The organism is Mesorhizobium norvegicum (assembly GCF_004919685.1).
Classification (GTDB): Bacteria; Pseudomonadota; Alphaproteobacteria; order Rhizobiales; family Rhizobiaceae; genus Mesorhizobium; species Mesorhizobium norvegicum.
This window is the reverse complement of record NZ_SMYZ01000089.1, coordinates 1-55172: the sequence shown is the minus strand read 5'-3', so window position 1 is coordinate 55172 and position 55172 is coordinate 1. Positions and strand designations below refer to the sequence as shown.

General features: G+C 63.6%; 59 protein-coding genes and 1 pseudogene (1 of these 60 running past the window's edge). 36 read left to right on the top strand and 24 right to left on the bottom strand.

The window, feature by feature from the left end:
• The 9 genes from FCU66_RS33740 to FCU66_RS33700 form a co-directional block, all read left to right on the top strand.
• Positions 1–149, top strand: the 3' end of a protein-coding gene (locus tag FCU66_RS33740) for an MBL fold metallo-hydrolase (protein WP_425462882.1). 907 nt of this gene lie to the left of the window's left edge; the window shows 149 of its 1056 coding nt (coding positions 908–1056); its start codon lies off the left edge, out of view; its stop codon occupies positions 147–149.
• A gap of 71 nt (positions 150–220) precedes the next feature.
• Positions 221–787, top strand: a complete 567-nt coding sequence (locus FCU66_RS33735) for a hypothetical protein (RefSeq protein ID WP_136622129.1) — start codon at positions 221–223, stop codon at positions 785–787.
• 99 nt (positions 788–886) lie between these two features.
• Positions 887–1048, top strand: coding sequence for a DUF1328 family protein (locus FCU66_RS33730; protein WP_082525393.1), 162 nt, complete (start codon positions 887–889; stop codon positions 1046–1048).
• Positions 1049–1143: 95 nt separating this feature from the next.
• Complete coding sequence (gene dapF, locus FCU66_RS33725; RefSeq protein ID WP_136622128.1) at positions 1144–2028, top strand: diaminopimelate epimerase; 885 nt, start codon at positions 1144–1146, stop codon at positions 2026–2028.
• Entirely contained in the window at positions 2028–3341 is a 1314-nt protein-coding gene (mtaB, locus tag FCU66_RS33720; protein WP_136622127.1) for a tRNA (N(6)-L-threonylcarbamoyladenosine(37)-C(2))-methylthiotransferase MtaB, read from the top strand. Before dapF ends, mtaB begins: the two co-directional genes overlap by 1 nt.
• 12 nt (positions 3342–3353) lie before the next feature.
• Positions 3354–5294: a signal recognition particle-docking protein FtsY gene (ftsY, locus tag FCU66_RS33715; RefSeq protein ID WP_136622126.1), complete on the top strand. Its 1941-nt coding sequence runs from the start codon at positions 3354–3356 to the stop codon at positions 5292–5294.
• Positions 5295–5355: 61 nt separating this feature from the next.
• Positions 5356–6030, top strand: a complete 675-nt coding sequence (locus FCU66_RS33710) for a septation protein A (RefSeq protein ID WP_136622125.1) — start codon at positions 5356–5358, stop codon at positions 6028–6030.
• A 93-nt stretch (positions 6031–6123) separates the two neighbouring features.
• The gene (locus FCU66_RS33705; protein ID WP_136622124.1) at positions 6124–6744 is read left to right on the top strand and encodes a pyridoxamine 5'-phosphate oxidase family protein; all 621 of its coding nucleotides are present in this window, start codon (positions 6124–6126) and stop codon (positions 6742–6744) included.
• A 39-nt stretch (positions 6745–6783) separates the two neighbouring features.
• On the top strand, positions 6784–7314 hold the full coding sequence (locus FCU66_RS33700) for an NADPH-dependent FMN reductase (RefSeq protein ID WP_136622123.1): 531 nt from the start codon (positions 6784–6786) through the stop codon (positions 7312–7314).
• Between the two features lie 310 nt (positions 7315–7624).
• Here FCU66_RS33700 and FCU66_RS33690 read toward each other — a convergent pair whose 3' ends face one another.
• Together FCU66_RS33690 and FCU66_RS33685 are read right to left on the bottom strand one after the other, a co-directional pair.
• Complete coding sequence (locus FCU66_RS33690) at positions 7625–7834, bottom strand: tautomerase family protein (protein ID WP_136622121.1); 210 nt, start codon at positions 7832–7834, stop codon at positions 7625–7627.
• Positions 7835–7909: 75 nt separating this feature from the next.
• Positions 7910–8830 (bottom strand): SMP-30/gluconolactonase/LRE family protein, encoded by a 921-nt coding sequence (locus tag FCU66_RS33685; RefSeq protein ID WP_136622120.1) that lies wholly within the window; start codon positions 8828–8830, stop codon positions 7910–7912.
• Positions 8831–9100: 270 nt separating this feature from the next.
• Here FCU66_RS33685 and FCU66_RS33680 point away from each other — a divergent pair, with 270 nt between their 5' ends.
• On the top strand, positions 9101–9268 hold the full coding sequence (locus FCU66_RS33680; RefSeq protein WP_081738754.1) for a hypothetical protein: 168 nt from the start codon (positions 9101–9103) through the stop codon (positions 9266–9268).
• 157 nt (positions 9269–9425) lie between these two features.
• Here FCU66_RS33680 and FCU66_RS33675 read toward each other — a convergent pair whose 3' ends face one another.
• The 4 genes from FCU66_RS33675 to ccmA all read right to left on the bottom strand — a co-directional run bounded on the left by FCU66_RS33675 (position 9426) and on the right by ccmA (position 11601).
• On the bottom strand, positions 9426–10001 hold the full coding sequence (locus FCU66_RS33675; RefSeq protein ID WP_136622119.1) for a DsbE family thiol:disulfide interchange protein: 576 nt from the start codon (positions 9999–10001) through the stop codon (positions 9426–9428).
• On the bottom strand, positions 9998–10165 hold the full coding sequence (gene ccmD / locus FCU66_RS33670) for a heme exporter protein CcmD (RefSeq protein ID WP_136622118.1): 168 nt from the start codon (positions 10163–10165) through the stop codon (positions 9998–10000). Before ccmD ends, FCU66_RS33675 begins: the two co-directional genes overlap by 4 nt.
• Before the next feature lie 133 nt (positions 10166–10298).
• Positions 10299–10964, bottom strand: a complete 666-nt coding sequence (gene ccmB, locus FCU66_RS33665) for a heme exporter protein CcmB (RefSeq protein ID WP_136622117.1) — start codon at positions 10962–10964, stop codon at positions 10299–10301.
• 31 nt (positions 10965–10995) lie between these two features.
• Positions 10996–11601: a heme ABC exporter ATP-binding protein CcmA gene (ccmA, locus tag FCU66_RS33660; RefSeq protein ID WP_136622116.1), complete on the bottom strand. Its 606-nt coding sequence runs from the start codon at positions 11599–11601 to the stop codon at positions 10996–10998.
• Positions 11602–11882: 281 nt separating this feature from the next.
• On the opposite strand from ccmA, the gene acnA reads away from it, so the two are divergent.
• Entirely contained in the window at positions 11883–14573 is a 2691-nt protein-coding gene (acnA, locus tag FCU66_RS33655) for an aconitate hydratase AcnA (RefSeq protein WP_136622115.1), read from the top strand.
• 47 nt (positions 14574–14620) lie between these two features.
• Here the strand turns inward: acnA and FCU66_RS33650 are convergent, their stop codons facing one another.
• Positions 14621–15298, bottom strand: coding sequence for a ceramidase domain-containing protein (locus tag FCU66_RS33650; protein ID WP_136622114.1), 678 nt, complete (start codon positions 15296–15298; stop codon positions 14621–14623).
• Between the two features lie 275 nt (positions 15299–15573).
• Here FCU66_RS33650 and FCU66_RS33645 point away from each other — a divergent pair, with 275 nt between their 5' ends.
• Entirely contained in the window at positions 15574–16359 is a 786-nt protein-coding gene (locus tag FCU66_RS33645; RefSeq protein ID WP_136622113.1) for a DUF1223 domain-containing protein, read from the top strand.
• A gap of 663 nt (positions 16360–17022) precedes the next feature.
• Positions 17023–17409 carry a DUF2794 domain-containing protein gene (locus FCU66_RS33640; protein WP_136622112.1) on the top strand — a complete coding sequence of 129 codons (387 nt, stop codon included), beginning with the start codon at positions 17023–17025 and terminating at the stop codon, positions 17407–17409.
• A 100-nt stretch (positions 17410–17509) separates the two neighbouring features.
• Here the strand turns inward: FCU66_RS33640 and FCU66_RS33635 are convergent, their stop codons facing one another.
• From FCU66_RS33635 to FCU66_RS33615, 4 genes are all read right to left on the bottom strand, one after another.
• Positions 17510–18088 carry a GNAT family N-acetyltransferase gene (locus FCU66_RS33635; protein ID WP_136622111.1) on the bottom strand — a complete coding sequence of 193 codons (579 nt, stop codon included), beginning with the start codon at positions 18086–18088 and terminating at the stop codon, positions 17510–17512.
• Positions 18089–18194: 106 nt separating this feature from the next.
• Positions 18195–18974, bottom strand: a complete 780-nt coding sequence (locus tag FCU66_RS33630; RefSeq protein ID WP_126066920.1) for a Bax inhibitor-1/YccA family protein — start codon at positions 18972–18974, stop codon at positions 18195–18197.
• A gap of 239 nt (positions 18975–19213) precedes the next feature.
• On the bottom strand, positions 19214–21712 hold the full coding sequence (locus FCU66_RS33625) for an ABC transporter permease (RefSeq protein WP_136622110.1): 2499 nt from the start codon (positions 21710–21712) through the stop codon (positions 19214–19216).
• A 187-nt stretch (positions 21713–21899) separates the two neighbouring features.
• Entirely contained in the window at positions 21900–22595 is a 696-nt protein-coding gene (locus tag FCU66_RS33615; RefSeq protein ID WP_136622109.1) for an ABC transporter ATP-binding protein, read from the bottom strand.
• Positions 22596–22682: 87 nt separating this feature from the next.
• On the opposite strand from FCU66_RS33615, the gene FCU66_RS33610 reads away from it, so the two are divergent.
• Together FCU66_RS33610 and thpR are read left to right on the top strand one after the other, a co-directional pair.
• Positions 22683–23327 carry an arylesterase gene (locus FCU66_RS33610; protein WP_136622108.1) on the top strand — a complete coding sequence of 215 codons (645 nt, stop codon included), beginning with the start codon at positions 22683–22685 and terminating at the stop codon, positions 23325–23327.
• Positions 23328–23455: 128 nt separating this feature from the next.
• Positions 23456–24052, top strand: a complete 597-nt coding sequence (gene thpR / locus FCU66_RS33605) for an RNA 2',3'-cyclic phosphodiesterase (protein ID WP_023811312.1) — start codon at positions 23456–23458, stop codon at positions 24050–24052.
• On the opposite strand, the gene FCU66_RS33600 is transcribed toward thpR, so the two are convergent.
• Entirely contained in the window at positions 23956–24474 is a 519-nt protein-coding gene (locus tag FCU66_RS33600; protein WP_136622153.1) for a low molecular weight protein-tyrosine-phosphatase, read from the bottom strand. The two genes, thpR and FCU66_RS33600, sit on opposite strands and share 97 nt — an antisense overlap.
• Positions 24475–24582: 108 nt before the next feature.
• On the opposite strand from FCU66_RS33600, the gene FCU66_RS33595 reads away from it, so the two are divergent.
• The 3 genes from FCU66_RS33595 (at position 24583) to FCU66_RS33585 (ending at position 26442) form a co-directional block, all read left to right on the top strand.
• Entirely contained in the window at positions 24583–24876 is a 294-nt protein-coding gene (locus FCU66_RS33595; protein WP_136622107.1) for a 4a-hydroxytetrahydrobiopterin dehydratase, read from the top strand.
• Positions 24877–25306: 430 nt separating this feature from the next.
• Positions 25307–25669 (top strand): YkvA family protein, encoded by a 363-nt coding sequence (locus FCU66_RS33590; RefSeq protein ID WP_136622106.1) that lies wholly within the window; start codon positions 25307–25309, stop codon positions 25667–25669.
• A 269-nt stretch (positions 25670–25938) separates the two neighbouring features.
• The gene (locus FCU66_RS33585) at positions 25939–26442 is read left to right on the top strand and encodes an invasion associated locus B family protein (protein WP_136622105.1); all 504 of its coding nucleotides are present in this window, start codon (positions 25939–25941) and stop codon (positions 26440–26442) included.
• Positions 26443–26598: 156 nt separating this feature from the next.
• Here the strand turns inward: FCU66_RS33585 and FCU66_RS33580 are convergent, their stop codons facing one another.
• Complete coding sequence (locus FCU66_RS33580; protein ID WP_127262516.1) at positions 26599–26898, bottom strand: hypothetical protein; 300 nt, start codon at positions 26896–26898, stop codon at positions 26599–26601.
• Positions 26899–27169: 271 nt separating this feature from the next.
• On the opposite strand from FCU66_RS33580, the gene rlmN reads away from it, so the two are divergent.
• The 3 genes from rlmN to FCU66_RS33565 are packed head-to-tail and all read left to right on the top strand — an operon-like array spanning position 27170 to position 29336.
• Complete coding sequence (gene rlmN / locus FCU66_RS33575; protein ID WP_136622104.1) at positions 27170–28405, top strand: dual-specificity RNA methyltransferase RlmN; 1236 nt, start codon at positions 27170–27172, stop codon at positions 28403–28405.
• Positions 28402–28857 carry a hypothetical protein gene (locus FCU66_RS33570; protein WP_136622103.1) on the top strand — a complete coding sequence of 152 codons (456 nt, stop codon included), beginning with the start codon at positions 28402–28404 and terminating at the stop codon, positions 28855–28857. The genes rlmN and FCU66_RS33570 overlap by 4 nt, the downstream gene beginning before the upstream one ends.
• Entirely contained in the window at positions 28854–29336 is a 483-nt protein-coding gene (locus FCU66_RS33565) for a hypothetical protein (RefSeq protein WP_136622102.1), read from the top strand. The genes FCU66_RS33570 and FCU66_RS33565 overlap by 4 nt, the downstream gene beginning before the upstream one ends.
• Here FCU66_RS33565 and FCU66_RS33560 read toward each other — a convergent pair.
• Positions 29308–29949: a LysE family translocator gene (locus FCU66_RS33560; RefSeq protein ID WP_136622101.1), complete on the bottom strand. Its 642-nt coding sequence runs from the start codon at positions 29947–29949 to the stop codon at positions 29308–29310. The genes FCU66_RS33565 and FCU66_RS33560 overlap by 29 nt on opposite strands.
• A gap of 130 nt (positions 29950–30079) precedes the next feature.
• Positions 30080–32149 carry a putative bifunctional diguanylate cyclase/phosphodiesterase gene (locus tag FCU66_RS33555; protein WP_246094151.1) on the bottom strand — a complete coding sequence of 690 codons (2070 nt, stop codon included), beginning with the start codon at positions 32147–32149 and terminating at the stop codon, positions 30080–30082.
• Between the two features lie 299 nt (positions 32150–32448).
• On the opposite strand from FCU66_RS33555, the gene FCU66_RS33550 reads away from it, so the two are divergent.
• From FCU66_RS33550 to FCU66_RS33540, 3 genes are all read left to right on the top strand, one after another.
• Positions 32449–33672 (top strand): argininosuccinate synthase, encoded by a 1224-nt coding sequence (locus tag FCU66_RS33550; protein WP_136622100.1) that lies wholly within the window; start codon positions 32449–32451, stop codon positions 33670–33672.
• Positions 33673–33843: 171 nt separating this feature from the next.
• Entirely contained in the window at positions 33844–34422 is a 579-nt protein-coding gene (locus tag FCU66_RS33545; protein ID WP_246094156.1) for a hypothetical protein, read from the top strand.
• A gap of 70 nt (positions 34423–34492) precedes the next feature.
• Entirely contained in the window at positions 34493–34972 is a 480-nt protein-coding gene (locus FCU66_RS33540; RefSeq protein WP_342778238.1) for a hypothetical protein, read from the top strand.
• 46 nt (positions 34973–35018) lie between these two features.
• Here the strand turns inward: FCU66_RS33540 and FCU66_RS33535 are convergent, their stop codons facing one another.
• On the bottom strand, positions 35019–35816 hold the full coding sequence (locus FCU66_RS33535; RefSeq protein WP_136622098.1) for a lytic murein transglycosylase: 798 nt from the start codon (positions 35814–35816) through the stop codon (positions 35019–35021).
• Between the two features lie 141 nt (positions 35817–35957).
• Here FCU66_RS33535 and FCU66_RS33530 point away from each other — a divergent pair, with 141 nt between their 5' ends.
• From FCU66_RS33530 to FCU66_RS33490, 8 genes are all read left to right on the top strand, one after another.
• Positions 35958–36059, top strand: coding sequence for an FAD-binding protein (locus FCU66_RS33530; RefSeq protein WP_281285574.1), 102 nt, complete (start codon positions 35958–35960; stop codon positions 36057–36059).
• An 86-nt stretch (positions 36060–36145) separates the two neighbouring features.
• The gene (locus FCU66_RS33525; protein ID WP_136622097.1) at positions 36146–37243 is read left to right on the top strand and encodes a zinc-binding metallopeptidase family protein; all 1098 of its coding nucleotides are present in this window, start codon (positions 36146–36148) and stop codon (positions 37241–37243) included.
• Between the two features lie 64 nt (positions 37244–37307).
• Positions 37308–37913 carry a DUF1236 domain-containing protein gene (locus FCU66_RS33520; protein ID WP_056585661.1) on the top strand — a complete coding sequence of 202 codons (606 nt, stop codon included), beginning with the start codon at positions 37308–37310 and terminating at the stop codon, positions 37911–37913.
• 221 nt (positions 37914–38134) lie between these two features.
• Positions 38135–39097 carry a CPBP family intramembrane glutamic endopeptidase gene (locus FCU66_RS33515; protein WP_136622096.1) on the top strand — a complete coding sequence of 321 codons (963 nt, stop codon included), beginning with the start codon at positions 38135–38137 and terminating at the stop codon, positions 39095–39097.
• 288 nt (positions 39098–39385) lie between these two features.
• Positions 39386–40990 (top strand): signal recognition particle protein, encoded by a 1605-nt coding sequence (gene ffh, locus FCU66_RS33510; RefSeq protein ID WP_136622095.1) that lies wholly within the window; start codon positions 39386–39388, stop codon positions 40988–40990.
• Between the two features lie 7 nt (positions 40991–40997).
• Entirely contained in the window at positions 40998–41324 is a 327-nt protein-coding gene (locus FCU66_RS33505; protein WP_056585656.1) for a chorismate mutase, read from the top strand.
• A gap of 39 nt (positions 41325–41363) precedes the next feature.
• Positions 41364–41765, top strand: a complete 402-nt coding sequence (rpsP, locus tag FCU66_RS33500; protein ID WP_013528800.1) for a 30S ribosomal protein S16 — start codon at positions 41364–41366, stop codon at positions 41763–41765.
• Between the two features lie 159 nt (positions 41766–41924).
• Complete coding sequence (locus tag FCU66_RS33490; protein ID WP_425462881.1) at positions 41925–43343, top strand: NAD(P)/FAD-dependent oxidoreductase; 1419 nt, start codon at positions 41925–41927, stop codon at positions 43341–43343.
• 27 nt (positions 43344–43370) lie between these two features.
• On the opposite strand, the gene FCU66_RS33485 is transcribed toward FCU66_RS33490, so the two are convergent.
• The 3 genes from FCU66_RS33485 to FCU66_RS33475 all read right to left on the bottom strand — a co-directional run bounded on the left by FCU66_RS33485 (position 43371) and on the right by FCU66_RS33475 (position 45654).
• On the bottom strand, positions 43371–43898 hold the full coding sequence (locus tag FCU66_RS33485) for an SRPBCC family protein (protein ID WP_136622093.1): 528 nt from the start codon (positions 43896–43898) through the stop codon (positions 43371–43373).
• A gap of 74 nt (positions 43899–43972) precedes the next feature.
• Positions 43973–44383, bottom strand: coding sequence for a DoxX family protein (locus FCU66_RS33480; protein ID WP_136622092.1), 411 nt, complete (start codon positions 44381–44383; stop codon positions 43973–43975).
• Between the two features lie 365 nt (positions 44384–44748).
• Entirely contained in the window at positions 44749–45654 is a 906-nt protein-coding gene (locus FCU66_RS33475) for a bestrophin family protein (RefSeq protein ID WP_136622091.1), read from the bottom strand.
• Between the two features lie 196 nt (positions 45655–45850).
• Between FCU66_RS33475 and FCU66_RS33470 the strand changes: the two are divergent.
• Positions 45851–46249: pseudogene (locus FCU66_RS33470) on the top strand (ACT domain-containing protein); the annotation flags it as partial.
• A gap of 111 nt (positions 46250–46360) precedes the next feature.
• Here FCU66_RS33470 and FCU66_RS33465 read toward each other — a convergent pair.
• Positions 46361–46819: a GNAT family N-acetyltransferase gene (locus FCU66_RS33465; protein ID WP_136622090.1), complete on the bottom strand. Its 459-nt coding sequence runs from the start codon at positions 46817–46819 to the stop codon at positions 46361–46363.
• Positions 46820–47019: 200 nt separating this feature from the next.
• Complete coding sequence (locus tag FCU66_RS33460) at positions 47020–48054, bottom strand: aspartate-semialdehyde dehydrogenase (RefSeq protein ID WP_136622089.1); 1035 nt, start codon at positions 48052–48054, stop codon at positions 47020–47022.
• A gap of 449 nt (positions 48055–48503) precedes the next feature.
• Here FCU66_RS33460 and FCU66_RS33455 point away from each other — a divergent pair, with 449 nt between their 5' ends.
• Positions 48504–50378, top strand: a complete 1875-nt coding sequence (locus FCU66_RS33455; RefSeq protein ID WP_136622088.1) for a DEAD/DEAH box helicase — start codon at positions 48504–48506, stop codon at positions 50376–50378.
• Here the strand turns inward: FCU66_RS33455 and FCU66_RS33450 are convergent.
• Positions 50375–51793: a glycosyltransferase gene (locus FCU66_RS33450; protein WP_136622087.1), complete on the bottom strand. Its 1419-nt coding sequence runs from the start codon at positions 51791–51793 to the stop codon at positions 50375–50377. The two genes, FCU66_RS33455 and FCU66_RS33450, sit on opposite strands and share 4 nt — an antisense overlap.
• A gap of 142 nt (positions 51794–51935) precedes the next feature.
• Here FCU66_RS33450 and FCU66_RS33445 point away from each other — a divergent pair, with 142 nt between their 5' ends.
• Entirely contained in the window at positions 51936–52646 is a 711-nt protein-coding gene (locus tag FCU66_RS33445) for a DUF805 domain-containing protein (protein WP_136622086.1), read from the top strand.
• A gap of 73 nt (positions 52647–52719) precedes the next feature.
• Positions 52720–53382 carry a DUF805 domain-containing protein gene (locus FCU66_RS33440; protein WP_136622085.1) on the top strand — a complete coding sequence of 221 codons (663 nt, stop codon included), beginning with the start codon at positions 52720–52722 and terminating at the stop codon, positions 53380–53382.
• Here the strand turns inward: FCU66_RS33440 and FCU66_RS33435 are convergent.
• Both FCU66_RS33435 and leuB read right to left on the bottom strand, forming a co-directional pair.
• Positions 53372–53854 carry a GNAT family N-acetyltransferase gene (locus FCU66_RS33435; RefSeq protein ID WP_136622084.1) on the bottom strand — a complete coding sequence of 161 codons (483 nt, stop codon included), beginning with the start codon at positions 53852–53854 and terminating at the stop codon, positions 53372–53374. The genes FCU66_RS33440 and FCU66_RS33435 overlap by 11 nt on opposite strands.
• Positions 53855–53859: 5 nt before the next feature.
• A complete protein-coding gene (gene leuB, locus FCU66_RS33430; protein WP_136622083.1) occupies positions 53860–54963 on the bottom strand; it encodes a 3-isopropylmalate dehydrogenase in 1104 nt (367 codons plus the stop codon).
• Positions 54964–55172 lie beyond the last annotated feature (209 nt).

Sequence of the window (55172 nt, the reverse complement as noted above, 5' to 3'; positions counted from 1 at the left end):
GGGGCACCTTCCAGCTCACCGACGAACCGATCGATGAGCCGGCGCGGAAATTGACCGAGGCGCTCGAGGATCAAGGTATCCCGAAGCAACGCTTTCGCGCCTTGCGGCCAGGCGAGGTCTGGACCGTGCCTGAGATCGGGCGCGGCTGACGTCTGCATTGGCCATTTACGGCCCGGTCATTTTCGCAGATGGTCCGCCCGACAGGCAAAGGGGGATTCAGATGAAATCGATCATGGCAGTTCTGATGGCGTTGGCGATTTCGACGCCGTGCGCTTTCGCAGGCGAAATCGGCGACCGCGCCGCGGAAGCCGAAAAGCTGCTGCAATCGGGTGACGGCGCCGGCGCGCTGGACAAATTCCGCAGCGCCGAGGAAGCCCTTTGGCAAGCGATGCCGCTGGCTGTCCAGAACGTCAAACAGGTCGATTCCGCAAGCGGTTTCGGCATCTACAGCGAGCGTGCCAATCACATCTACAAGCCCGGCGAGAAGATCGTGCTGTATATGGAGCCTGTTGGCTATGGCTACGGCTCGGACGGCCTCGGCAACAGCATGATCGCGCTGTCCGTCGACATCACGGTGGTTTCATCGGCCGGCGAGACGCTCGGCACGAGCGAGAAGGTCGGCCGTGTCCAGGTCGCCTCCCGCTCGCACAACCGCGAGCTGTTCTTCAAGCTGGACCTCTCCCTCGACGGCCTGCCGGCCGGCAAATACCGCTGCGACTTCCTCATGCATGACGAGAATTCGAGCAAGACGGCGCCCTTCACCACTGATATCGAGATCGCCGGCTAGATCTCATCAAGGGCAACGGCCTCGCAGCCGACGGGAACCCAAGAGCGGCAGACGCGTTTTCTTGCGGTTTCAAAGTCAGACGGTTTGCGAGGCATTCCCATGCTCAAATGGATCATCATTCTCCTCATCGTCGCCGCTGCGGCGAGCCTCCTCGGCATGCCGGCGCTGGCAGGTGCCGCCGCCACCGGCGCGCGCATCCTCATCGGCATCGTTCTGGTCATCTTCCTGCTGGTGGTGCTGGGCATCTTCGCCGTCACGTAAGTCCGGCGCCTTCGCCGTGACTAAGCGCCTGCGCACTGGTAATTCCCGCCCGTTTCCGCCATATAGCGCCAAACGGACACGGAATTTTCGGAGCAATGGCCAGCACTGCCCCTTTCGCCAAGATGAACGGCATCGGCAACGAGATCATCGTCGCCGATATGCGTAGCCGTGCCGATCGGGTGACCGCGGCGGCGGCGATCGCGCTGAACGCCGATGCCGCGACCAGCTTCGACCAGATCATGGCGATCCACGACGCCAGGACGCCGGGCACCGCCTTTTTCATCGACATATTGAATTCCGACGGAACCGGCGCGCAGGCCTGCGGCAACGGCATGCGCTGCGTTGTCCAGGCGCTGGCCGCCGAGACCGGCCAGAAGACCTTCACCTTCGAGACCGTTGCCGGCATCCTCAACGCGCGCGAACATGCCGACGGGTCGATCTCGGTCGACATGGGCACGCCGCGTTTCGGCTGGCAGGACATTCCGCTGGCCGAGGAATTCCGCGACACCCGCATGATCGAGCTGCAGATCGGCCCGATCGACGCACCCGTGCTGCACTCGCCCTCGGTCGTCTCGATGGGCAATCCGCACGCCATCTTCTGGGTCGACAACGACGTCTGGTCCTATGAGCTCGACCGCTTCGGCCCGCTGCTCGAGAACCACCCGATGTTCCCCGAGCGCGCCAACATAACCATCGCGCAGGTTACCTCGCCCGAGACGATGGTCATCCGCACCTGGGAGCGCGGCGCCGGCCTGACCAAGGCCTGCGGCTCGGCCTCCTGCGCCGCCGTTGTTGCCGCGGCTCGCACCAACCGGACCGGCCGCGGCGTCAGCCTGTTGACCCCCGGCGGCGGCACGCTGCATGTCGAATGGCGCGACGATGACCACGTCATCCTCACCGGCGCTGCCGAATGGGAATTTTCCGGCAGCTTCGATCCGTCGACCGGAACATGGGCCCGCGACACCGAAAGCGCGGCCTGATGTCCGCTCTCTCCAAGGGCCCAATCTCCAGGGGCATCGATGTGGTGACCTTCGGCTGCCGGCTGAACACCTATGAATCCGAGGTGATGCGGCGCGAGGCTGAAACTGCCGGCCTCGGCGCGCTGGAAGGCGGCGCCGTGATCTTCAACACCTGCGCCGTCACCGGCGAAGCCGTGCGCCAGGCCAAACAGGCGATCCGCAAGGCGCGCCGTGACAACCCGCGGGCGCGCATCATCGTCACCGGCTGCGCCGCGCAGACCGAGCCTGAAAAATTCGCCGCCATGGACGAAGTCGATCTCGTGCTTGGCAATGAGGAGAAGCTGAGGGCGAACGCCTATCGCGCACTGCCGGATTTCGGCGTCAACGACACCGAGAAGGCGCGCGTCAACGACATCTTTTCGGTGCGCGAGACCGCCGGCCATATGGTCGACGCCATCGAGGGCCGGGCGCGCGCCTTCGTCCAGGTGCAGAACGGCTGCGACCACCGCTGCACCTTCTGCATCATTCCCTACGGCCGCGGCAATTCGCGTTCGGTGCCGATGGGCGCCGTGGTCGAGCAGGTCAAGCGGCTCGCCGGCAACGGCTATGCCGAGATCGTGCTGACCGGCGTCGACATGACCAGTTTTGGTGCCGACCTTCCGGGCGCGCCAAAGCTTGGCAGGCTGGTGAAGACCATTCTCAAGCAGGTGCCCGATGTGAAGCGGCTGCGGCTGTCCTCCATCGATTCGATCGAAGCCGACGACGACTTGCTCGACGCCATCGCCACCGAGCCCAGACTGATGCCACATCTGCATCTGTCGCTGCAGTCGGGCGACGACATGATTTTAAAGCGCATGAAGCGCCGCCATCTGCGCGATCAGTCGATCCGCTTCTGCGAGGATGTGCGCAAGCTGCGCCCCGGCATCGTCTTCGGCGCCGACATCATCGCCGGCTTCCCGACCGAAACGGATGAGATGTTCGAGAACTCGGAAAAAATCGTCGAGGAGTGTGGCCTGACCCATCTCCACGTCTTCCCGTTCAGCCCACGCGAAGGCACGCCCGCCGCGCGCATGCCGCAGCTCCGCCGTGAGGTGGTCAAGCAGCGCGCCGCCCGGCTGCGCGCCGCCGGTGAAGTTGCATATCGCCGCCATCTGTCGTCGCTCACTGGTACGCGTCAGTCGATCCTGATCGAGCGCGACGGCCTTGGCCGCACCGAGGGTTTTACGCTTGCCGCACTCGGCACGGGCGCACCGGGTGAGATCGTCGAGGCCGACATATCAGGCCACGATGGTATCAGGCTGATCGCGGCGCCCCTTGCCGCCCGCGCCGCCTGAGAAACGCAAAGCATGGCTGGTTTTTTCAAGAAGATATTTTCGTTCGGCAAGAAAGAGGTGGTCGAGGAGCGGATCGACGAGACCGCCCCGCTGCCGCCGATCAAATGGGAAGCGCTCGATGCGCTGAAGCCGGCGGCCGAGCAGGTCGTTCCGGAGTTCTTGAAGCGCGACGAGCCGCGGCCCGAGGCGGAAACGATGCCGACGGTCGAGCCGGAGGTAGTTCCCGCGCCGGAACCGGCGCCTCTCGAGGAACCAGCGCCCGAGGCGGCGCCGGTCGTTCCGCCGACGCCCGAGCCGACTGTTCCGTCGGAACCGCTGCCGGAGCCCCCGCCGAAAGAGGAACCGGCACCCGAGACGCCTGCTGAGCCGCCGGCGCCCGAGGAGATACCAACACCTCCCGCCGTTCCGGAGCCTGCTCCGGAGCCGCAGCCGCAGCCGCAAGAGGTACCACCACTTGTACCGGCCGAGCCGGAGATCGTCCCGTCACGCCCGGAAAAACAGCCGGAACCGGCCCCGGTCGAAGTGCCGATGCCTGCCGATGTTCCGGCAGAGACACCAGCCCCGATCGAGGTACCGACACCGGTGCCGTCCCCTCTTCAGCCGTCTTCCGACATCGACGCCGCCCCTCATCCGCCTGCCGGCACCTTCTCCCCGTATAGTGACGGGGAGAAGGGAGCTAGCGATGTCGCCGCGCCTCCTCGTTCAGACATCGAAAAAGAAGCCCCAACGCTGACGCCCCCCTCTCCCCGTTCTTCACGGGGAGAGGGTAAGGGTGAGGGGCAGCGCGAACCTGCGCAAGCCGTGGCACCTTCTGCCGAGGCTCCTCTAGCGAGTGAATCTGAAGCACCCGCCGCCGAAATCGCACCTCCCATTCGCCAGCCTCCGCCGGTAGAACCGCAGCCTGTCATTGCCGAAATCGCGACCGAACCGCAGGCCATTCCGCAACCTGCTCCAAGACCCGCACCCGGCAAGGTGACCGTCACCAAGAAGGTCGAGCAGAAGGCTGAACCGCAGAAGGCACCGGAGCCGGCGCCGAGGCGTTCATGGTTCCAGCGCATGAAGGACGGGCTTGCCCGTTCGTCCAAGGAACTCACCGGCAACATCGCCGGCGTCTTCACCAAGCGCAAGCTGGACGAGGAGACGCTGCAGGACCTGGAGGATGTGCTGATCCGTGCCGATCTCGGCATGGAGACGGCCTTGCGTGTCACCGATGCGCTGGCCGCCAGCCGCTACGGCAAGGATGTCTCGGACACCGAGGTTCGCGCCATCATGGCGGCCGAGGTGGAAAAGGTGCTGACCCACGTCGCCATGCCGCTGGAGCTCGATCTCTCGCACAAGCCGCATGTCATCCTGGTGGTCGGTGTCAACGGCACCGGCAAGACCACGACCATCGGCAAGCTGGCAGCCAAGCTCACCGATGGCGGCCTGTCGGTGATGCTCGCCGCCGGCGACACGTTCCGCGCCGCGGCGATCGAGCAGCTCAAGATTTGGGGCGAACGGACGAAATCGCCGGTCATCGCCTCCAAGATCGGCGCCGATGCCGCAGGGCTGGCCTATGACGCCTTCGAAAAGGCCAAAGAAGCCGGCTCAGACGTGCTGATCATCGACACCGCCGGCCGCCTGCAAAACAAGACCGAACTGATGGCGGAGCTCGAAAAGATCGTCCGCGTGCTGGGCAAGCTCGATCCGGAAGCACCGCACACCGTTTTGCAGACAGTCGACGCCACCACCGGCCAGAACGCGCTCAACCAGGTCGAGATCTTCCGCAATGTCGCCGGCGTCAACGGCCTTGTGATGACCAAGCTGGACGGCACGGCACGCGGCGGTATTCTGGTGGCGATCGCGGCCAAGCACAAATTGCCGGTCTATTTCATCGGCGTTGGCGAACAGGTCGACGACCTCGAACCGTTTTCAGCAAGCGAATTCGCCAGGGCGATCGCTGGAGTGGCGTAGCAAGCATGTCCCAAAAAGTTGCAGACTTTTTGGATCGGATCATGCGCAAGAAAGAGATTCCATGAACCCACCCATTCTCGAACGCGATCCGTCCGACCCGCAAAAACAGAAGAAGGAAAGCGTCAATCCGCTGCTCAAGCTGGTGCTGGAGCTGGGGCCGTTGATGGTGTTCTTCTTCGCCAATGCGCGCGGCGGATGGCTGGTGCAGAAATTCCCTGCCTTGGCCGAATTCGGCGGCCCGATCTTCGTTGCCACCGGCCTGTTCATGGCCGCCACGGCCATCGCGCTGATCGCTTCATGGTTGCTGTTGCGCACCTTGCCGATCATGCCGATGGTGTCGGGCGTCGTCGTCTTCATCTTCGGCGCGCTGACGCTCTATCTGCAGGACGACATCTTCATCAAGATGAAGCCGACCATCGTCAACACGCTGTTCGGCGGCGTGCTGCTCGGCGGCCTCTACTTCGGCAAGTCGCTGCTTGGCTATGTCTTCGATTCGGCCTTCAGCCTCGACGCCGAAGGCTGGCGCAAGCTGACCTTCCGCTGGGGCCTGTTCTTCCTGTTCCTGGCCCTTGCCAATGAAGTGGTGTGGCGGAATTTTTCCACCGACGCCTGGGTTACCTTCAAGGTCTGGGGCATCATGCCGATCACGCTTCTGTTCACCTTCAGCCAGATGCCGCTGATCCTGCGCCATTCGCTCGAGGACAAGACCGGGAAAGAAGAGAAGGCCGGCAAATAGAGCAATTCCAGGAAAAGTGTGAAGCGGTTTTCCCGGGAAAAGCGCGCAGCGCTTTCCCTAGGAAATTGCGTCAAAACAAATAGGGAGAGGCCCATGGAATTCGTCACCACGCGCGACCAGCTGAGGACGATCTACAAGACGCCGCGACCGACCGACGGCTCGATCCGCAAGGAATTGAAGGCGCTCGACGGCCATTGCCGCTCCTTCATCGGCAAGAGCCCCTTCGTTCTGATCGGCTCGTCCGACGGCGCCGGCAATGCCGACGTGACGCCGAAGGGCGACAAACCGGGCTTCGCCGCCGTGCTCGACGACACCACCATCGCCATCCCCGACCGGCCCGGCAACAACCGGCTCGACACGCTGGAGAACATCCTCCTCAATCCCTCGGTCGGCCTGCTCTTCCTCATTCCCGGCATGAACGAGACGCTGCGCGTCAACGGCGAGGCCCGCATCACCGTCGATGGTGGCCTGCGCGAGCGGCTTGCCGTCGACGGCAAGGAACCGCAAAGCGTTATCGTGGTCACCGTCAAGGCCACCTACATGCATTGCGCCAAGGCCTTCATGCGTTCGGATCTGTGGAAGCCAGAAACCTGGTACGATCGCGCGACGCTGCCGACGCTCGGCCAGATTCTGCGCGACCAGCTGGCGCTGGCCGATTCGGCCGAGGCGACCGACCGCTGGCTGGACGACGGCTACAAGCAGACGATGTGGTAGGTTTTCGGGACGACGATTCGTCCTGACCGGTTCCATATCTTGCTGAACATCCTTGCCATCTCCGGCAGCCTGCGGGCGGCCTCCACCAATTCAGCGCTGGTCGCCGCACTGGCGCGCAACGCACCACCCGGCTGTCGCGTCACCGTCTATGACGGGCTTGGCCGTCTGCCGATCTTCAACCCCGACGATGAGGGCGAGCGGACGCCGCTCGAAGCCTCCGCGCTGATCGATGCCGTCACCCAAGCCGACGGCGTTGTCATCTCCTGTCCGGAATATGCCCATGGCGTACCCGGCGGGCTGAAGAACGCCCTCGACTGGCTGGTCTCGCGCGACGCCGCTGTCGCCAAGCCTGCGATGCTGGTGCACGCCTCGCCGCGCTCGCTGTTTGCCCGCGCCGCACTGGACGAGATCATGCGCACCATGTCGTTCGCGCTTTGCGGCGATGTGCTGGAGATTGCCCTGCTCGGCAAGAAGCCGCCGGAGGTGGAGGCCATCCTGGCGGAGGCGGCGAGCCAGCCGGCGATGCATGATGCGCTGAATGCTTTCGCGGATTTCATTCGCGCACGTTGATGCTGAGCGGCCATCACCGCGCTTCGTCATCCTAGGGCGGAGCAAGGAGCGAAGCGACGCGGCGCGGACCCTAGGATCCATGCCGCGACCTTTGCCAGAAAATGCTGCGGTTCAGGAGGGGCGCAAGGCAGCCCGGCATTGGATACTACACGCGCTCGCCAAAAGCAGAATTGCACCGTTGTGCCCTGCTCGATAGTCGCGGCATGGATCCTAGGGTCTCCGCGACGTCGCTTCGCGACTGCTTCGCCCTAGGATGACGAAGAGGAGAGGTTTCCGCCAATCTCCAACGTCCAGCCGCAACGCCTTCGAATTACTTCCTGCTCCGCAGCGTCTCCACATCGGTCTTCCCCACATACCAGTCGCGGGCGTTGACCTCCTCGAAGACCACCCAGACATCGTCATTGCCGAGGCCGGTGGCGTCCATGATGGCCGCCGTGACCTTTTTGGCGATATCCGCCTTCTTGCCCGCCGGATCGGCGGCGATCACTTCCTTGACGATGCGGATGTTGACGAATGGCATTTTTGTCCTCCCGGGGATGTTCGTGCGCGCGACCCGCTTCGACGAAACTGTCGAACGGTCGCCAGTGCTCTGGTCTCAGTATGTCTTGGCACCGTTGACCATCAGCCGCACCATGTAGAGTGACGTGGTGCCGACGATGTAGAGGCAATTCAGCTTGTTGCCGCCGAACACGCAATTGGCGGTGACTTCCGGCACCTTGACCTTGCCGATCAGCGTGCCGTCCGGATCGTAGCAATGGATGCCGTCGGCGGCACTGGTCCAGATGCGTCCATCCTCGTCGAGCCGGAAACCGTCGAACAGGCCGGCCGTGCAGTCGGCGAAGATTTTTTCGCCGGAGACTTTCTTGCCGCCCTTGCCGACATTGAACACCCGCATATGCGCCGGATTCTGCGCGCCATGCGTGCGGCCGGTGTCGACGACATAGAGCTTGCTCTCGTCGAGCGAGAAGGCGAGCCCGTTGGGCCTGACCATGTCGGTGATGACGGCTTCGACCTCGCCGGTGCCGGGATCGACCCGGTAGACATGGCAGGCGCCGATCTCGCTCTCGGCCCTGTCGCCTTCATAGTCGGTGTCGATGCCGTAGCTCGGATCGGTGAACCAGATCGAGCCGTCCGACTTCACCACCGCATCGTTGGGCGAGTTCAGCCGCTTGCCCTTCCATTTGGCGGCGATGGTGGTGACCGAGCCGTCGAACTCGGTGCGGCTGACGCGGCGGCCGGAATGCTCGCAGGTGACCAGCCGGCCCTGCCGGTCGACGGTGTTGCCGTTGGAGTTGCTGGATGGCTGACGGAAGACGCTGACATTGCCGTCGGTCTCGTCGTAGCGCAGCATGCGGTTGTTGGGGATATCGGACCAGACGACATAGCGCCCGGCGGCGAACCAGGCTGGTCCTTCCGCCCACTGGCATCCGGTAAACAGCTTCTCGACCTGCGCGTTGCCGTTGAACAGGCGCGCGAAGCGTGGATCGAGAATTTCATAATAGTCTGCGGCCGCCATGCTTTTCCTCCCGGCATCAGTGACATCAGATCAAGCCAGCCGGCGGGACAGAAGGCAATGTGGGTACGCACAGTGCCATACAAAAAGCGCAGCCAAGACAGATCGCTTGCCGGCGCATGACGTCAGCGCCGCATTAACCGGCTATGCGTCCAGCGCAATGGTGCATTGCAACATCTTCTTTTTGCAACGCACCATTACTATGTCATGCTTCGTATCGATCAAGGGAGGAAGAAACCGCCGCCGAAATGCGGCGCCAAAAGGAACCTTGCTATGATCCTCGACAGTCTCATGACCCGCGCTCGCAACAGCATTGCCAAGCGCAAGCACTACAACCGCCTTGTCGCCGAAATCGACAGCTTTTCCAGCCGCGATCTGGCCGACATGCGCGCCGACCGCTCGGAAATGCTCTACCAGGTCCACAAGCAGATCTACGGCTGATCTCAAGTCCGATAAGACGCCCTGCCAAGGTGCGTTGAGATTCAGGTCAGACCGAGACGAAAACGGTGGTTTCCGAGAACCGGTGCGGAGCGTACTTAAGTACGTGAGCACCGGAAGCGCAGGAAGCCGCCGTTCGCAGGCCGGCATCACCTGAATATCAATGTGCCGCCAGCGCTTTTTCAATCTGTTGCAGTAAGAGATCCCTCGCCGTCTCGGGCGTCAGCGGGCCGACATGCTTGTAGGCGATCTTGCCGTCCTTGCCGATGACGAAGGTTTCCGGCACGCCGTAGACACCCCAGTCGATCGCCGTGCGGCCGGCTTCGTCGACGCCGATCGCCTGGAACGGATTGCCGAGATCGCCGAGGAAACGCCGAGCGTTTTCCGGTTGGTCCTTGTAGTTCAGCGCCGCCATGGCGAAGCGCTTATCCTGCGCCAATGCCAGCAGCACCGGGTGCTCTTCGCGGCACGGCGCGCACCATGACGCAAAGACATTGACCAGCGTGACCTTGCCGGCGAAGGATTTCGAATCGAGCCCGGGCAGGTTTGAGCCCTCCAGCGCCGGCAGGTTGGTTTGCGGCGCCGGCAAGCCGATCAGGGCCGACGGCACTTCCGAAACATCGCGCCCCGACAACAGCTGCGACAGGAACAGTCCGGCCAGGCCGAGGAAGATCAACAGCGGCAGAAGCACGATCAGGCGGCGACGGGGTGTCGGCGTTTCCGTTTCGGTGCTCATGGCTTGGCCGCCTTGTCGGAGCGACGCCGCACGCCGGCCGCTTCCAGTTCGGCGAGTTCGCGCTTGCGCGCCCGCTGGTCGATCAGAATCCAGCCGATCAGCCCGATCAGCACCACGGCGGTGATGCCATAGGCGGCGGTCACGTAAAGTGCGTGCGCGCTCATGCGGCAGGCCCCGCCAAAATGCGGCCTTCCAAACCGATCGTTTCACCCCGTCTAGACATGCCTTCCCTTAGCCTCGCCTCGTCGGCTTCGCAATCGGTCGCCACGCCGCAGCCTTCGCGCTCATGCGGCCGCTTCAATCCGTGCCATGGCGCAGCGCCAGCGCCGCCGAGACCGGACCCAGCACGCTAAGAAACAGGGTCAGCGCGGCAAGAATGAGGAAGGGCTGCAGAAACGGATCGGGATTGGCCGTCGCCCCATAGCTCGCCGAAACGCCGAAAATCAGCACCGGGATGGTCAGCGGCAGCACCAGCACCGAGATCAGCAGCCCGCCACGCGGCAGCGCCACCGCCACGGCGGCACCCGCGGCGCCGATGAAGGTGATCGCCGGCGTACCGACCAAAAGGGTCAGCGCCGTGGCGCCGATGCTGAGCGGTTCCATGTTCATGAACAGGCCGAGCAAGGGCGCGGCGATGACCAGCGGCAGCACGCTGCCCGCCCAATGCGCCAGGCATTTCGTCAGCACCGTCAGCGCCAGCATATGGCGGTCATTGCCGAGCACCAGCAGATCGAGCGAGCCGTCCTCGCGGTCGGCCTGGAACAGCCGGTCGAGGCCGAGCAGGCAAGACAGCAGCGCTCCGATCCACAGGATCGCCGGACCGATGCGAGCAAGTAGCTTGAGATCCGGCCCGACACCGAACGGGATGGTGGCGATGACCGCGAGGAAGAAGATGACGCCAGTCAGCGCCCCGCCACCGGCACGGATGTTGAGGCGGATGTCACGCAGGAAGAGCGCTAGCATGATTTGAGATGCTTTCGCCCTCGCGCCATCATCAACCCGTTTCCCCCATCCTCAACTCTACCCCCTCGATCCCCAGCGGCAGATGCGTCGCCGCAACGATCATTCCACCATCCGCGCAATGCCGCGTCATCAACCCCGCGAACCGCCCTTCCGAGGCCTTGTCCAGTCCCGCCGTAGGCTCGTCGAGCAGCCACAATGGCCGGTGGCTGACCAAAAGCTTGGCGATCGCCGCGCGGCGCCGCTGCCCGGTCGACAGATAGCCGAACGGCAGGTGGCCGATGCCGCCAAGCCCAACCGTTTCCAGCGCCTCTTCGACGCCCAGCTGTCCATCGCCGTTGAAGTCGCGCCAGAAGCGCAGGTTCTCCGTCACGCTGAGCGCCGGCTTCATTGCGTTCTGGTGGCCAAGGTAATGACAGGCCGACGCGATCGACGGAAACGCTTCGCCGCCACCTTCGATCCTCACGCTGCCTTCCGCCACCGGCAACAGCCCGGCGATGACCCGCAGCAAGGTCGATTTGCCTGATCCGTTCGGCCCGGTGACGACAAGCGCCTGACCGTCCGCCAGGGCAAAGCCGATGCCGGAAAACACCGTGTCGCCGCCGCGTTCGCCGCCCAGATTTTCGGCGATCAGCCGCATCCCTCGCCTGCCCTGAAAACCATGTGTCGCGGCAGCTGCCGCATCGCACAAATTTGCTTTCCGACTGTCTAGAACTATTCCAGAAAATTCTCTATATGCGGTGCATCCGTGCCAGCGGTCGGCACGGGAACAGAATTAGCGCCGAACCAGCGCACGCGCCGCCTTGAACGGCTCGGGTTGCTTGGGAACGGACAGCGGAAATGGCCGTACCCGCACCTTTGCGCGTGATTGCATGCCATCGGCGTCCGTTCCCTTTCAGGCTGAACAGACAAGGATCGCACGTGTCAAAATCCCTCGACAGTTTCAATTGCCGCCGCACGCTGACCGTAAGCGGCACCGAATATGCCTATTTCGACCTCATCGAGGCCGAGAAGAACGGCCTCACCGGCATCGCCCAGCTGCCCTATTCGATGAAGGTGCTGCTGGAGAACCTGCTGCGCAACGAGGACGGCCGCTCCGTCACCAAGGAATCGATCCAGGCGGTGGCCGGCTGGCTGACCGACAAGGGCACCGCCGGCGTCGAGATCGCCTATCGCCCGGCCCGCGTGCTGATGCAGGACTTCACCGGTGTTCCGGCCGTGGTCGACCTTGCCGCCATGCGCGACGCCATGGCCTCGCTCGGTGGCGATCCGCAGAAGATCAACCCGCTGGTGCCGGTCGACCTCGTCATCGACCATTCCGTCATCGTCGATGAATTCGGCACGCCGATGGCCTTCGCCCGCAATGTCGAGCTCGAATACGAGCGCAACGAGGAACGCTACAAATTCCTGAAATGGGGCCAGCAGGCGTTCCGCAATTTCCGCGTCGTGCCGCCCGGCACCGGCATCTGCCACCAGGTCAACCTTGAATATCTCGGCCAAGTGGTGTGGACCAACACCGAGGACGGCGAAACCACCGCCTATCCCGACACTTGCGTCGGCACCGATTCGCACACCACGATGATCAACGGCCTTGGCGTGCTCGGCTGGGGCGTCGGTGGCATCGAGGCCGAGGCGGCCATGCTCGGCCAGCCCGTCTCCATGCTGCTGCCGGAAGTCATCGGCTTCCGCCTCACCGGCAAGCTCAAGGAAGGCGTCACCGCCACCGACCTCGTGCTCACCGTCACCCAGATGCTGCGCAAGAAGGGCGTCGTCGGCAAGTTCGTCGAGTTCTTCGGCCCGGGCCTGTCCAACATGACGCTGGCCGACCGCGCCACCATCGGCAACATGGCGCCCGAATATGGCGCCACCTGCGGCTTCTTCCCGGTCGACTCGGAAACCATCCGCTACCTCACAATGTCCGGCCGCAGCGAGGACCGCATCGCGCTGGTCGAGGCCTATGCGAAGGCGCAAGGGTTGTGGCGCGACACCGGCTCGGCCGACCCTGTCTTCACCGACCTGCTCGAGCTGGAACTTGGCTCCGTCGTGCCGTCGATGGCCGGCCCCAAGCGGCCCGAAGGCCGTGTCGCGCTGGAAGGCATTCCGGAAGGCTTCGCCAAGGCGATGGAGACCGAATACAAGAAGGCCGCCGAGATCCACAAGCGCTACCCCGTCGAAGGCACCGACCACGATCTCGGTCATGGCGATGTCGTCATTGCCGCCATCACTTCCTGCACCAACACCTCGAACCCGAGCGTGCTGATCGGCGCCGGCCTCCTGGCCCGCAACGCCAACCGCCTTGGTTTGAAGCAGAAGCCATGGGTGAAGACCTCACTGGCACCGGGCAGCCAGGTGGTGGCTGAATATCTGGAGAAATCCGGCCTGCAGAAAGAACTCGACCAGATCGGCTTCAACCTGGTCGGTTTCGGCTGCACCACCTGCATCGGCAATTCCGGGCCGCTGCCGGCGCCGATCTCGAAAACCATCAACGAAAAAGGCCTGATTGCTGCCGCGGTCTTGTCCGGCAACCGCAACTTCGAAGGCCGTGTCTCCCCCGACGTGCAGGCCAACTATCTGGCCTCGCCGCCGCTGGTCGTCGCGCATGCGCTGGCCGGCACCGTCACCAAGGACCTCACGACAGAGCCGCTCGGCGAGGACAAGAACGGCAACCCGGTCTATCTCAAGGATATCTGGCCAAGCTCGGCCGAGATCCAGGAGTTCATCGAGAAGAACGTCACCCGCGAGCTGTTCGCCCGCAAATATGCCGACGTCTTCAAGGGCGACGAGTACTGGCAGAACGTCAAGGCGCCGGAAGGCCAGACCTATGCCTGGGACGACAATTCGACCTATGTGCAGAACCCGCCCTATTTCGCCGGCATGACCGCCGGTTTCGGCAAGATCGGCGACATCAAAGGCGCCCGCGTGCTTGGCCTGTTCGGCGACAAGATCACCACCGACCACATCTCGCCGGCGGGTTCGATCAAGGCGGCCTCGCCGGCTGGCAAATACCTCACCGACCACGGCGTCGGCGTCGCCGACTTCAACCAGTACGGCACGCGGCGCGGCAATCACGAGGTGATGATGCGCGGCACCTTCGCCAACATCCGCATCCGCAACCACATGCTGGGCGAGAACGGCCGCGAGGGTGGCTACACCATCCACTACCCGTCGAAGGAAGAGGAATCGATCTACGACGCGGCGATGGAATACAAGAAGGAAGGCGTGCCGCTGGTCATCTTCGCCGGCGTCGAATACGGCAACGGCTCATCGCGCGACTGGGCGGCCAAGGGAACGAATCTCCTTGGTGTCCGCGCGGTCATCGCCCAGTCCTTCGAGCGCATCCACCGCTCGAACCTGGTCGGCATGGGCGTCATCCCCTTCGTCTTCGAGGACGGCACGTCATGGGCCACGCTCAATCTCAAGGGCGACGAGCTGGTCGAGATCGACGGACTGAGCACGATCAAGCCGCGCCAGACGATGATCGCCAAGGTCACCTATGGCGACGGCACGGTGAAGAACGTGCCGATCATCTGCCGCATCGATACGCTGGACGAGCTCGACTACTTCAAGAACGGCGGCATCCTGCAATACGTGCTGCGCGATCTTGCTGCGTAGCAGCAAGGGAGTAGGGCTTAGGCAGTAGGGAATAGGACACCTACTGCCTACTGCCTACTGCCTACCTTCGGCGCTCCATACCGCGCCGCCGCGGCCAGAAGCACGCCGAGCATCAGGCCGTTGAAGATGTGCCAGAGGAAGTGCGTGCCGAGCGGGAAGCTGCCGCAGACCAGCGGATCGATCATCCGGCAGATGACGGACACCACGAAGATCGCCGATCCCGCCAGATTGTACCAGCCGGCGCGATTGCCGCTGGCCGCCACCAGCGCGCCGAAGAAGGCAAGCGCCAGGAACGGCGGCAGATAGCCCGTCGTGCCGTTCGACGCCTGGCGCAGCCAGTCCGGCACGGCCAGGGTTATCGCCCCGGCAATCACATAGAAGACAATGAAGATGGCGATGGCCTTGCCCCATCGCAGGCCGAGGAAGCGGCGCAGGTTGAACAGCGTGTAGGCCAGCGTGAAGCCGGCGATCGGCAACACGTCGGCCCAGACCGTGCCCTTGGTGGCAAAGGTGTGGAAGATCGTCGAGCCGATGCCGATCGCCACCACCCACCAGGCCAGCACCTCGGCAAAGGTGCCGGTGCCCAGCCTTCGCACCTCGCGCACGCCCCACAGGCCGGCGGCGATGAAGGCGAGGTTCGTCAGGGCGTTGACCGGCTCGGACCAGAATTCCGGCCCGGTCCGCTCGCAATAGAGGTCGACCGGCGCCAAAAGAGTTTGCCACATCGTGATTGCCGCCCGAATCGGTTTCTATCCTGAAGCGCAGACCTTCACCTAGAGCAATTCCAGGAAAAGTGTGAAGCGGTTTTCCGTCCGGAATTTCGTCAAATCAAAGAGATAGAGCGGTTCGGCGTTTCGGTGAAACGATGAACCGCCCTATCGTGCCGTTGCTGTCGGCTGCAATGGCAAAATTTCACCGCAACGTGACTTCCCGTTGACTTCCGCTTCTGCCACATATTTTAGCAATCAAGACAAAGCCGGCACCACCGGCGGGAATCGGAATGGCCATGGCCTCGCGAAAATCATTGTGGCTGGCAGCCTTTGCGCTGGCCTTCTCGGTGTCTGCCGGCGCCGGGTATGCCGTCGAGCCCGACCGAGCCCAGGCCGACAAGCCCCAGCTCGAAAGGCCATTGGGCGTGGTCGAGCTGTTCACCAGCCAGGGCTGCAATTCCTGTCCGCCGGCCGATGCGTTGTTCGCCGAACTCGTAGCCAAGGAAGACATCGTCGCGCTCGCCTACCATGTCGACTACTGGGACTATCTCGGCTGGCAGGACACGCTGAGCCGCAAGGAGAACACCGAGCGGCAATATGACTATATGCGCGCCTTCGGCAGCCGCTCCGTCTACACGCCGCAGGCCGTCATCAACGGCCGCGTCCACGTCAACGGCGCCAGCCGCGGCGAGGTCGATGGCGCGCTCGCCCGCATGGCCAAGAGCGGCGAAGGCATGCGCGTCGCCATCAAAGTCAGCCGCACCAGCGACCGGGTGATGATCGACGCCGGCGATGCCGGCAGCGGCCCCAGCGACGCCCATGTCGTCATCGTCTATTTCGACCCCCCGCAGACGGTCAAGATCGGTGAGGGCGAGAACAACGGCCGCAAGATGACCTACTGGAATGCGGTCACCGGCATCCAGACCGCCGGCATGTGGCACGGCAAGGCGCAGCGCTACGAACTGCCGATGAGCGAGATTGCCAAGAAGGGCGGCTGCGCCGTGCTGCTGCAGTCAGTCGGCAAGGACGGCATGCCCGGTCCCATTCTTGGCGCTGCGTTCATTCACAAGCCGTAACAGAATCGCTGAAACGACCCTGCCTTCGTCATCCTGGGGCGAAGCAGGAGCGAAGCTCCGTCGCGGAGACCCCGGGATCCATGCCAGGACATCGGCTGCGCACGAAATCGGTCCAGAATCGAGAGGCGGCCCGCTTAAGCTGTCCCGTTTGAGACAGCTGGCCATTCTGATAGGCAACATGCCTCGCCAAACGTCGCGGCATGGATCCTCGGGTCTGCGCGTCCGCTTCGCTTCCGCTCCGCCCGTGGATGACGACGTCGCGGTAGCGCGAACCGCTTCTCACCCAATAAAAAACCGACGTCAGCTTGCTTCTGACGTCGGTCATTTAGGTTTTGGGATCGTCGCACCCGGTTCTTCCGAGGAAGAGCCGAGGTTGGTTCGATCCGACGCAGACCCGTGGGCGGGGGGCTTGGGGTTTACGAGCCGGTGCCGGACCGAACCGTCTCAGGCAACGCCGGTAAATTCGTCGGACATTGGGGCATGAGCGCGGATAAAAAAAGGCAGAAATGTGGCGAAGCATCACCAATTCCAACACGGCGTTTCATAAAAGTGACTGGACGTGGCGGAAACAGCGCGGCGCGGGGCTCGCTTCGCCGGGTCTTGCAATTCAGCCGCGAACACGCCAACTTTGGTTGGCAAAGATTCATTTTGAAGGATCGAGGCATGACCGATGACAGCGGCGGGACGGGGGATGGGGACGCATCCGCAATACTGATCCCGCTGCACGAGGCGCGACACGAGCGCCTCGATCAGCCGGTGCGGTTCGACCGGCGCGAGCTGGACCAGATCCTCAGGCTCTACGGACGCATGGTCGCCGCCAATGAATGGCGCGACTACGCCATCGATCATCTCACCGACCGCGCTGTGTTTTCCGTGTTCCGCCGCGCCAGCGAAGTGCCGCTGTTCCAGATCGTCAAGGATCCGAAGCTGGCCCGCAAGCAGGGCGCCTTTGCCGTCATTGCCGCCGGCGGTCGCATCTTGAAGCGCGGCCAGGAACTCGGCCGCGTGCTTGGGATATTTGACAGCAAGCTGAAAGTGGTCGAGGCCTGAGCAGGGGAATTAGAGCAGGGGAATTGAAGAACTGGAGAATTGATGAGTTGAAGAAAAGGCTCTCAGCGTCTTCAGTTCTTCAGTTCCCCAATTCCTCAATTCAGTTCCCTCCAAGGCCCTCGCGGAACTTCCGCTCCGGCAGCGATTCGGGATCGGGCGGCGCCGATGCCCCGCCATTCAGCGACAGCTGCATGAACACCGTGTCCAGCCAGCGCCCGTGCTTGTAGCCGGAGCCTTCCAGGCGGCCTGAATGGTGAAAGCCGAGCTTTTCGTGCAGCCGCACCGAGGCGCTGTCGGGACGGCCGTCGCCGATCACCGCGACGATCTGGCGAAAGCCCGCGGCCCGTACCGCCTCGATCAGCTGCTGCATCAGCAACAAGCCAACCCCCTGGCCCTTGGCCCAGGGTGCGACATAGACCGAATCCTCGACGATGAAGCGGTAGGCCGGGCGCGGCCGGAACGGACCGGCATAGGCATAGCCGAGCACGGCGCCATCCTTCTCCGCCACCAGGTAAGGAAAGCCGCCGGCCATCAAACTGTCGAATCGAGTGGCCATCTCGGCCCGGCTGGGCGGCTCCAGCTCATAACTCGCCGTGCCTTGAATAACCGCGTCGGCATAGATGTCCGTGATCCGGTCGAGGTCGGCCGCTGTTGCGGATCGAATCGCAATAGTGCTCATTCTTTATGCAGGCCCTTTGTCTGCCTCTGATAACAGCAAAGCCCGGCACAAAAGGAAAGGGCGGCCGTTGGGCCGCCCTTCCGGAAGTTGATGGTCCAATGCCGCTTTAGCGACGGTCGCCCATGAACTGCAGCAGGAACATGAACAGGTTGATGAAGTCGAGATAGAGCCTCAAGGCACCCATGATCGCCTTGCGGCCGGCGACATCCGAAGCGTCGCCATCGAAATACATCTCCTTGATCTTCTGCGTGTCATAGGCGGTGAGGCCCGAGAAGATCAGCACGCCGATCGCCGAAACGGCGAAGGACAGGGCCGACGACTGCAGGAAGATGTTGATCACCATTGCGATGATCAGACCGAACACGCCCATGATCAGGAACGAGCCCATCGCGGTCAGGTCGCGCTTGGTCGTGTAGCCGTAGAGCGACAGCGCGCCGAAGGCCGCTGCGGTGGCGAAGAAGGTCTGCGAAATGCTGGCCGCCGTGTAGACCAGGAAGATCGACGACAGCGACAGGCCGACGAGGCCGGCATAGACCCAGAACGTCGTCTGCGCCGCCGCAACACTCATCGACTGGACACGGAACGACAGGAACAGCACCGCGGCCAGCGGGGCAAAGATCACCACCCAGCGCAACGGCGAGCCGAAGATCGCGTAGCCGAAGGAGGTCAGCATCTCACCGCTCGGCAGCGTTGCGACCGCCGAAGCCGGATCGGTGGTGGTGGCCAGCATGATCGTGCCGACGGCGGCAAGACCGGTGATGAGGAGGCCAAGCCCCATCAGATTGTAGACCTTGATCATGTAGGCGCGCAGGCCCTGATCGATGTCAGCACCGACGCTGACGCCGGGCACGGCGCGCGTCTGGTAGTTGCGAATGGGATCAGCCATTGTAGTCCTCTATTGCTTCTGCCCCGTCCGGTGTCAGGTCCTTACGGACCCAGGCGCCGCTGGCAGGGCTCCAGCATGCCTGTGGCGAAATATGATGGTTATTCGCGTCAAGAACAAGACCGTAACCGGATGTAACGGTTCGTGAGACAACGAAGTGCCGATTCCTCGGCTTTCCGGACGGTATTCTTACCAAGATTTAATCTGGGCCAAGATCCGGGATGGCCGTTCCGGGCCTGAAGTCACAGGTTGCGCAGCACGGGCGCTGCCTTCTGGCCAAGCACCCGCCAGGTGCCGGCGAGACCAATGCCGACCGTGATCACCAGCGAGAACAGAATGGTCGCCACCGCCACCTCCGGCATGAAATGCGACGGCAATGTCATGATGCGCGCGACGACGAACCAGGCAGCGGCACTGCCTGCCGCCAGTGCGAAGATCGCGGTGGCGAGCCCGATCAGCATATATTCGAGTGAGAAGGCCGCGATCAGCGTCCTGCGCGTCGCGCCCAGCGTCTTCAGCACCACCGCGTCATGGATCCGCGCCCGGTTGCCGGCGGCAAGCGCACCGGCCAGCACCAGCACCGAAGCGATCAGCGCCACGCCGGCCGCGGCCCGGATCGCCGTGCCGAGCTGCCCGACCAGCCGGTTGACGACATCGAGCGCATCCTTGACCCGGACCGACGTTACCGCCGGGAAGGCGCGGGTGACGGCATTGAGGATGCGGGCGTCGTCCGCCGTCGAGGCATTCTTTTCGGTCAGCGTCGCCATCCAGCCATGCGGGGCGCCTGCGAATGTGTTGGGCGAGAACACCATGACGAAATTGATGCCCATCGTCTCCCATTCGACCTGGCGAAAATTGGCGATCCTGGCCGTGACATTGCGGCCGAGCACATTGACGGTGATGGTGTCGCCAAGCTTCAGCCCGATCTCTTTGCCTTCTTGCGCCGAAAACGAAACCAGCGGCTCGCCGCTATACTTGTCCGGCCACCAGCTGCCCTCGGTCAGCGTCGCGTTTTCCGGCTGCTTGGCGTCATAGGTCAGGCCGCGATCGCCCTTCAGCACCCAGGCGCCTTCCGCCGGCACCTTCACCTTGTCGACATCGATGCCGTTCAGCGCCATCACCCGGCCGCGCAGCATCGGCACCTTGGCCAGCGTTCCCTTTGGTGCCTCCTTGCCGATCAGCGCCGAGAAGGCATCGACATCGTTGCTCTGGATGTCGACGAAGAAGAAGTTCGGCGCCCGCTCCGGCAGGCTGCCGGAGATCTGCCGCCTGAGGTTGCCGTCGATCAGCGCCAGCGTCACAAGCAGCGTCAGCCCGAGCCCCAGCGACAGCACCACCGATGGCGTCAGCGCGCCTGGCCTATGGATGTTGCCGACGGCGAGCCGCAGCGCCACGAAGCGCACAGGCGGGCTCTTTTTTGCTACCCATTGCACCAGCGCGCCGACCAGGCGCAGCACCAGGAAAGCGAAGATGGTGGCGCCGACGAAGATCGAGGCGATGCGCTGGTCGCCGGAAAACAGAATTGCCAGCGCCGCCAGCAGGAGCGCAATGCCGATGGCCGCCGCGACATAGACGGGGCGCGGAAAGCCACGGCCTTCCAGCCCCATCTCGCGAAACAGCGCGGTGGCCGGCACGTCGCGGGCGCGGCCGAGCGGCAGCAGCGCGAAGGCCAGCGTCACCAGCAGGCCGAACAACGCCGCCATGCCAAGCGCGCCGGGATAGAAGCCGCCTTGCGCCGGCACCGGAATGACGGACTGAAGCGCGGCGCTGGCCGCGAACGGCATCAGCGCCCCGAGTACGAGACCGAGCACGATACCCAATGCGGCGATGATCAGGATCTGCACGAGGTAGACGGCAAAGACGAAGCCGCCCGAAGCGCCAAGGCTCTTGAAGGTGGCGATGACGCCGCGCTTGCCGTCGAGATAGGCGCGCACCGCGTTGGCGACGCCGACGCCGCCGACCACCAGCGCCGTCAGCCCAACCAGCGTCAGGAACTGCGAAAAGCGTTCGATGTTGGACGACAGCGCAGGCGCGGCGTTGCTGCGCGTGCGGATCGACCAGCCGGCTTGCGGAAAATCCCTGGCCGCCTGATCCTGGATGGCCTTCAGCCGTGCCTCGTCGGCGTCCGCCGGCAGGCGGATCTTGTAGGCATTCTCGACCAGGCTGCCCGGCTGGATCAGTCCGGTGGCCGCCAGCGCTTCGGTCGAGATCATCAGCCGTGGCGCGAAGCCGAAACCGTCGGACACGGCATCCGGTTCGGTGACCAGCCTGGCGCGCAGTTCGAAGGTGGCGGTGCCGAGCTTCAGCCTGTCGCCGAGCTTGAGATGCAGCCGCTCGAACAGCAGATCGGGCGCTGCCGCACCGAAGACGCCGAACTCTTCGCCGAACAGTTCCTGCTTCGACAGTGCCGGCTCGGTCTCCAGCGTGCCATAGAGCGGATAGGCGTGGTCGACCGCCTTGGCCTCGACCAGCGCCTGGTCGGTTCCGTCGGCGAGACGCGCCATCGAGCGCATGCTGGCGGTTCTGGAAATCTCGCCCAGCCCATCAAGGAAACCGCGTTCGGGCTGGCTGGCGTCACGCTGGTTGATCTGGAAGCGAAGATCGCCGCCAAGCAGCGTCTGGCCCTGATTGGCGACACCGGCAGTGATCGAACGCGCCACCGAGTTGACGCCGCCGATGGCCGCGACGCCGAGCGCGATGCAGGCGAGGAAGATCAGGAAGCCGGACAGGCCGCCGCGCATCTCGCGCACCGAAAAGCGAACCGCGAGTGAAATGGTACGCGACCAGCCAGCCCCCTCATCCGGCCGCTTTGCGGCCACCTTCTCCCCGAGGGGAGAAGAGGTCACCAGCGCCGGTGTCTGCCTCTTCTCCCCAGCGGGGAGAAGGTGGTCCGAAGGGCCGGATGAGGGGGTCTTTTCCGCCACGGCTCTACGCAGTCGCTTTAAGCAAGGGCGCATCCTCGATCCGGCCGGACCGCATCGAAACCTGGCGCGAACAGCGTGCCGCAAGGGCCGGATCATGGGTGACCAGCACCAGCGTCATGCCGCGCTCGGCCGCCTTGGCAAACAGGAGATCGGCGACTTGCCGCCCGGTCGCCTGGTCGAGATTGCCGGTCGGCTCGTCGGCGATCAGAATGCGCGGTGACGGCGCCAGCGCCCGGGCGATCGCCACGCGCTGCTGCTCGCCGCCCGACAATTCGCCGGGATAGTGGGTGACGCGGTCGCTGAGGCCAACCGCCGCCAGCTCGCGCGCCGCCACCGAAAACGGATCGGCGTGGCCGGCCAGCTCCAGCGGAACCGCGACATTTTCGAGCGCCGTCATGTTGGGAATGAGATGGAAGGATTGGAACACGATGCCAATGTTTCGGCCGCGAAACGAAGCAATCTGATCTTCGCTTTTGCCGTTGAGCAGCTCGCCGGCAATTCGGACCGTACCCGAATCGACCCTTTCCAGGCCTGCCAGAACCATGAGCAATGTCGACTTGCCGGAGCCCGAGGGCCCGACGATGCCGGTCGCCTCACCAGCCGCCACATCGAGGCTCACGCCCTTCAGCACATGGACGGAGGAGGCCCCTTCGCCGAGTGTCAGCGATACGTCTTTCAGCGCGATGACGGCTTCTGTCAAAATGAAAGCGTCCTATATGGAGGATGAAGGCTCTGCTTGCCGGAAGCCGTCGCCGGAAGAATTCCTTGTTCATATGGGGCCTGCCGCATGTCTTTCAAACGCAGTATTGCCGCAGGCTTGATGGTTTTCCTCGCCATTTGCGGCGCCATGTCGTTGGCGCGTGCCGAGCCGTTCAAGATCGTCGGCTTCGGTGACAGCCTGATGGCGGGCTTCGGCCTTGGCCCGGACCAGGGCTTTACCGACAGGCTGCAGGCAGCGCTCGGCGCCAGAGGCCGTGATGTGACCGTCGCCAATGCCGGCGTCTCCGGCGACACGACGAGCGGCGGCCTGGCGCGGCTCGACTGGTCGGTGCCGGACGGCACACAACTGGTCATCCTCGAACTCGGCGCCAACGACATGCTGCGCGGCGTCTCGCCCGACATCGCCAGAAGGAACCTGGACGAGATGCTGGGCAGACTGAAAGAGCGCAAGATTGCGGTGCTCTTGGCCGGCATGCGCGCCGCACCCAATCTCGGCCCCGACTATCAGAACGCCTTCGACGCCATCTTTCCGGACCTTGCCAAAAAATACGATGTTGCGCTCTACCCGTTCTTTCTCGATGGCGTCGCCGGCCAGCCTGGCATGCAGCTCGAGGACGGCTTGCATCCGAACGCGCAGGGGGTCGACCAGATGGTCGAACGCATACTGCCGACGGTCGAAGAGGCAATCGCGGCAGTGCCGGGCGGTTCATAAGGCGGGACTGGAGCTGTTTCCGTTGGGGAAGCTTTTTAACAAAGACTGTGACCAACAAACATCTTGCCCCGTTTGACTATCGATGATTCGCTATGGGTACAGTTCGATTCGAGGAAGGGAGGCTCTTCATGCCGCGTCTTTTCACCGCCCTCGAAATACCGCGTGACGCCGCCCTTTCGCTGTCCCTGCTGCGGGGCGGCCTGCCAGGCGCCCGCTGGATCGACGTCGAGAATTACCATCTGACGCTGCGTTTCATCGGTGATGTCCCAGGCCATGTCGCCGACGAGATCGCCAACGCACTCGACCGCGTCCACCGCCCCTCCTTCTCGCTGGCGCTGTCCGGCGTCGGTGCTTTCGGCCAGAAGAAGCCGCATGCCGTATGGGCCGGCGCTTCCGCCTCGCCCGATCTTGCCGCCCTTCAGGGCGAGATAGACCGCATCTGCCAGCGGCTCGGCATCCCCGCCGACCCGCGGAAGTTCATGCCGCATGTCACACTTGCAAGGCTACGCAATTCGACCCCGCTGGACGTCGCCCAATATCTATCGGCACGCGGCAATTTCTCGACGCTGCCGTTTCGCATCGGCCGCTTCGTGCTGATGTCGTCGCGCGATTCGGTCGGCGGCGGCCCCTACATCGTCGAGGAAGCCTGGCCGCTGTCGGGCACGGATGCCCGCGCCTCCAGCCTTGTCGCCAGCGCCTCCGACGCCTCGCGGATCATGCGGTAGACCGAAGCGAAAGCTTCCGCCCCGTCATAGTAGGGGTCCGGCACGTCACCTGCCTTGCCGTGCGCGAATTCCAGGAACAGTTGCACCCGGTCGCGCATGACTGCCGGCGCCAGCGCTTTCAGGTCGGCGACATTCGACCGGTCCATGCCGAGGATCAGGTCGAAGCGGTGGAAATCCTGCGGCGTGACCTTGCGCGCCTTCTGCCCGGAAATGTCGACGCCGTGACGCACCGCCACCGCGATCGAGCGTGGATCGGGAGCGGAGCCGACCTCCCAGCCACTGGTTGCCGCTGAATCGAGCAAGATATCGTGGCCCAAACCGCGCTCCGCCAGGACGGCCCGAACCACGCCTTCCGCCAGCGGCGACCGGCAGATGTTGCCGAGGCAGACGAAAAGAATGGAATTTATGGGCTTCGCGCTCATCGATCCGGATTTTGTTTTGTGCATGTCGTTATCCCGAAACCGCAACGCACTTTTGGGCGACATGCACTATGGTGAGAGTCATTTTTGGAAATAGCACGGGAAGCTGACATGACGAGAGAGAAACTGGGCAAAGACGCAATCGCCGCCGCGCTGGTCGGCCTTGAAGGCTGGGCACCGGCGGCGGACGGCGCCTCCATCAAGCGCACATTCACCTTCGCGAATTTCTCCGAGGCTTTCGCCTTCATGACCCGCGTCGCGCTTGCCGCCGAGAAGATGGACCACCATCCCGACTGGTCGAACGTCTACAAAACCGTCGACGTGACGCTGAACACCCACGATGCCGGCGGCGTCACCGCGCTCGATATCGATCTGGCAAAGAAGATGAACCGCTTTGCCGATTAAGGTGATCCATAGGTGCGGCAACCTCAGCTTCGTCATCCACGGGCGGAGCGGGAGCGAAGCGGACGCGCAGACCCGAGGATCCATGCCGCGACGTTGGTGGAGGGTGCAGCGGAGCAGAATTCAGCACCGCTGCGTCGCTCTTGAGTCGCGGCATGGATTCTAGGGTCTGCGCCGCGTCGCTTCGCTCCTTGCTTCGCCCTAGAATGACGACGGGAGGGGCGTTTCCGCTAATCTCCAAAGGAGGCGATTACCAGCCTGACGACCGCCTTTGTAGGCCGGCATCCCCCGAACTGTAGGTAAGTACGGCAAAGATCGGTTCCGATTTTCAGGCCGCGGGCAGCCAAGCTCTTGTAGCCGGGGTCGGGTTTCACCACATTTTCGCTCGCGGGCATGCGCCGGGATGCGCATGGGCCCTGCAAGGAGAAAGTGAATGGCGCAACAATCCGGTTTTGATTTCTTCGGCCTTGGCGGCAAGCTCGGCGACGAGAACGAAGTGCGCGAGAAATTCTGGCGCACCGCCAAGAAGGCCGCGCGGCAGATCCCCTTCATGGAAGAGGTCGTGGCCGCCTATTACTGCGCCATGGACAAGAACACGCCGATGCGCGCCAAGGGCATTCTGCTGGCCGCGCTCGGCTATTTCGTGCTGCCGGTGGATGTCATCCCCGACTTCGTCTTCGGGCTTGGCTTCACCGACGACATCGCCGTGCTCACCGCCGCGATCACCGCCGTCAGCGCCCACATCACCCCGGCGCACCGGCAGGCCGCCAAGGACGCCATCGCCGACAAGGGCTGAACACGCCCGCGAAACGCCGTTGAAGCCGGCTTTCGGCGGCAGCGCAAAAAGTCAAACTCTTGCCGCTTTCGTGGCCTCCAAGTCGCCAAAGGGACGTCGCGCCACCCGCTCGCAAGGCGGCGGCGCGGGAATGGCGGCGGTTTCCTCGGGTGAGGGTCCTTTTCTCAAAGGAAATTCACCGTTTGGTAACCCAGATTAAATCAAAATGAAGCGACGGGCAGGACGCCAAGCCGGCCTGCCTCCGCACCAGTTGGAATACGGGAAAAGCGATGCGCGGATTGATTGCACTAGTTTCGAGCCTGGTCCTGGTGGCCGTGGCAGCGCCGGCACTGGCGCAGTCGGCGACCAAGATCGGCCAGCACAATGCCTGGGGCACCTACAGCTACCAGGCATCGGGCGGCAAGGTCTGCTATGTCCTGACCGTGCCGACCGACAAACAGCCGCCGACGCTCGACCATGGCGACATGTTCTTCTTTGTCAGCCAGCGGCCCGGCCAGCAAGTGTCCTATGAGCCGCAATTCATCGCCGGCTACACCTTCCAGGAAGGCTCCAAGGCCACCGTCACCATCGACAAGAAGTCATTCTCGATGTTCACGCGCGGCAAGTCGGCCTGGGTCGAGAACGCCGCCGAGGAGCCGGTGCTGATCGCCGCCATGAAGACCGGCACCGACATGAAGGTGACGGCGAAGTCCGGCCGCGGCAACCCGACCAGCTATGTCTTCTCGCTGAAGGGCATTTCGGCGGCGCTGACGTCGATCGCCAAGTGCAAATAGGCAAGGTTTCGCAAATAGACAAAGCTTCGTTTTGAACGACAGGCCGGGCCGCAAAGCCCGGCCCTTTGCTTTTCAGCCCTGACTTGGCCTGGACCGGTGTCTGGGATGTCCCGCCGGCGTGTGTGCCGGCGGGTCTCGATCGTGACAGGTTCAGTCTCACATGGCCATTTTTTCGCATTCGGCCTGAGCCTTCTTGGTCGACGTATCGATCATGAAGGCTTTGCCCTTGGCGTCGGTCATCATCATCATGCAGTGCTTGATTGGCTTTGCCATTTTCATCATCTCGGCACCCATCTTTGCATCCGGCATCATGGTGCCCATATGCCCGTCCGGCATGATCGCCATCACCTCTCCACCCTTCATCATGGTCATTGTGCCCATCGCGTCTTCGGCAAATGCCTGCGAGGTGGAAAGGCCAACGAGGCCGGCAATGACGGCGAGCTTGATAGAGTTCATTCTGCATACTCCCATTTTGTAGGGGCATGGTTGCCCCCTTCGGATTTCGACGGCGCGATGGGAATCGTTACGCAAACACGACGATGTGATCGGTTCCTTTACGTGGAAAGATAGGGCAAGGCTGCCAGATGGTCGTAGCAGCCTGTCAGCCGGCGTGCACGCGGTTGTATTCCCGCCGCATGACTTCGCCCTCAACCTGTGCTATGCGCCGCGCTTCCTTTCCGGCACGATGCGTGAAATCGGCCGCAAACCGCTTATATCAGTGCAAACCATGACCCTTTCATTCGATCTTACCATTGACGGCGCCCGTGACGCGTTGCGGGCCCGCGCGGCGCAGCCCGAAAAGCCGTCGCTGATCGGCCTGACGCGGGTCGAACTCGCCGAGGCTCTGGTTGCATCAGGCACCGTGCCCGAGCGCCAGGCCAAGATGCGTGCCCAGCAGCTGTGGCACTGGATGTATGTGCGCGGCATCTCCAATTTCGCCGGCATGTTCAACATCTCCAAGGATCTGCGCGCCGAGCTGGACAAGCATTTCACCGTTGCCAGGCCGGAGATCGTCGAGGAGCAGATCTCTTCCGACGGCACGCGCAAATGGCTGTTCCGCTTTCCGCCGCGCGGCGCCGGCCGGCCCGTCGAGATCGAGACCGTCTACATTCCCGAGGAAGGCCGCGGCACGCTGTGCATCTCCTCGCAGGTCGGCTGCACGCTGACCTGCTCGTTCTGCCACACCGGCACGCAGAAGCTGGTGCGTAATTTGACCGCCGAGGAAATCCTCGCCCAGCTTTTGACCGCTCGCGACCGGCTCGGCGATTTTCCCGACCGCGACACGCCCGACGGCGCCATCGTGCCGGCCGAGGGCAGGAAAGTGTCCAACATCGTCATGATGGGCATGGGCGAGCCGCTCTACAATTTCGAAGCGGTGAAGAAGGCGCTGCTGATCGCCTCCGACGGCGATGGTCTTTCCTTGTCGAAGCGGCGCATCACGCTGTCGACCTCTGGCGTCGTGCCGGAAATCTTCCGCACCGGCGAGGAGATCGGCGTCATGCTGGCGATCTCGCTGCATGCCACCAATGACGACCTGCGCGACCTCCTGGTGCCGATCAACAAGAAGTATCCGCTGAAGGAGCTGATCGCCGCCTGCCGCGCCTATCCCGGCCTGTCGAATGCCAAGCGCATCACCTTCGAATATGTGATGCTGAAGGACGTCAACGATTCCATCGAGGACGCCAAAGGCCTGATCAAGCTGCTCAAGGGCATTCCGGCCAAGATCAATTTGATCCCCTTCAACCCGTGGCCGGGCACCAACTACCAGTGCTCGGACTGGGAGACGATCGAGAAATTCGCCGACTACATCAACAATGCCGGCTATGCCTCGCCGATCCGCACGCCGCGCGGCCGCGACATCCTGGCCGCCTGCGGCCAGCTCAAGTCGGATTCCGAGCGCATGCGCAAGGTCGACCGGCTGGCCCTGGAGGCCATGATGATCGCGGGGCACGGCGAGGCGTGACCCGCCGCTTCGCCTGGCTGAAGCGCCTCGCCGTGATGGCCGTCGGTTATATCGCCGGTGTGCTGACCTCGATCCTGGTCCCCGTGCTGCTGATCGCGCTTCTGGAAGGCATCGAGGACGGGAACTGGTCCATCATTTTCGCATTCGACTGGTTGGGCTCCTTCCCGCTCGCCGTGTTGACCGTGATGATCGGCGCGCTGTTGATCGTCGGCCCCGCGCTCTTTGTCGCCGAATGGTTGTCTATTCGAAGATGGTTCTACTTTGCCGCCACGGGTGCGATCACCTCGACGGCGTTTGGCGTTTCCATCCCGCGCTCTGCCGGCAGCTTTGTTTTCAATCCGGGCTATCTCGGTTTTCTGGCCACCGCCGGCATTGCCGCCGGTTCGGTCTACTGGCTTCTGGCTGGACGCAAATCTGGCATGCGCCGGGATCTGGGCCGGGATCTGGCATGACCCGTCTTGTAGGCTACCTCGTCCGTTTCGCTGTTATCCTGTTCGGCTATGCCGTTGCATCGCTGGCGGCGAGCGCCTTCCTCAACATCCTGTTCCTGGCGTCGCTCGGCTACACGCCGGAGCACGCGCACCCGACGGCGACAGCTTCCCTGTATTTCTCAATTCCCTTCGTCGCCCTGTTCGTCGCCTATTTCGCCCTGATGCCGGCTTGCGTCGTCATCCTGCTTGCCGAGATCCTCGGCCGGCGCGACTGGCTGTTCTATGCGCTGGCGGGCGCGGTGGTTGCCGGCGTTTTCCTCGGCATGGTCGACCATGCCCGTGACACCACCTTCGCGATCCGGGAGACCAGCGCCATCATGGCGGTGGTCGGCGGCGGCATGGTCGGCGGCATCTTCTATTGGCTCAGCGCCGGACGCTGGGCGGGAAGCTGGTGGAAAGACGGGAAGACTTCTACTTCGCCTGCGCCGTCAGGATCTTGAGCGCGAAGGCGGAGAACACGCCGGCAAAGAGATAATCGACCACCCGCGTGACGCGCGGGCTGGCCTTCATCGCCGCCGAGAATTTTTCGGCCGCCAGCACCATCGGCGCGGTCACCGGGATCGCCAGCACGATGAACATGAGCCCAAGAAAAAACAGCTTTCCCGGCGCGTTCGGGTCATGCGCGGAGACGAACTGCGGCAGGAAGGTCATGAAGAACAGGATGACCTTCGGGTTGAGCAGATTGACGCCGAGTCCCATCGCCCAGCTGCGCCGCAATGAAATCCGTGGCCCCGTCTTCTTTTCCGGCGAAAAGGCCGAGCCCCTGGTGATCGCCTGCCACGCCAGGAAGACGAGATAGCCGGCGCCAAAGATCTTCAGCACGAAGAAGGCCATCGGCGAGGCGACGATCAGCGCCGAGACGCCGACCACCACCAGCGTGGTGTGGATCAGCGTACCGCACAGCGCGCCGGCCATCGAGGCAAAGCCGGAGGCACGGCCCTGGCTCAGCGTGCGGGAGACGAACAAGGTCATGTCCGGCCCCGGCGTGATCGCCAGGATCACGGTGGCAATGGCAAACTGGATCAGCGTGGCGGTGTCCGGAATGAACGACATGAGCGGCCCCAGGAGATTGGAAGCGCCTATACAGGATGCGCCGCGACGGCGCCAGACGCAGGAGTGATCGGATGGTCGATCCAGCAGGCGCATGGCGAAGGCATCAGCGGGCGGCCACCCGCCGCAAATCCTATGCCTGCCTGCTCAGCCGCATCCTGGCGGGTTCCTCGGCGACGAGCTGATCGTTGCGGACATCGGCGCCGCCTGTGATCTGATCGATCGGCTTGGGCCGGCCGAGGAAATAGCCTTGCGCCTCGTTGCAGCCCTCGACCTGCAGGATGGTGAGCTGGACATGCGTCTCGACGCCTTCGGCGAGCACCGGAATGTCGAGGCTGCGGCCCAGCGTCAGCACCGCCCGGATGATCGCCTTGGCCTGCGGGCTTCGCTCGACATCGGCCATGAACGAGCGGTCGAGCTTGATCTTGTCGAAGGGAAACGAGCGCAGCGTGTCGAGCGACGAATAGCCGGTGCCGAAATCGTCGATCGCGATCGTCACCCCCAGCGCCTTGATCTGGCGCAGGACATGCAGCGTGCGCACCTTGTCGGCGACGATCGTCGATTCGGTCAGCTCGAGCTCCAGGCGTTTCGGCGACAGCCCGGTCTCGACCAGGATCTGGTGGACGAGCTTGGCCAGGTCGGCATGGGCGAACTGCACCGGCGACAGATTGACCGCGATCTTGTGGCTATTGTCCCATGAGGCTGCCTGGCGGCACGCGGTCCGCAGCACCCATTCGCCGATCGCCATGATCGAGCCGTTCTCCTCGGCAATCGGGATGAACTCGACCGGCGGGATCATGCCATGCACGGGATGCGTCCAGCGCAGCAGCGCCTCGTAGCCGCAGGTGGCGCCGGTCGGGACCGAGGTCTGCACCTGATAATGGAGCGAAAGCTCGCCGCGCTCGATCGCCTGCCGAAGGTCGGTGGCCAGCGCGCGACGCGCTCGCGCCGTCTCGTCCATGGCGGATTCGTAGAAGCAGACGGCGCGCGTCACGTCGTTCTTTGCCCGGTACATGGCGAGATCGGCATTGCTGACCAGCCGCTCCCTGTCGGCCCCGTCGCGCGGATAGACGGCGACGCCGATGCTGGCGCCGGCGGCAATTTCGAAATCGTCGAGCCGCAACGGCTCGAACAGGGATTTCTCCAGCCGCGAGACCAGGCCGAGAAGGTCATTCTGATCCTTGAAGCGCTTGATCGCGGCGAACTCGTCACCGCCGAGCCTTGCGACGAATTCACCCTCGCCGGTGAGTTTCGCCAGCCTGCGGGCGACGATCTTGAGCGCCTGGTCACCGGCCGCGTGCCCCCTGAGGTCGTTGATCTCCTTGAAGCGGTCGAGATCGATGACGATGACCGCCGTCATCGTTTCCTCGCCCTCGCGCGCCCGGTCGATCTCATGGTCGAGGCGGTCGTTGAAGGAGACCCGGTTGGGAAGACCGGTAAGGGCGTCGTTGAGGGCAAGATGCTGAAGCCGCTCGAAGCTCTCCAGGCGGCCGCGTTCGTCGATCAGGTAGCTGGCGAAGCCGGTGGCCGCGACGATCAGGCCGACGACGGCAACGGCGACCGCCATCGCCACCAGAATATCGGGATTGGTGCCTGTGGTGATGAAGGACAGCGGCGTCACAGCCACCGCCGCCATCGCCGTGAAATGCAGGCCGACGATCGCCAGCACCAGCAGCCCGATGGCGAGATAGTGCGACCAGCGGTATGGCCGGCGCACGGCATGACCGACAGCCACGGCGGAAAACGCCGCCGAAATCACCAATGAAGCGGCAATATAGGAGCCGTCCCATTCGACGATGCCGGCAACGTGATAGGCCATCATGCCGGTGTAGTGCATGGCCGAGATCGCCAGCCCGACGACGCATCCGCCCCACTCCGGGGCCAGACGCTTGTCGGAGGCAAGGGTGAAGCCCGCTCCGGTGCCGGCGATGGCGATGACCAGCGACACCATGGTCAGGACCGGATCGAAGGTGATCGGCGCGCCGGGCTGATAGGCCAGCATGGCGATGAAGTGCGTGCACCAGATCGAGGAGCCGGCGGCGACCGCTGTCAGGAACAGCCAGCCCCGCATCTGCACGCCGGCGGTTTTCCTGGCACGGTCGAAGAGGTCGATCGTCACCCAGCAACCGGTGACGCACATCAGCGCCGCCAGCAGGACAAGCCACAGATTATGCTCAGTGGCGATACATGATATAACGCGCATCAAGAACGACCCAAGCCCGAGGATGCCCACGACGAAGCAGGCAAGAGCCGCCAGGCACTTGGGCCAAGGCGGCTTTACCCCAGTGTTAGCCGCAGGGCGTGAAAACTTGATTAAATCCCTCCAGCAAATGCAGCCCTTGATTGCAGCAGGTTGTTTCCCCTGCCGGCATCACCCCGCGCCATGCGCTGGACCAGAAGCCATGCATGCGCGCGTGCTTGCTCGCTTTGCCGTTCCTGCTAAAAGGCCCTCCGACAATCCGTGACGCCTCGGCTGGGGCGTCCGCCATCGACGGGGTAAAAATGTCCAAGGTCAAAGACGTCAAGAAAGTCGTGCTCGCCTATTCCGGCGGCCTCGACACCTCCATCATCCTGAAATGGCTGCAGACCGAGCTCGGCGCCGAGGTCGTCACCTTCACCGCCGATCTCGGCCAGGGCGGCGAACTCGAGCCGGCGCGCCGCAAGGCCGAGATGATGGGCATCAAGGACATCCGCGTCGTCGATGTGCGCGAGGAATTCGTCTCCGACTTCGTCTTCCCGATGTTTCGCGCCAACACCGTCTATGAAGGCACCTATCTGCTCGGCACCTCGATCGCGCGGCCGCTGATCTCCAAGCATCTGGTCGAGATCGCCAGGGAGACCGGCGCCGACGCGATTGCGCATGGCGCCACCGGCAAGGGCAACGACCAGGTTCGCTTCGAGCTTTCGGCTTACGCGCTGAACCCCGACATCAAGGTCATCGCGCCATGGCGCGACTGGTCGTTCAAGTCGCGTACCGACCTGATGAACTTCGCCGAACAGCACCAGATACCGGTGCCGAAGGACAAGAAGGGCGACGCGCCGTTCTCGGTCGACGCCAACCTGCTGCACTCGTCCTCCGAGGGCAAGGTGCTGGAAGATCCGTGGGTGGAGCCGCCGGAATTCGTCCACCAGCGCACCGTTTCGCCGATGGATGCGCCTGATACCGTCACCGAGATCGAGATCGAGTTCCTCAAGGGCGACCCGATCGCCCTCAACGGCAAGAAACTGTCGCCGGCAACGATGCTGGCCGCGCTCAACGATCTCGGCCGCGACAATGGCATCGGCCGGCTCGACCTGGTCGAAAACCGCTTCGTCGGCATGAAATCGCGCGGCGTCTACGAGACGCCCGGCGGCACGATCCTGATCGCTGCCCACCGCGCGATCGAATCGATCACGCTCGACCGCGGGGCCGCCCACCTCAAGGACGAGTTCATGCCGCGCTATGCCGAGCTGATCTACAACGGCTTCTGGTTCGCGCCCGAACGCCTGATGCTGCAGGCGATGATCGACAAGAGCCAGGAAGACGTCGAAGGCACGGTGCGGCTGAAGCTCTATAAAGGCAACGTCATCGTCACCGGCCGCAAGTCGAAGAAGACGCTCTATTCCGACGCGCTGGTCACCTTCGAGGACGACCGCGGCGCCTACGACCAGAAGGACGCCGCCGGCTTCATCCGCCTCAATGCGCTGCGGCTGAGAACGCTGGCCGCGCGCAACCGCCGGGGCTGACAACTATACCGATCACGGCAGAATTGAAACGACCCACGAAACCCGGCGAAGACGCCGGGTTTTTATTTGATGCTACTAATATAAAGAAAATCAAACGACTTCGGAGACGTTCCTGTTTGACCTTTCGGCGGCTTCATCTTAGGTCTCTTGCGGGATGGAGGGGTTTTGACAGTGAAAAATGGTGTTCTTCTTCTGCTTGTGGCGACGGTCGTCTTTGCAGGTAGCCAGTCTTCGCAGGCAGCCGGCAAGCGCGAGCCGAAGGCGAACTTGAGCGGGTGTGTCAGCGCTGTCCAGGCAGCATGGGGCCTTACGTTCAAGCACGAGATCGCCTCTTTCATGGGCGTCTCGCAGGAGCGCATGCCGGCCCTGTTTTGCCAGCGCATTGCCGAAGGGCTCCGCAGCGGGCGGATCAGCTATTCCGACATAAACAACCTGCAACTCGACCAACCGACCGAAATCTGGATGGTCATCAAGGGCAAGTCGAAGGGCGCTACGCAACCCCCGGCACCACGGAACTCCAAATTCCGTACCTGCTCAAATGTTATCACTGGCTCCTTCGAGGTTCTCGCTTCCCAGAAATGCCCCTTGGGCGGCAGCTACTCGCAAGCTGCCGGAGTCCCGATGGTCATCGAGGGCAGGCCAAAGGCGGCTACCCCGGCGCCGCGAAACCCCAAATTCCGTACCTGCAACGGTACCTTCCAGATTCCCGTTTCCCGGAAATGCCCGTTGAGCGGCTACGCGAATTATTGAGAGTAATGTGACCATGCGCTTGGCCACTCTTGGAACCGGTTTTCTGCCCGCGTTGACTGTCCTGGCGAGCTTGGCCGCTGCCAAAGCCGACGACTATGACCCCGCCGCCCTCGACCTTCCCGCACTGATCGAGTGCAGGGCTGACGTTCCGGCCTACAACGGTTTTGCCCTTTGGCTGTCCAGCGCACCAGGTGCCGTTGAAACGCTTGGCTGGAAGGAGGTTGCCTCGGGCAATCCGTTTCTCAGAAAATACGAGCTGCCGGCCAAAATTCGCGTGTTCAACCGCGAGACAGGATCGATCGTTTTTACCGCTGCCGGGCCGATGGCCGTGCTGGATGGCATTGCCGCGCCAGAGCTTGCCAGGGAGCTCGATGTCATAGCCGTTTTTTCGACGCCGGAGAAATTCCTTGGCGAGAAAGTTGTTGTCCAAAACACCGAAGAGTCGGAGGGATTGACCTTCTCCACGGACATCAAGCTCAACGTCTCGACCGTCGAGTCACACCCCGGCAAGACGCTGGCCGGCTGCTCCTACACGCTCGACATCAAATGAAAAACCCGGCCTGAAGCCGGGTTTTTGTCCAGTGAAGATGGTCCTATCAGTCGCCGTCGATCGCGGTGGCGATGCGGGCGATGGCCTGCTGATAGACGCTCGCGGAATTCCAGCCGGCAATCGCGCCCATATTCGCACTCGCGCTCGCACCGGCACGCCACCCATGACCCTTGAGGAAATTGGCGGTGGAAGCCAGCGCCGTGCCCTTGTCGCGCAGGTTTCCGCTGCCGACGCCATACTTCAAGACATTTCCGGGCAGGAACTGCGTGTGGCCGATCTCGCCATGCGCGGCGCCGACCGACGAGGCTGTCAACGCCCCGCGATCAACCAGCTTCAGGGCTGCAATGGCATGCGGGTAAAAGAAACCAGGGCGGCGGCAATCATAGGCAAGCGTCAGAATGGCTGAGACCGTATTCTGGTTGCCCATGGCGGAACCGAAGCCGGTTTCCATACCCCAGATGGCGAGCAACACACCCGGCGACACGCCGTAGTTCGCTTCGATCTGGGAAAACAGTGCCGCGTTCGACTTCTTCAGCGACCGGCCCTTGGAAATGATCGCGGCCCCGCCACGGCGCTTCATGAAATCATCCACCGAGCCGCTGAAAGCCTTGTGAATGCCGCGGTCGACGGAGATCGTCTTTGTTGCGTAGCTCGCGCCGGCCAGAGCGGCCAGACCCTTGGGGCCTACACCTTCGGACTTGGCTTCCGCGGCGAACTCCGGCTTCCAAGCCTCGAATCCGGCGCCGGTCTTGCCGCAGCTGGCCGCCGCCTGCGCGCCCGTAGCCAGCGCAAGCACCGCCACCACGGCCGATGCAAACATCTTTCCCTTGGCAAGAAATGCCATGCTTTCTCTCCTGATTGCCTGAATCACGTCCCGGTTGCGAATTTGCCAGTGAAACGCGCAATTGTCACCGTCCCCCGGCGCTACGCTGGCCAATGAAGGGGAATTTGCCTACGATCAAGTGATTATTGTGGCGGAGACGCAATGAAAGACGTTGATGTCGTGATCATCGGCGCCGGTTCGGCGGGTCTTGCCGCCGCCAGGACCCTGCAGGCGGCAGGCCTTTCCTTCGCCCAGCTTAAATAGCTTAAAGAAATGCGGAACGCCGGTGGGCGGTTGGCGTTGGGCACGTGCCGCCCCACATATGCTGGCTCTGAAGGTTTGAGACCGACATGAAACTCTTCGACTGCCCGCATTGCGGCCACCGCATCTATTTCGAGAACGCCCAATGCCTGAACTGCAGGAGTCTCGTGCTCTACGATCCCGAGCACGCCCGCTTTGCGCTGGCGGGCGTCGACGGCATCTTTCAGTGCACCAATGCCGATGAATGCGCCTGCAACTGGATGGCCGAGCCCGGACAGGGTTTTTGCCGCGCCTGCGTGCTGAACCAGCTGATCCCCAACCTTTCCGTCGACGGCAACCGCCGCCGCTGGATCCGCGTCGAAGCGGCGAAGAAGCGCGCCATCTATTCGCTGCTGGCCTTCGGACTGCCGGTGGCGCCCAAGCAGAACCCCGCCGACGAGATCGGCCTGGCCTTCGACTTCCTCGCCGACCCGATCGGCGGCGGCCCCGGCGGCGAACGCATCCTGACCGGCCACGACAATGGCCTGATCACGCTCAACGTCGCCGAGGCGGACTCGGCCGAGCGCGAGAAGCGGCGCGTCGAGATGGGCGAGAACTATCGCACCTTGCTCGGTCATTTCCGCCATGAGCTCGGCCATTATTACTGGGACCGCCTGATCCGCGACGATCCGCAAAGGCTGGAAGCTTTCCGCGCGCTGTTCGGCGACGATCGCGCCGACTACGAACAGGCGCTGAAGGCCTACTATGCCAATGGTGCCGCGCCCGACTGGCAGCAGGGCCACATCTCGGCCTATGCCACCTCGCATCCGTGGGAGGACTGGGCCGAGACGTGGGCCCACCATCTGCACATCACCGACACGCTGGAAATGGTGCATGCGCTGAACTTTCCGCTCGGCCGGCTGGAGACGGTGGAGGCCAACGACTTGCCGCAGGGCGACACTGGCGGCGGGCTGCAGGCGGCACCCTCGGAGCCGGCGACCGCGCCCGAGCCTTTCGAAAAGATCCTTGCCCGCTGGCTGGTGCTGTCTGAAGCCTCCAATTCGATCAATCGCTGCATGGGCCTGCCCGACCTCTACCCCTTCGTCATTTCGGACGTCACGGCGCGGAAATTGGCCTTCGTTCACGAACTTCTGACCGGTTTGCCGAAAGAACAGGGAACAAATCGTGAGTTGGCGCAGGCGTTTTAGCGGGAACGCATACGCCGCTGACCCGTTTTCGCTGGCGAGGGACCAAGAAAACGGAGAGAAAACCATGAAATCCCTATTGTTTCCGGCGGTCGCCGGAATGCTGACCGTGATGTCGGGTGCCGCTTTTGCCGACACCGCCGTCTCCGCCGTCACCGATCTCAACGTCCGCGCCGGGCCTGGTCCGCAATATCCGGTCATCGGCGTGCTCGCCGCCGGCCAGTCGGCGACGCTCAATGGCTGCATCGAAAACAGCAAATGGTGCACCATCGCCGAGGCCGGCGGCCAGGGCTGGGTCTATTCCGACTATGTGACGGCCGATTTCAGCGGCACCCGGGTCGTGCTGACGCAGCGGCCGCACGGTTCCAGCATCGCAGTCGTCTCGCCGCCGGACGACATCGGTAACTACTCGACCGATTATACCGGAGCGATCGTTGCCGGTGAGCCGGTCGAGGACGCCTTCCCCCCACCTCCGCCCGAAATCAGAACCTATGTCGACACGCATCGCCTCGACCCCGTCTATCTTGACGGCGAGGTGGTGACCGGCGCGACCTTGCCCGACACCGTCGAGCTGCGCGAAATTCCGGACTACAACTACCGCTACGTCTATGTGAACGGCCAACCGGCGCTGATCGATCCGCAGACGCGGCGCATCATGTATGTCGTGCGCTGATGAGCGATTAGAGGCATTCCGAGACGCGCCTTTTGTCGACGTCGGCACCGCCCCTCATTGCCCTGCCGGGCGCCCGGCAGGCAGGTGAGGGGCGGCGCAACCCCGGAAAGGATAATTCAAAACCTTGAAGCGATTACCTTGTGGTGCGAACGGGAGTGATTGCGCGCAAGCACCCGATCTCATAGATCATGCAGCCCTGTGCCATCGGCAAAGGAGCCAGCGTGACGATCGATTCGGCCGCCTTCGAGCGCTATAGGCGCTCGCCGAACGCCAGGACGACCTTGCCGCGCCTGTTGCTCGGAACGGTGATCGTCATCCTGTTCTGGGCCGCCACGACCGCGGCCGTGCTGTTCGGCGGCACCTACGCTTTCTTCACCTGGCAGGCACCAGCGGCTCCGCCACCAGACGGGGTAATGCAGGGGTTCCTCGCATCGCCCATCGGCATTCTCACCGCGCTCGTCTCGTTCGCCGGCATCTGGATCGGCCTGTGGGTCGCCATGCGCTGGGTGCATGGCGAGAAGCTGTCGGCGCTGATCGGCAACAGCCGGCGTATTTCATGGTCGGGCTTCCTCAAGGGGCTGATCGCGGTGCTGATCACCTCGCTCATATCCGAGATCCTGCTCTATCTCTTGCAGCCGCAGATCGCGCGCGGCCCGATCAGCCTGTCGTCCTGGCTGCTGTTCCTGATCCCGATCGCCGCGCTCACTTTGTTGCAGACCTCGTCGGAAGAGGTGCTGTTTCGCGGCTATCTGCTGCGCGGCCTGGCCAACCGGTTCAAGAGCCCGTTCATCTGGGCGCTGTTGCCCGCCCTGCTGTTCACGTCGCTGCATTGGAGTGCAGGCGCGTCGCCCGCCATCAACGCCTGCGTGCTGGCCTCGATCGCCGCTTTCGCGCTGCTGCTGACGCTTGTCGTCTATGCCACCGGCAATCTCGGCGCCGCCTTGGGTGCCCATTTCGGCAACAACCTGACCGGGTTTCTCCTGATCTCGCATCAGCAGAGCTACAATTCCTTCGCTTTGTTCAACGCCAGGCCGCTCGAAGGCCCGGGCTGGACGACATATGATGCGGTTCTCATCGCCTTTATCGGCATCGTTTGCAGCCTGCTGACGATTGTGCTGCTTTTGCATCCGCGTTCGCCGCTCAGGGTTGCCGCCGAGTTACCCGACCAGTCGAGCACGGCCTGAATGCAGCCTGGGGACGGCCCGATATGGGCCTTGTCTTGACTCCGCGGCCGATTTCCTGTCTACACGCCTCGAATTCCGCGACGAGTATCCCTCCGAGCAAGCCGACCAGGACGCCGAAACCTCTTTGAGGTGAAGTGCTGTAAATCGATCCTGGAGGCCAACACCCGGCAGCGCTGAGCGCCCCCGGGTGCTTTTTGGCTTTTCGCTTGCACGGGCTTTTGGTTGGACACTGGGCGCGAACGCATTACCTCTCGGGCACCATCCGGATGCCAGGGAAAAGGAAAACGAATGTTTGAATCGCTTCAGGAGCGCCTTGGCTCCATCCTGAACGGCCTGACCGGCCGCGGTGCCCTGTCGGAGGCTGATGTCTCGGCGGCGCTGCGCGAGGTGCGCCGTGCGCTGCTCGAGGCAGACGTCGCGCTGGAAGTGGTGCGCTCCTTCACCGACAAGGTGCGCGAGAAGGCCGTCGGCGCTGCCGTGGTCAAGTCGATCAAGCCCGGCCAGATGGTCGTCAAGATCGTCCATGACGAACTGGTCGAGATGCTCGGCGCCGAAGGCGTCGCCATCGATCTCAATGCCCCGGCCCCGGTCGTCATCATGATGGTCGGCCTGCAGGGTTCCGGCAAGACGACCACTTCGGCCAAGATCGCCAAGCGCCTTTCCGAGCGTCAGAACAAGAAGGTTCTGATGGCCTCGCTCGACACGCGGCGCCCCGCTGCGCAAGAGCAGCTTCGCCAGCTCGGCGAACAGGTCAAGGTCGCCACGCTGCCGATCATCGACGGGCAGTCGCCGGTCGACATCGCGCGCCGCGCCGTGCAGGCGGCCAAGCTCGGCGGCCATGACGTCGTCATCCTCGACACCGCCGGCCGCACCCATATCGACGAGCCGCTGATGGTCGAGATGGCCGACATCAAGAAGGTGTCGAGCCCACACGAAATCCTGCTGGTCGCCGATTCGCTGACCGGCCAGGACGCCGTCAACCTGGCCAAAAGCTTCGACGAGCGCGTCGGCATCACCGGTCTCGTGCTGACCCGCATGGACGGCGACGGCCGCGGCGGTGCTGCGCTTTCGATGCGCGCTGTCACCGGCAAGCCGATCAAGCTGATCGGCACCGGCGAAAAGATGGACGGGCTGGAGGAATTCCACCCCAAGCGCATCGCCGACCGCATCCTCGGCATGGGCGACATTGTCTCGCTCGTCGAAAAGGCCGCCGAGAACATCGACGCCGAACAGGCGGCCGCGATGGCCAAGAAGATGCAGTCGGGCAAGTTCGACCTGAACGACCTTGCCAGCCAGCTTCAGCAGATGTCGAAGATGGGCGGCATGGGCGGCATCATGGGCATGATGCCCGGCATGGGCAAGATGAAGGACCAGATGGCCGCCGCCGGTCTCGACGACAAGATGTTCGGCCGCCAGCTAGCCATCATCTCCTCGATGACCAAGGCCGAGCGCGCCAATCCGGATGTGCTGAAGCATTCGCGCAAGAAGCGCATCGCCGCCGGTTCAGGCACCGACGCGGCCGAAATCAACAAGCTGCTCAAGATGCATCGCGGCATGGCCGACATGATGAAGGCGATGGGCGGCAAGGGCAAAGGCGGCGGCCTGATGCGCGGCATGATGGGCGGTCTCGCCAACAAGATGGGCCTCGGCGGCATGATGCCCGGCATGGGTGGCCCGGGGGGCATGATGGGCGGCGGCATGCCGGACCTGTCGAAGATGGACCCCAAGCAGCTCGAAGCCTTGCAGAAGCAGGCACAGGCAGCCGGTCTCGGCGGCGGCATGAAAGGCCTGCCCGGTGGCGGTGGCCTGCCCGGTCTGCCCGGCGGCATGAAGCTCCCCGGGCTTCCCGGTCTCGGCGGCGGCGGGCTGCCTGGCCTTGGCAAGAAGAAGTGAGGACGCCATGAACGAAGAGAAAGATATGGCCGACGCACGCACCATCCTGGCCGACTACCGCGCCTCGATCGACAACATCGACGCAGCCCTCATCCACATGCTGGCCGAGCGCTTCCGCTGCACCAAGGCGGTTGGCGTGCTGAAGGCGACGCATGGCCTGCCGCCGGCCGACCCGGCGCGCGAGCAGCAGCAGATCGCCCGGCTTCGCCAGCTGGCGAAGGATGCCCATCTCGACCCGGATTTCGCGGAAAAATTCCTCAACTTCGTCGTCCGCGAAGTGATCCGCCACCACGAACAGATCGCCGCTTCCAACGGCGTGACGAAAACCAACTGAAACCCAATCAACGAACTTAGAATTTTTAGGAGAAAAGAAATGCCCTTGAAGATCCGACTGGCCCGTGCGGGCTCGAAGAAGCGTCCTTACTACCACGTCGTCATTGCCGACGCCCGTTCGCCGCGCGACGGCCGGTTCATCGAGTCGATCGGCTCGTGGAACCCGCTGCTGCCCAAGGACGGCGAACGCGTCAAGGTCGACGCCGACCGCGTCAAGCATTGGCTGGCGCATGGCGCCCAGCCGACCGACCGCGTGCTGCGCTTCCTCGACGAGGCCGGCCTCGTCAAGCGCGACGCCCGCTCCAACCCGAAGAAGGCCGAGCCGGGCAAGAAGGCGCAGGAACGCGCTGCCCTTCTGAAGAAGGCGCAGGAAGACGCCGCTGCCGCTGTTGCGGCCGCCGCAGCAGCACCGGCCGAGGCCGAAGCCGCTACCGCCGAGTAAGTTATTTCTCTATCGCATCCAGGAAAACGGCGGGCCCCAGGCCCGCCGTTTTGCCATGTCGACTTCACTTTTCGAACGCGGCCCGATCAATAGCCGCGCGGGCAGCGGTCGATGTAGACGCGGCCATGACGATCGCGGTAGTGGCACTCGCCACGCTCGATGGCCGATCAACACACCGGCAACAGCGCCAACAGCTCCACCAACGACGGCACCTTCAACCGGATCACCGGCACCAGCAGCGCCGACCGCCGCACCACCCGCCGCACCGCGTTCGGTTTGCGAACAGCATGGACGCCAGTTGGATTTCGGTATACTCGTATACGAAGATCGCTGGAGCGCTCGAATTCCATGGCCAAAACATCTCGCCGAAACCGGGCACACTTGCCGACCGAAGCGATCGTTATCGGCGGCGGAATCGCCGGATGCACCCTCGCCTACGAACTGGCATCCAACGGCATCAAGACAATCGTCATCGAGCAGAACGTGATTGCGGCGGAGTCTTCGGGGCGCAACACCGGAACCCTGCTTAGCGGCCCCCAATCCGAGGTCGTCCAGATGCTGGACGCCTGCGTCGCGATCTACGAAGAACTGGCTGACGGCCCTGTTCCCTTTGAATTCGAAAGGATCGGGCATCTGCTGATCGCCGAGGATGACGAGACTTTGGAGAAAGCCGAAGCGACCGCACACCGCTATCGGCAGGCCGGCGTTGGCATGGAGCGGGCCATCGGGACCGATTTGGCCAACGACCACCCGGCTCTGGGGTTCAACATTGCAGGTGGCTATTTCGTCGAGCGCGCGTGGACCCTGGAACCGATGGGAGCCACCCATGCCTTCGCCCACGCCGCGCGCCGGGCGGGTGCTGTGTTTCAGACCGGCACGCGTGTCGCCCAGATCCACACGCACAACGGAAAGGTCCAGGGCGTCTTGACGGATCAAGGGATCTTGGCCTCGGACATGGTGTTCATCGCCAACGGGCTATGGGCCAATGACGTCCTGCGCCGAACCGTTGGCGACGATCCGCTGCCGAGCCTTCCCCTTTCTGCGGGCCGCGGATGGCTTGTCCAACTCGGCGCCCTTGGGTTCAGGATTCCATGGATCGTTGAAGAGTTCACATGGCCCGATCAGGAAGAGCTGGGGAAGCGCATGTCCCTGCGCGGTCTGGACGATCTTGCCCGCCAGCGTGACGACCAGATTGCGGTTGAGGCCATCTGCCTCAATCCGATGAAAGGCGGCGACGCGCGCCTTGGCGCCACTGTCCAGCCGGCGTTCCGGGACCTGGTCCGCAACACGGACATAGCGAGCCGTATGGCGGCGCGAACGCTGCGCATGATCCGGGGCCTCGAGGGTCCCACCATCAGGAACGTCTATCCGGGCAATCGGCCGATGCTGCCTGACGGATTGCCGGTAGCCGGGCCAACGCGCATCGAGGGCCTATTCGTGCATGGCGGGATGGGATCGATAGGCATGCATGCGGCGCCCGCCACGGCGCGCTGGCTGGTCGATGCCGTGCTGAACAACAACGGCCGGATCACCAGGTCGTGGCTGAGCCCGAACCGCTTTGCCGGATGGGACAGCTGACGTCACGCCGCATAGGGCTCAGGCACGTCACTTTTCGCCGAGACGCTTCAGATTGGCGAGGCCTACCTCGAAATCCTTGCCGATCAGCGTGTCGAAGTTCATGAACAGGCCCATCAGCTTTGCGATGAAGGGCCGGCTGCCGCGCATCGCCCAGGTGACGGCGGTGTTGTCGCCCGACGGCGCCAAGGTGAAGTCGACGCTGTTGTTGGCCCTGAACGGCTTCTCGAAATCGAGTTTCAGCGACACCAGCGACGACGGCACCGAATTGACGATCTCCATGCGCCCTTTGCCGGCCTTGGCATTGCCCTCCCAGGCATAGGCCGCACCCTTGCCGCTCTCAGTGCCGGACAGCGTCCGCTTCATGTCCGGGTCGAGCTTTTCGTAAGGCGACCATGTCGGCCAACGGCTGAAATCATTGATCAGCGGGAAGATCGCTTCCGGCGGAGCCTTGATCGTAGCCGAACGGGTGACGACGAAATCATTCGGCCGCGTCGCGGCATAGAGAAGCACGGCGGCGATGATGACGAGCAGGATGATGAGGATGGTGCTGAACATTTTTCTCTCCCTAAAGCAATTCCAGGAAAAGTGTGAAGCGGTTTTCCGTCCGGAATTGCGTCAAAACAGTGCGTCTATCGGCTGAACGGGATCAGCGCGCGCACGCGTGGGTCGCGCAGATACAGGCCACCCCACAGGATGATGCCGAGATAAACGCCGAACAGCGTGTGCGAGAACAGCGGATTGTCGACGCGGACATTGGTGGCGATGGCGCCGCCCATATAGGCGGTGAGCAGGATGGCGCCGAGCACCGCGGTGCGCGGCAAGGCGTAGAGCGCCGTCGAGATCAGGCCGATGATGCCGAGCATGCGCGCGACATTCGGATCGGCCGGCCAGCCGAGCGGCACCATCGTCTGGGTGACGATGTCGAGCGGCGGCAGCTTGATGGCGCCGTCGAAGATCATGAACAGCACGATGACGCCGCTGAGCGCGCGGCCGGTCCACAAAGCGCCCGGCGATACGGGCGCGGTTTCCGAAATGCTCATGGTGGTCCCTCCTGATGGTTCGAGCCCTTTTCGCTGGGGTCGACCCAAGGACGCGGCGTGGGGCGCAAATCCGACAGGGTGCGGATTCTTTTTGAGCCGGTGGCGCTACAATGAGGCGAAGGCAACCTTGGCGCCGAGATAATCATGCCTTCCATGCCGTGATGTCAGCCGAAGAGTGCAACGGTGCGGAACATGGCTAGCTATTCGCCGGACCCTCAATTCCGATCTGCTTTCATGTATCATGAGTGTCGCGGCATGGATCCTCGGGTCTCCGCGACGTCGCTTCGCTCCTGCTCCGCCCGTGGATGACGAAGAGAGGGCCGTGTCGGCCAATCTCCGAAGACAGAGCCATCCCTATCCAACACCTACGAAAAGTAAAACTTCTCCGCCGGCAGCATTTTCGGCGGCGTTTCGCCCAGCGCCTCGAACACCGAGATCTCGCAGACGCGGCAGAGGCCGTCGAGGGCGAGGTCGTTGGCCTCGGTGCCGAACGGGTCCTCGAGTTCTTCCGACAGCGCGTCGAGGCCGAAGAAGGTGTAGGCGATCAGCGCCGTGAACAGCGGCGTCGCCCAGCCGGCGGCGGAGACCAGCCCGAAGGGCAGGAGCAGGCAGAAGATATAGGCGGTGCGCTGCAGAAGCAGCGTATAGGCGAACGGCAGGGGTGTTCCCATGATGCGCTCGCATCCGGCCTGCGCGGCGGCGATTTCCGACAGGCGCTCGTCGAGGATGCGGTAGCCGATCGTATCGATCGCGCCGGCCTTGCGCAGCGCGGCGATGCGGCGGCCCATGCCGCGCACCATCGCGTCGGGTGCGTTGGCTGCCTTGGCGACGATCTCGGTTTCGGCACCGATGAAAGCGCGGGCTTGCGGCGCCGCGTCGACCCGTCTGAGCAGACCGCGCAAAAAGTGGCAAAAGGCGATCGCTTCCATCAGAAGGCCGCGCAATTCCGTCCGGTCGTCGACCAGCCCGGCGGAGGCACGCGCCAGGTTGCGGATGTCGAAGACGAGCTGGCCCCACAGTTTGCGCGCCTCCCACCAGCGGTCGTAGGCGGCGTTGTTGCGGAAGCCGAGATAAATCGACAATGCCACCCCGAGCAGCGCGAACGGCGCTGTGCCGGCATTGCCGAAGTCGAGCTTCAGCGCCCGCACGACCACCACCACCAGCGCGCCATAGGCTGCAAAGCCAAGGATCTGCGGCAGGATGCGCGGCACCACCGAGCCGCGCATGATGAAGAACAGGTGCAGAAGGCGTGGGCGCGGGCGGACGATCATCAAAGGCCTTTCGCGGACCGGCGCTGGTCCTCAGCTGCTTTATTGTGCGACGCAACAGGTCCGCAAGCCCAGCCGCCAGCGACATCGCCATGTCGTCTGTACAGCGTGCGCCGGCGCGCACTATCAAGGTTCGTCGGTGGCGGATATTGATGGCATGCGGCAGCGCGCGACCCGCATCGATCGAGAGAGAGACGGCATGACTGGCGAGACCGATCTGAAGACACTGCTGGCATCGATGACGCCGGAACTGCTCGCCGGCACCTATGTCTTCGCCACGCTGGCGCCTGGCCTCGCTCAGCCGGAAGGCCTCGAACCGGTGATGGTGTTTCGCGAGCGCGAGGGCGTGACGCTGATCCTGACCGAGGAGGCGGCCAGCGCAGCTGCACTGACGGCTTCCTTCCGCTGCCGAATGGTGACGCTGAACATCCATTCGTCGCTGGAAGCCGTCGGCTTCCTCGCCACTATTACCACGCGCCTGGCCGCCGCCGGCATGGGCGTCAATCCGGTCTCGGCCTTCTACCACGACCATCTGTTCGTGCCGGCGGAGCGGGCGGAGGAAGCGCTGGAGCTGTTGCGGGGACTGGCTAGGCAATCATTCGCGACCAGGGATTTACAGCGCGAGGACATCGAGGCAATCGCAAGCGGCAGCATGTCATCAGAGAGCGATCATCTCGATGCCTTGCTCGATCCGAAGTAAAGCCTACGATCAGCGCCTGTGGACATACAGAATGTCCGGCAGGCCTTCCTCGTTGGTGGTGCCGTCGCCGAACGACTCGGCGCGAAAGCCGTGACGTTCGTAGAACCGGCGCGCGCCGTTGTTGGCCTGGAAGCAATACAGCTTGATTGGCGGCATCCCGGCAGTAGCCTCGGCAAGCAATCGGCTGCCGATGCCTTGTCCCGTCCAGGCCGGATCGAGATAGAGCTGCTCCACCCATTCGCCGCTGACGGCAATGAAGCCGACAATAGCCCTGCCGGCCTCGGCGACCGTCACCTGCTGGCGTGGCAGCACGATATCGCGGATGAAGGCGAGGTCTTCGGCCGGTGTATGGATGACCGGCATCCAGTCGAATGAGCCAAGCGCTGCCCGCATGAGCCGGGCGATGGCAGCGGCGTCAGAATCTGTGGCCGGGCGCAGGATGATATCTACGGGCTGAGTGCTAGTCATGAAAAGGGCCGGCAACGTCTCACTCCGCTGGAACACCCCTCATCCGTCTCGGCGCTACGCGCCGATCCACCTTCTCCCACAAGGGGAGAAGGAAGAAACGCCCCGGCCGAAGGCCGAGCCCGCGACCGCGGGCCGCCGGTCGTCCGGCGCCCCCGCGGAGGGCCCGCCGCGGCAGCGGCGATACGGCCCGTGAGCGAAAACTAAGCCGCCTTCTTCTTCGGCTGGATCAGGCCGCGCTCGACCAGCAGCTCGGCGATCTGCACCGCGTTCAGCGCCGCGCCCTTGCGCAGATTGTCGGAGACGATCCACATCGACAGGCCGTTGTCGATGGTCGAATCCTCGCGGATGCGCGAGATGAAGGTGGCGTCCTCGCCTGCCGATTCCAGCGGCGTGATGTAGCCGCCGTCCTCGCGCTTGTCCAAGACCTGGCAGCCCGGCGCCTCGCGCAGGATATCGCGCGCCTCGTCGGCGGTGATCGGCTTTTCGAATTCGATGTTGACCGCTTCCGAATGGCCGATGAACACCGGCACGCGCACGCAGGTCGCCGTCAGCTTGATCTTGGGATCGAGCATCTTCTTGGTCTCGGCGACCATCTTCCACTCTTCCTTGGTGGAGCCGTCGTCGAGGAAGACGTCGATGTGCGGGATGACGTTGAAAGCAATGCGCTTGGTGAACTTCTTGACGTCGACCGAGTCGGCGACGAACACCGCGCGCGTCTGCGTGAACAGTTCGTCCATGCCTTCCTTGCCGGCGCCCGACACCGACTGGTAGGTGGCGACGACGACGCGCTTGATGGTGGCGAAGTCGTGCAGCGGCTTCAATGCCACCACCAGCTGCGCCGTCGAGCAGTTCGGATTGGCGATGATGTTCTTGCGCGTGAACAGCGAGATCGCGTCCGGGTTCACTTCCGGCACGATTAGCGGCACGTCCTGGTCGTAGCGGAAGGCCGACGAATTATCGATGACGACGCAGCCCTGCTTGCCGATCTTCGGCGACCATTCCTTGGAGACGTTGCCGCCAGCCGACATGATGCAGATGTCGGTGTCGGAAAAATCATATTGGTCGAGCGTCCTGACCTTCAGCGTGCGGTCGCCGAACGACACTTCCGTGCCCTGGCTGCGCCGTGAGGCCAGCGCCACGACTTCGCTCACCGGAAAGCCGCGCTCTTCCAGTATGTTGAGCATTTCCCGGCCCACATTGCCCGTGGCACCGACGACTGCAACCTTGAAACTCATCGAAAAATCTCCTGTCCCTCTCCGCTTGGTTTTTTGGAGAAACCCGCTGGCCGATGCGGGTTCCGTCCCCCGGGCCGAACCCGGGAGAGGGTGGTTAGGCCAAGGGAATCACACCGTTTTGGTGGTGGTTTTGGCCATAGTTTTGCTGGAACGAGGAGACGCGCCGACGCGCCCGGCCCAATGATGTGCATTGTGGCCAGGGAAATCGAATGCAAGAACCGCCATCAAAAGGCCGCGCATCGAAACTGTCCTGTTCGGTGCCGGCTTTTACGCGGTTTGCGTCAAGAGTCAATTGCCGAGCGACGCCCGGTTTCCCGCACACCCTGTACAATGGCGGCTGCGCGAAGTACGAACGGCAAGATCGTTCGGCTCGTTGCGCTGTCAGGTGGCGCTCGCCGACGGGTGACCCATTGCCGGGCATAAAAGAATCCGAATTCCGAAAGAGTGAGATGTCCAACTTCGAAGCACTTGTTCCAGCGCTCGCCAGGGCGCTGGAAAAACGCGGCTATTCCGAGCTGACGCCCGTACAGAAGGCGGTTGTGGCGCCCGAACTCGGTGAGGCCGATGCACTGGTTTCGGCACAGACCGGCTCCGGCAAGACGGTGGCCTTCGGCCTCGCTCTGGCGCCAACCCTGCTCGAAGGTGCAGAGCGCTTTGGCCACGCCGCGGCACCGCTGGCGCTGGCGGTGGCGCCGACGCGCGAACTGGCGTTGCAGGTGACGCGCGAACTGGAATGGCTCTACGAGCTGACCGGCGCCACCGTGGCGTCCTGCGTCGGCGGCATGGACATGCGCTCTGAGCGGCGTGTGCTGGAGCGCGGCGCTCATATCGTCGTCGGCACACCCGGCCGGCTGCGCGACCACATCACCCGGCATTCGCTCGACATGTCGGCGCTCAAGGCGGTGGTGCTGGACGAGGCCGACGAGATGCTCGATCTCGGCTTTCGCGAGGACCTCGAATTCATCCTCGACGCTGCCCCGGCCGAGCGCCGCACGCTGATGTTCTCGGCCACGGTGCCGCGTTCCATCGCAACGCTCGCCCAAGGCTACCAGCGCAATGCCGTGCGCATTTCGGCGGCCGGCGAGGAAAAGCAGCATCTCGACATCGAATACCGGGCGTTGAGCGTTGCCCAGCCCGACCGGGAAAACGCCATCATCAACGTACTGCGCTATTACGAGGCCAAGAACGCGCTGGTGTTCTGCAACACGCGTGCCGCCGTCAACCATCTGACCGCGCGCTTCAACAACCGCAACTTCTCCGTTGTCGCACTCTCCGGCGAACTCAGCCAGAACGAACGCAGCCATGCCTTGCAGGCGATGCGCGACGGCCGCGCCAAGGTCTGCATCGCCACCGATGTGGCGGCGCGCGGCATCGACCTGCCCAACCTCGAACTGGTCATCCACGCCGATTTACCGACCAATCCGGAAACGCTGCTGCACCGCAGCGGCCGCACCGGACGCGCCGGGCGCAAGGGCGTCAGCGCGCTGATTGTGCCCAACAGCGCCCGCAAGCGCACCGAGCGGCTGCTGCAGAACGCCGGCCTCAAGGCGACATGGGCGAGCCCGCCCTCGGCCGACGACGTGATCCGCCGCGACGACGAGCGCATCCTTGCCGATCCGGCTTTCGACGAGCCGGTGAAGGAGGACGAGCGCGGTTTCATCGACGCGCTGCTCGCCAGGCATGGGGCCGAACAGGTGGCCGCCGCCTTCGTGCGCCAGTGCCGGGCCAGCCGCTCGGCGCCCGAGGACCTCATGGAAATCGCGCCCTTTACGCCGTCGCGTGAAAGACCGGCGGGCGAAAATTTCGCGCGCCGCGACGAGGCAGCACCCAGCCGCCGCGACGATTTCGGCGACAGCGTCTGGTTCTCGCTGTCGATCGGGCGCCGGCAGAATGCCGAGCCGCGCTGGCTGATCCCGATGCTGTGCCGCACCGGCAGCATCAGCAAGCGCGAGATCGGCGCCATCAAGATGCAGCCGGAAGAGACCTACGTGCAGATCGCGGCGGACTGGGCCGACCGCTTCCTGGCCGCCATCGGTCCCGACCGCAAGCTGCAAGGCAACATCCTGGTGAAGCGGCTGGACGGCACGCCCGATCTGTCGCGCGCCGGCTATCAGCCGCCAAGCCCCGACAAGAAGCCGCATCGCGGCAAGGCGCCGTTCGACCCCAACGCGCCGAAGCGCAAATTCGAGAAGCGTGCACCGGCATCAGCCGATCAGCGCCCGGCAGCCGCGCATGAGGCAAAGCCTTGGGCGAAGCCGGGCAAGCCGAAATTCGACACCACCGGCGCGCCCAAGCACAAGAAGGCGAAGAAGCGGCCCGCCTAAAACCTTGATCGGCCCGACGCGCTGGCCTGCAGGCCTGCCTTGATGGCGGCCCAGCTTGCCCCCGCCGGCGTTGGCCGATGCTTCTCTGCGATGCGCTCGACCAGCGAGGATCGCCACGCATGGTCCTCCGCCATCCTGCGGATCGCCTTATACCAGCCTTGCTGGTCCTGCGAATCGATCGCCGGCATCATGCCGCCGGTCGCCTCGATCAGCGACGGCGCTGTCGAGACGATGACCGGAACCCCGAAATCGAGGCATTCCGAGGCGCCGTAGCCCCAGCCCTCGATATGCGAGGGAAAGACGCCGAAAGAGGCGCTGCGATAGTATCGGATGAGCTCCTCGTCGCTGACCAGCCCGGTGAATGTGACCGACTGGAGGAGCTCGGGATGCGCCTTCAAATAAGCCCGCAGCGGATCGATCATCCAACCCCAGCGCCCGGCGCAGACGAGCCTCGGCAGCTTGACACCCTCGTCAAGCGCCTGCTGCCAGATCCGCGCCAGCAGGATGTGGTTCTTGCGCACTTCGATGGTCGAGCAATAGAGCACGAACGGCTCGCCGGTCTCGATGCGCGAGGTCGTGCCAGCGCGCGATGCGTTTGCATGCAGGATGGAGGGCATCGGAAACCGGTATACCACCGGCTGCACGACGCCTGCCTTGCGCATATGATCGGTCAGCGTCGCACCAACTTCGTCGGAGGCACAAAACGCCGGAGCGCCGGAGCGCACGAGGTGCTCGAGATAGGACCCGAAGCGGGTCTCGCGAGGGCCTGCACCGAGCAGGTCGGGGCGTAGTGTCGGGATAAGATCGTGGCAAAGGAAGGCAAGGTCCCCGGCGCGCCTTGAGACGGCGGACCGGTCTTCCTGGGTCAGGATGTGATGGCTGATCAGCACAAGGCCGCGTTCGGTCTCGGCCGGTTGGCTTGGAACATCCCGGCGCAAGCCCGACCGGATCCTCGCCCGCTGGTACAGACGATAGGCACGGATCAGCAGCTTCGTCGCCTGATAGGCAATGCCTTTGCGGCCATTGGTCACCGTCTTGGCGAGATGTCGGTCAGCGTCGCGCTTGCCCCATGGCTGCTGCCTCGCTGCCTCGAAAGCCTGCGACAGCGCCGTGCGTCTCCCCGGCCACCTCAGGACATGATGCCGTGAAATCTCGCCCGCCGCGACATGGTCCAGCTCGTAGGGGGCAAGTGGGCGGAACCGGCCTTCATCGGCTCTGAACGCCACCACCTCCACGCATGGGTCGGGATCCGCCAACGCCGCGTTGATGAGAAAGCTCTCTACCCGTGGGATGCCGGCCAGGCCCTCGCCGGGTGGCCAGAGCATCAGGCCGGTGGCGTCGATGGCCAGCCTCGGAGGCTTTCTTTCCCCTGCATCGTCAATCACAGTTCTGGTGTCAGGACTCTCGACTGTCATTGTCTGCTTCTGGCGAAGGCGGTTGCACTTGATGCCTTATGCTTCATTTGCCGCCAAGACGGTAGCCATGCCGCCCGGTATTGCCCATCGGCTCGGCCCTGTGCCACATCTTGACCGGGACGTGGCGAGAGGGGGATGGCAAATGCGCGGCGAAGTGCTTCATTACGACGAGGATCAGGGTTTTGGCTTCATCACCGGAGCCGACGGCAACCGCTACACTTTCACCCGCGAGAACCTGCGCCGGGAAACCGCCATGCCCAACGGCGCGGCCGTCGAGTTCCAGCCGGGCGGTGGCCAGGCGCGCGACGTCTTTTCGATCGCCGCCCCGACTGCCGCTGCGGCCGCCGCCGACCCCGGCATCAACGCCGCACCTGCCCAGGCCGGCGTTCCGCCTGCAGCGGCGCCTCCCGCGCAGCATTTCGGTCGGTCTTCCGAGACCGCCGAGCCCAGTGATCTCTGGGGCTATTTCTGGCGTGGCGTGACGCAAAACTATTTCAATTTCGCCGGCCGCGCCCGCCGCAAGGAATATTGGGGCTACTGCCTGTTCTGGACGGTTTGCCTGCTGATCATCGGCGGCATCGGCCTGTTCACCGATATGGATATGGGTGGTTTCGACAGCGAGGTCTCGGGAGCGGTGACGGTTGGGCTGTGCGGCACGTTCCTGCTGGCGACCGTTCTTCCCAGCCTCGGCATGATCGTGCGCCGGCTGCACGACATCGGCCTGTCGGGCTGGCTCTGCCTGCTGATCCTGATCCCGACCATCGGCAGCCTGATCATCCTGGTCTTCGCGCTGATCCCGACGCAGGCCAGGGAAAACCAGTGGGGACCGGTGCCGGCGGGAGTCAAAATATAGTTTAGCGTGCATCTTGCAATCATAGACAACCTTGGGTAGTATTTTGCTATCACAAGCATGGATGGGGCAGGGCATGCGCGGTGCGGTATTTCATTACGACGAGGATCAGGATTACGGCTACATCAATGGGATCGACGGCAAGCGTTATATCTTTACCCGTAATGATCTGAATCAGGGAGTGGCTCTCGTCAGAGGCGCTCTCGTCGAGTTCCAGCCGGACGACGGCACGGCGCACTATATAGTCGCCGTGGCCTCAACCGCACCGTCGCCAGGCACCGGTCAGCCGCGGCAGCCTGGCCGTCCTGCCGAAAACCGGCCTGCGGTTTCCACAGGACTGTGGGCTTACTTCCGGCGCGCGGTGAGTGTGAACTATGTCAACTTCAACGGGCGCGCCCGCCGCAAGGAATTCTGGGGCTTTTGGCTATGCTATACCATTGTTCTGGCCGCCCTTTTTGGCTTCGGGATACTGATCAATCTGGCTGTCAACGGCTTCGGCGCCAACGCCGGCAGGACGTCGATAGGGTTCGTACCCGCCCTTGTTTTCGCCTTGGCATTCACCGTGCCATGGATCGCGCTCGTCGTGCGGCGTGTGCACGACCTTGGCCTGAACGGCTGGTTTGTCTTGCTCTGTTTCATCCCAGCCATCGGCGGCGTGGCCTTGCTGGTCTTCGGGCTTATGCCGTCTCAGGTTGGCGAAAACCCCTGGGGGGCCGTGCCGGCAGGCGTCAGGGTTTAACCGCCTTCAGCGCCTTGCCCGAAAGCCTGAGAAAGACCTTCTGGCCGTGGCGTTCGGCGCCAAGCCGCGCGTAAAAACGCAGCGCGCCCTCGTTCCGATCTTCGGTGGTCAGGTCGATACGGCCAATGCCGTGGCTGAGGCAATGATCGGCGAGAAAGCCGATCATTGCCCGGCCGACGCCGGCGTTGCGGATGTTGTCGCGCACGAACAGGTCCTTGAGGAACAGCAGCCGCTCAAGATCGATACCAGGATGCGCGATCGCCACCGACGCCAGGCCGCTGACCTCGCCGTCGACGAAGGCGAGCGCGAAATGCGGATAGGCTGGGCTTTCCTCGCCAAGCCATTTCCGTGCAACAGACAGGGCCCGGTCGGCATCGAGAGGCGGCTGCCGGTAATGCTCCGCCATCTCGCACAGTATGGCCGCGAGTGCCGCGGCGTCCTCGATCGTCGCCCAGCGGACGTCGACCGCCATGGGGATCAGCCCAGGAACCTGGCGATGATCGCGTCGCCCATCTCAACGGTGCCGACCTCGGTCATGCCGGGGGAGAAAATATCCTTGGTGCGCAGGCCTGCGTCGAGCACGGCGGCGATCGCGCCTTCGACACGGTCGGCTTCATCGACCATGCCGAAGGAATAGCGCAGGCACATGGCGAAGGACGCGATCATGGCGATCGGGTTGGCGATGCCCTTGCCGGCGATGTCGGGCGCCGAGCCGTGCACCGGCTCGTAGAGCGCCTTGCGCTTCTTGGTCTTCACGTCAGGCGCGCCGAGCGAGGCAGACGGCAGCATGCCGATCGAGCCGGTCAGCATGGCGGCGATGTCGGACAGCATGTCGCCGAACAGATTGTCGGTGACGATGACGTCGAACTGTTTTGGCCAGCGCACCAACTGCATGCCGCCGGCATCGGCCAGCATGTGGTCGAGCTTGACGTCGGAATAGCGCGCCTTGTGGGTCTGGGTGACGACCTCGTTCCACAGCACGCCCGACTTCATCACATTGCGCTTTTCCATCGAGGTGACATGATTGCGACGTGTCCGCGCGAGCTCGAAGGCGACGCCGGAAATGCGCTCGATCTCGAACGTGTCGTAGACCTGCGTGTCGATGCCGCGCTTCTGGCCGTTGCCGAGATCGATGATCTGCTTGGGCTCGCCGAAATAGACGCCGCCGGTCAGCTCGCGCACGATGAGGATGTCGAGACCCTCGACCACCTCCTGCTTGAGCGAGGAGGACGCCGCCAGCGCCGGATAGCAGATGGCCGGGCGAAGATTGGCAAACAGCTCCATGTCCTTGCGCAGCCGCAGCAGGCCGGCCTCAGGGCGCACCTCGTAGGGCACCGCGTCCCATTTCGGACCGCCGACGGCGCCGAACAGCACCGCGTCGGCCGCCATCGCCTTTTCCATGTCGGCGTTCGAGATCGCCGCGCCATGCGCATCATAGGCGCAGCCGCCGACCAGCCCATCCTCGGTGGTAAAACCGCTGCCGAGCTTTTCGTTCATGACCGCGATCAGTTTCTTGACCTCGGCCATGGCCTCCGGACCGATGCCGTCGCCGGGGAGCAGGAAAAGATGCTTCGTTGCCATGGAGAAACCGTCCCAGAAAGAATTTGAACCGCGGCCTTGCTAAACGCCAAGCCGGTTGTGCGCAAGGGGACGAGCGCCGAGATCCTTCATACCCCCCTCTGCCCTGCCGGGCATCTCCCCCGCAAGGGGGGAGATCGAATGTTACTTCGGGTTTCGCCAATCCCCCGCTTCGGAAGAAGGGCGGGACGACGAAACTGCCAATCTCCCCC

Coding starts and splice junctions, on each gene's coding strand:
- FCU66_RS33465 (WP_136622090.1), bottom strand. CDS start 46,819: ATGACTAGCACTCAGCCCGTAGATATCATCCTGCGCCCGGCCACAGAT.
- ffh (WP_136622095.1), top strand. CDS start 39,386: ATGTTTGAATCGCTTCAGGAGCGCCTTGGCTCCATCCTGAACGGCCTG.
- FCU66_RS33600 (WP_136622153.1), bottom strand. CDS start 24,474: ATGAGCGCGAAGCCCATAAATTCCATTCTTTTCGTCTGCCTCGGCAAC.
- FCU66_RS33640 (WP_136622112.1), top strand. CDS start 17,023: ATGACCGATGACAGCGGCGGGACGGGGGATGGGGACGCATCCGCAATA.
- thpR (WP_023811312.1), top strand. CDS start 23,456: ATGCCGCGTCTTTTCACCGCCCTCGAAATACCGCGTGACGCCGCCCTT.
- FCU66_RS33490 (WP_425462881.1), top strand. CDS start 41,925: ATGGCCGATCAACACACCGGCAACAGCGCCAACAGCTCCACCAACGAC.
- FCU66_RS33680 (WP_081738754.1), top strand. CDS start 9,101: ATGATCCTCGACAGTCTCATGACCCGCGCTCGCAACAGCATTGCCAAG.
- FCU66_RS33455 (WP_136622088.1), top strand. CDS start 48,504: ATGTCCAACTTCGAAGCACTTGTTCCAGCGCTCGCCAGGGCGCTGGAA.
- FCU66_RS33440 (WP_136622085.1), top strand. CDS start 52,720: ATGCGCGGTGCGGTATTTCATTACGACGAGGATCAGGATTACGGCTAC.
- FCU66_RS33595 (WP_136622107.1), top strand. CDS start 24,583: ATGACGAGAGAGAAACTGGGCAAAGACGCAATCGCCGCCGCGCTGGTC.
- FCU66_RS33485 (WP_136622093.1), bottom strand. CDS start 43,898: ATGTTCAGCACCATCCTCATCATCCTGCTCGTCATCATCGCCGCCGTG.
- FCU66_RS33625 (WP_136622110.1), bottom strand. CDS start 21,712: ATGCGCGGCGGCCTGTCCGGCTTCCTGATCTTCCTCGCCTGCATCGCG.
- FCU66_RS33480 (WP_136622092.1), bottom strand. CDS start 44,383: ATGAGCATTTCGGAAACCGCGCCCGTATCGCCGGGCGCTTTGTGGACC.
- FCU66_RS33685 (WP_136622120.1), bottom strand. CDS start 8,830: ATGGCGGCCGCAGACTATTATGAAATTCTCGATCCACGCTTCGCGCGC.
- FCU66_RS33580 (WP_127262516.1), bottom strand. CDS start 26,898: ATGAACTCTATCAAGCTCGCCGTCATTGCCGGCCTCGTTGGCCTTTCC.
- ccmB (WP_136622117.1), bottom strand. CDS start 10,964: ATGCTAGCGCTCTTCCTGCGTGACATCCGCCTCAACATCCGTGCCGGT.
- ccmA (WP_136622116.1), bottom strand. CDS start 11,601: ATGCGGCTGATCGCCGAAAATCTGGGCGGCGAACGCGGCGGCGACACG.
- FCU66_RS33645 (WP_136622113.1), top strand. CDS start 15,574: ATGGCCATGGCCTCGCGAAAATCATTGTGGCTGGCAGCCTTTGCGCTG.
- FCU66_RS33730 (WP_082525393.1), top strand. CDS start 887: ATGCTCAAATGGATCATCATTCTCCTCATCGTCGCCGCTGCGGCGAGC.
- mtaB (WP_136622127.1), top strand. CDS start 2,028: ATGTCCGCTCTCTCCAAGGGCCCAATCTCCAGGGGCATCGATGTGGTG.
- FCU66_RS33555 (WP_246094151.1), bottom strand. CDS start 32,149: ATGCGCGTTATATCATGTATCGCCACTGAGCATAATCTGTGGCTTGTC.
- FCU66_RS33650 (WP_136622114.1), bottom strand. CDS start 15,298: ATGTGGCAAACTCTTTTGGCGCCGGTCGACCTCTATTGCGAGCGGACC.
- FCU66_RS33445 (WP_136622086.1), top strand. CDS start 51,936: ATGCGCGGCGAAGTGCTTCATTACGACGAGGATCAGGGTTTTGGCTTC.
- FCU66_RS33690 (WP_136622121.1), bottom strand. CDS start 7,834: ATGCCATTCGTCAACATCCGCATCGTCAAGGAAGTGATCGCCGCCGAT.
- FCU66_RS33585 (WP_136622105.1), top strand. CDS start 25,939: ATGCGCGGATTGATTGCACTAGTTTCGAGCCTGGTCCTGGTGGCCGTG.
- FCU66_RS33630 (WP_126066920.1), bottom strand. CDS start 18,974: ATGGCTGATCCCATTCGCAACTACCAGACGCGCGCCGTGCCCGGCGTC.
- FCU66_RS33590 (WP_136622106.1), top strand. CDS start 25,307: ATGGCGCAACAATCCGGTTTTGATTTCTTCGGCCTTGGCGGCAAGCTC.
- FCU66_RS33505 (WP_056585656.1), top strand. CDS start 40,998: ATGAACGAAGAGAAAGATATGGCCGACGCACGCACCATCCTGGCCGAC.
- ccmD (WP_136622118.1), bottom strand. CDS start 10,165: ATGAGCGCGCACGCACTTTACGTGACCGCCGCCTATGGCATCACCGCC.
- FCU66_RS33560 (WP_136622101.1), bottom strand. CDS start 29,949: ATGTCGTTCATTCCGGACACCGCCACGCTGATCCAGTTTGCCATTGCC.
- FCU66_RS33435 (WP_136622084.1), bottom strand. CDS start 53,854: ATGGCGGTCGACGTCCGCTGGGCGACGATCGAGGACGCCGCGGCACTC.
- FCU66_RS33565 (WP_136622102.1), top strand. CDS start 28,854: ATGACCCGTCTTGTAGGCTACCTCGTCCGTTTCGCTGTTATCCTGTTC.
- FCU66_RS33550 (WP_136622100.1), top strand. CDS start 32,449: ATGTCCAAGGTCAAAGACGTCAAGAAAGTCGTGCTCGCCTATTCCGGC.
- rlmN (WP_136622104.1), top strand. CDS start 27,170: ATGACCCTTTCATTCGATCTTACCATTGACGGCGCCCGTGACGCGTTG.
- FCU66_RS33675 (WP_136622119.1), bottom strand. CDS start 10,001: ATGAGCACCGAAACGGAAACGCCGACACCCCGTCGCCGCCTGATCGTG.
- FCU66_RS33475 (WP_136622091.1), bottom strand. CDS start 45,654: ATGATCGTCCGCCCGCGCCCACGCCTTCTGCACCTGTTCTTCATCATG.
- FCU66_RS33535 (WP_136622098.1), bottom strand. CDS start 35,816: ATGGCATTTCTTGCCAAGGGAAAGATGTTTGCATCGGCCGTGGTGGCG.
- FCU66_RS33635 (WP_136622111.1), bottom strand. CDS start 18,088: ATGAGCACTATTGCGATTCGATCCGCAACAGCGGCCGACCTCGACCGG.
- FCU66_RS33705 (WP_136622124.1), top strand. CDS start 6,124: ATGGAATTCGTCACCACGCGCGACCAGCTGAGGACGATCTACAAGACG.
- ftsY (WP_136622126.1), top strand. CDS start 3,354: ATGGCTGGTTTTTTCAAGAAGATATTTTCGTTCGGCAAGAAAGAGGTG.
- FCU66_RS33735 (WP_136622129.1), top strand. CDS start 221: ATGAAATCGATCATGGCAGTTCTGATGGCGTTGGCGATTTCGACGCCG.
- FCU66_RS33520 (WP_056585661.1), top strand. CDS start 37,308: ATGAAATCCCTATTGTTTCCGGCGGTCGCCGGAATGCTGACCGTGATG.
- leuB (WP_136622083.1), bottom strand. CDS start 54,963: ATGGCAACGAAGCATCTTTTCCTGCTCCCCGGCGACGGCATCGGTCCG.
- FCU66_RS33530 (WP_281285574.1), top strand. CDS start 35,958: ATGAAAGACGTTGATGTCGTGATCATCGGCGCCGGTTCGGCGGGTCTT.
- rpsP (WP_013528800.1), top strand. CDS start 41,364: ATGCCCTTGAAGATCCGACTGGCCCGTGCGGGCTCGAAGAAGCGTCCT.
- dapF (WP_136622128.1), top strand. CDS start 1,144: ATGGCCAGCACTGCCCCTTTCGCCAAGATGAACGGCATCGGCAACGAG.
- FCU66_RS33610 (WP_136622108.1), top strand. CDS start 22,683: ATGTCTTTCAAACGCAGTATTGCCGCAGGCTTGATGGTTTTCCTCGCC.
- FCU66_RS33710 (WP_136622125.1), top strand. CDS start 5,356: ATGAACCCACCCATTCTCGAACGCGATCCGTCCGACCCGCAAAAACAG.
- FCU66_RS33450 (WP_136622087.1), bottom strand. CDS start 51,793: ATGACAGTCGAGAGTCCTGACACCAGAACTGTGATTGACGATGCAGGG.
- FCU66_RS33525 (WP_136622097.1), top strand. CDS start 36,146: ATGAAACTCTTCGACTGCCCGCATTGCGGCCACCGCATCTATTTCGAG.
- FCU66_RS33460 (WP_136622089.1), bottom strand. CDS start 48,054: ATGAGTTTCAAGGTTGCAGTCGTCGGTGCCACGGGCAATGTGGGCCGG.